The organism is Nonomuraea gerenzanensis (genome assembly GCF_020215645.1).
Taxonomy (GTDB): domain Bacteria; phylum Actinomycetota; class Actinomycetes; order Streptosporangiales; family Streptosporangiaceae; genus Nonomuraea; species Nonomuraea gerenzanensis.
Window position 1 is genome coordinate 7302898 of record NZ_CP084058.1, and the last position, 57126, is coordinate 7360023.

Annotated in this window: 50 protein-coding genes, 1 pseudogene and 1 riboswitch (1 of these 52 only partly in view); of the genes and pseudogenes, 28 read left to right on the forward strand and 23 right to left on the reverse strand. The window is 73.8% G+C overall.

All coding sequences use genetic code 11. The features are described 5' to 3' along the window. Positions 1-86: 86 nt before the first annotated feature. Entirely contained in the window at positions 87-914 is an 828-nt protein-coding gene (locus LCN96_RS33985) for an IclR family transcriptional regulator (RefSeq protein ID WP_225266514.1), read from the forward strand. 422 nt (positions 915-1336) lie between these two features. After that, on the forward strand, positions 1337-2800 hold the full coding sequence (locus LCN96_RS33990) for an aldehyde dehydrogenase family protein (RefSeq protein WP_225266515.1): 1464 nt from the start codon (positions 1337-1339) through the stop codon (positions 2798-2800). Between the two features lie 27 nt (positions 2801-2827). On the opposite strand, the gene LCN96_RS33995 is transcribed toward LCN96_RS33990, so the two are convergent. After that, positions 2828-3577, reverse strand: coding sequence for a class I SAM-dependent DNA methyltransferase (locus tag LCN96_RS33995; RefSeq protein ID WP_225266516.1), 750 nt, complete (start codon positions 3575-3577; stop codon positions 2828-2830). Between the two features lie 127 nt (positions 3578-3704). Here LCN96_RS33995 and LCN96_RS34000 point away from each other — a divergent pair, with 127 nt between their 5' ends. Then, positions 3705-4898, forward strand: a complete 1194-nt coding sequence (locus tag LCN96_RS34000) for a cytochrome P450 (protein ID WP_225266517.1) — start codon at positions 3705-3707, stop codon at positions 4896-4898. On the opposite strand, the gene LCN96_RS34005 is transcribed toward LCN96_RS34000, so the two are convergent. The 3 genes from LCN96_RS34005 to LCN96_RS34015 form a co-directional block, all read right to left on the reverse strand. Continuing rightward, complete coding sequence (locus LCN96_RS34005) at positions 4859-5491, reverse strand: TetR/AcrR family transcriptional regulator (RefSeq protein ID WP_225266518.1); 633 nt, start codon at positions 5489-5491, stop codon at positions 4859-4861. The genes LCN96_RS34000 and LCN96_RS34005 overlap by 40 nt on opposite strands. Before the next feature lie 120 nt (positions 5492-5611). Next, on the reverse strand, positions 5612-6040 hold the full coding sequence (locus LCN96_RS34010; protein ID WP_225266519.1) for a MerR family transcriptional regulator: 429 nt from the start codon (positions 6038-6040) through the stop codon (positions 5612-5614). A 7-nt stretch (positions 6041-6047) separates the two neighbouring features. Next, entirely contained in the window at positions 6048-6848 is an 801-nt protein-coding gene (locus tag LCN96_RS34015) for a methyltransferase domain-containing protein (RefSeq protein ID WP_225266520.1), read from the reverse strand. A gap of 139 nt (positions 6849-6987) precedes the next feature. Here LCN96_RS34015 and LCN96_RS34020 point away from each other — a divergent pair, with 139 nt between their 5' ends. Further along, entirely contained in the window at positions 6988-8064 is a 1077-nt protein-coding gene (locus LCN96_RS34020; RefSeq protein WP_225266521.1) for a threonine aldolase family protein, read from the forward strand. A 71-nt stretch (positions 8065-8135) separates the two neighbouring features. Here the strand turns inward: LCN96_RS34020 and LCN96_RS56820 are convergent. Next, a pseudogene (locus LCN96_RS56820) lies at positions 8136-8189 on the reverse strand (hypothetical protein); the annotation flags it as partial. A 75-nt stretch (positions 8190-8264) separates the two neighbouring features. Here LCN96_RS56820 and LCN96_RS34030 point away from each other — a divergent pair. After that, positions 8265-8654 (forward strand): GbsR/MarR family transcriptional regulator, encoded by a 390-nt coding sequence (locus LCN96_RS34030; protein WP_225266522.1) that lies wholly within the window; start codon positions 8265-8267, stop codon positions 8652-8654. Here the strand turns inward: LCN96_RS34030 and LCN96_RS34035 are convergent. Then, entirely contained in the window at positions 8651-9151 is a 501-nt protein-coding gene (locus LCN96_RS34035; protein ID WP_225266523.1) for an Lrp/AsnC family transcriptional regulator, read from the reverse strand. The genes LCN96_RS34030 and LCN96_RS34035 overlap by 4 nt on opposite strands. 134 nt (positions 9152-9285) lie before the next feature. Here LCN96_RS34035 and pdhA point away from each other — a divergent pair, with 134 nt between their 5' ends. Genes pdhA through LCN96_RS34050 form a run of 3 tightly spaced genes read left to right on the forward strand, consistent with a single transcriptional unit; the run spans position 9286 to position 12888 of the window. After that, a complete protein-coding gene (gene pdhA, locus LCN96_RS34040) occupies positions 9286-10392 on the forward strand; it encodes a pyruvate dehydrogenase (acetyl-transferring) E1 component subunit alpha (protein WP_225266524.1) in 1107 nt (368 codons plus the stop codon). A gap of 1 nt (position 10393) precedes the next feature. Beyond that, on the forward strand, positions 10394-11410 hold the full coding sequence (locus LCN96_RS34045; RefSeq protein ID WP_225266525.1) for an alpha-ketoacid dehydrogenase subunit beta: 1017 nt from the start codon (positions 10394-10396) through the stop codon (positions 11408-11410). Next, positions 11407-12888 carry a dihydrolipoamide acetyltransferase family protein gene (locus tag LCN96_RS34050; RefSeq protein WP_225266526.1) on the forward strand — a complete coding sequence of 494 codons (1482 nt, stop codon included), beginning with the start codon at positions 11407-11409 and terminating at the stop codon, positions 12886-12888. The genes LCN96_RS34045 and LCN96_RS34050 overlap by 4 nt, the downstream gene beginning before the upstream one ends. Here the strand turns inward: LCN96_RS34050 and LCN96_RS34055 are convergent. Beyond that, positions 12837-13253, reverse strand: coding sequence for a VOC family protein (locus LCN96_RS34055; protein WP_225266527.1), 417 nt, complete (start codon positions 13251-13253; stop codon positions 12837-12839). The two genes, LCN96_RS34050 and LCN96_RS34055, sit on opposite strands and share 52 nt — an antisense overlap. A gap of 221 nt (positions 13254-13474) precedes the next feature. On the opposite strand from LCN96_RS34055, the gene LCN96_RS34060 reads away from it, so the two are divergent. Then, complete coding sequence (locus LCN96_RS34060) at positions 13475-15082, forward strand: ATP-binding cassette domain-containing protein (protein ID WP_225266528.1); 1608 nt, start codon at positions 13475-13477, stop codon at positions 15080-15082. A gap of 65 nt (positions 15083-15147) precedes the next feature. Beyond that, the gene (gene corA, locus LCN96_RS34065; RefSeq protein WP_225266529.1) at positions 15148-16140 is read left to right on the forward strand and encodes a magnesium/cobalt transporter CorA; all 993 of its coding nucleotides are present in this window, start codon (positions 15148-15150) and stop codon (positions 16138-16140) included. A 20-nt stretch (positions 16141-16160) separates the two neighbouring features. On the opposite strand, the gene LCN96_RS34070 is transcribed toward corA, so the two are convergent. From LCN96_RS34070 to LCN96_RS34085, 4 genes are all read right to left on the reverse strand, one after another. Continuing rightward, positions 16161-17411: a sensor histidine kinase gene (locus LCN96_RS34070; protein ID WP_225266530.1), complete on the reverse strand. Its 1251-nt coding sequence runs from the start codon at positions 17409-17411 to the stop codon at positions 16161-16163. A gap of 152 nt (positions 17412-17563) precedes the next feature. Next, complete coding sequence (locus tag LCN96_RS34075; RefSeq protein ID WP_225266531.1) at positions 17564-18529, reverse strand: hypothetical protein; 966 nt, start codon at positions 18527-18529, stop codon at positions 17564-17566. A 175-nt stretch (positions 18530-18704) separates the two neighbouring features. Further along, positions 18705-20453, reverse strand: a complete 1749-nt coding sequence (locus LCN96_RS34080; RefSeq protein ID WP_225266532.1) for a peroxidase family protein — start codon at positions 20451-20453, stop codon at positions 18705-18707. Between the two features lie 74 nt (positions 20454-20527). Continuing rightward, positions 20528-23338 (reverse strand): CHAT domain-containing protein, encoded by a 2811-nt coding sequence (locus LCN96_RS34085; RefSeq protein ID WP_225266533.1) that lies wholly within the window; start codon positions 23336-23338, stop codon positions 20528-20530. A 107-nt stretch (positions 23339-23445) separates the two neighbouring features. On the opposite strand from LCN96_RS34085, the gene LCN96_RS34090 reads away from it, so the two are divergent. The 3 genes from LCN96_RS34090 to LCN96_RS34100 are packed head-to-tail and all read left to right on the forward strand — an operon-like array spanning position 23446 to position 25860. Further along, entirely contained in the window at positions 23446-24780 is a 1335-nt protein-coding gene (locus LCN96_RS34090) for a S8/S53 family peptidase (RefSeq protein WP_225266534.1), read from the forward strand. A gap of 29 nt (positions 24781-24809) precedes the next feature. Beyond that, a complete protein-coding gene (locus tag LCN96_RS34095) occupies positions 24810-25406 on the forward strand; it encodes an RNA polymerase sigma factor (protein WP_225266535.1) in 597 nt (198 codons plus the stop codon). Then, entirely contained in the window at positions 25399-25860 is a 462-nt protein-coding gene (locus tag LCN96_RS34100) for a hypothetical protein (RefSeq protein ID WP_225266536.1), read from the forward strand. Before LCN96_RS34095 ends, LCN96_RS34100 begins: the two co-directional genes overlap by 8 nt. Positions 25861-25865: 5 nt before the next feature. Here the strand turns inward: LCN96_RS34100 and LCN96_RS34105 are convergent, their stop codons facing one another. Further along, on the reverse strand, positions 25866-26477 hold the full coding sequence (locus LCN96_RS34105; protein WP_225266537.1) for a TetR/AcrR family transcriptional regulator: 612 nt from the start codon (positions 26475-26477) through the stop codon (positions 25866-25868). A gap of 90 nt (positions 26478-26567) precedes the next feature. Between LCN96_RS34105 and LCN96_RS34110 the strand changes: the two genes are divergently transcribed. Then, on the forward strand, positions 26568-27773 hold the full coding sequence (locus LCN96_RS34110; RefSeq protein ID WP_225266538.1) for a cytochrome P450: 1206 nt from the start codon (positions 26568-26570) through the stop codon (positions 27771-27773). Here the strand turns inward: LCN96_RS34110 and LCN96_RS34115 are convergent. Continuing rightward, the gene (locus LCN96_RS34115; RefSeq protein ID WP_225266539.1) at positions 27763-28737 is read right to left on the reverse strand and encodes a hypothetical protein; all 975 of its coding nucleotides are present in this window, start codon (positions 28735-28737) and stop codon (positions 27763-27765) included. The genes LCN96_RS34110 and LCN96_RS34115 overlap by 11 nt on opposite strands. A 287-nt stretch (positions 28738-29024) precedes the next feature. Here LCN96_RS34115 and LCN96_RS34120 point away from each other — a divergent pair, with 287 nt between their 5' ends. The 6 genes from LCN96_RS34120 to LCN96_RS34145 are packed head-to-tail and all read left to right on the forward strand — an operon-like array spanning position 29025 to position 35092. Continuing rightward, on the forward strand, positions 29025-29216 hold the full coding sequence (locus LCN96_RS34120) for a CbtB domain-containing protein (protein WP_225266540.1): 192 nt from the start codon (positions 29025-29027) through the stop codon (positions 29214-29216). An 11-nt stretch (positions 29217-29227) separates the two neighbouring features. Continuing rightward, positions 29228-30019: a CbtA family protein gene (locus LCN96_RS34125; RefSeq protein WP_225266541.1), complete on the forward strand. Its 792-nt coding sequence runs from the start codon at positions 29228-29230 to the stop codon at positions 30017-30019. A gap of 5 nt (positions 30020-30024) precedes the next feature. Beyond that, on the forward strand, positions 30025-30741 hold the full coding sequence (locus LCN96_RS34130; RefSeq protein WP_225266542.1) for a histidine phosphatase family protein: 717 nt from the start codon (positions 30025-30027) through the stop codon (positions 30739-30741). A gap of 3 nt (positions 30742-30744) precedes the next feature. Continuing rightward, complete coding sequence (locus tag LCN96_RS34135) at positions 30745-33057, forward strand: VWA domain-containing protein (protein WP_225266543.1); 2313 nt, start codon at positions 30745-30747, stop codon at positions 33055-33057. Positions 33058-33059: 2 nt separating this feature from the next. Then, positions 33060-33662 carry a cob(I)yrinic acid a,c-diamide adenosyltransferase gene (gene cobO, locus LCN96_RS34140; protein ID WP_225266544.1) on the forward strand — a complete coding sequence of 201 codons (603 nt, stop codon included), beginning with the start codon at positions 33060-33062 and terminating at the stop codon, positions 33660-33662. A gap of 11 nt (positions 33663-33673) precedes the next feature. After that, positions 33674-35092, forward strand: a complete 1419-nt coding sequence (locus LCN96_RS34145) for a cobyrinate a,c-diamide synthase (protein WP_225276121.1) — start codon at positions 33674-33676, stop codon at positions 35090-35092. Here LCN96_RS34145 and cobN read toward each other — a convergent pair. Then, positions 35047-38685 carry a cobaltochelatase subunit CobN gene (gene cobN / locus LCN96_RS34150; protein ID WP_225266545.1) on the reverse strand — a complete coding sequence of 1213 codons (3639 nt, stop codon included), beginning with the start codon at positions 38683-38685 and terminating at the stop codon, positions 35047-35049. The two genes, LCN96_RS34145 and cobN, sit on opposite strands and share 46 nt — an antisense overlap. A 38-nt stretch (positions 38686-38723) precedes the next feature. Further along, positions 38724-38914: riboswitch (cobalamin riboswitch) on the reverse strand. A 20-nt stretch (positions 38915-38934) separates the two neighbouring features. Between cobN and cobG the strand changes: the two genes are divergently transcribed. From cobG to LCN96_RS34165, 3 genes are read left to right on the forward strand one after another with little or no spacing between them, the layout of a single operon-like run. Then, complete coding sequence (gene cobG, locus LCN96_RS34155; protein WP_225266546.1) at positions 38935-40176, forward strand: precorrin-3B synthase; 1242 nt, start codon at positions 38935-38937, stop codon at positions 40174-40176. A gap of 35 nt (positions 40177-40211) precedes the next feature. Then, positions 40212-40832, forward strand: coding sequence for a precorrin-8X methylmutase (locus LCN96_RS34160; RefSeq protein ID WP_225266547.1), 621 nt, complete (start codon positions 40212-40214; stop codon positions 40830-40832). A 2-nt stretch (positions 40833-40834) separates the two neighbouring features. Continuing rightward, positions 40835-42316: a precorrin-2 C(20)-methyltransferase gene (locus tag LCN96_RS34165; RefSeq protein ID WP_263657355.1), complete on the forward strand. Its 1482-nt coding sequence runs from the start codon at positions 40835-40837 to the stop codon at positions 42314-42316. Here the strand turns inward: LCN96_RS34165 and LCN96_RS34170 are convergent. The 5 genes from LCN96_RS34170 to LCN96_RS34190 all read right to left on the reverse strand — a co-directional run bounded on the left by LCN96_RS34170 (position 42307) and on the right by LCN96_RS34190 (position 46317). After that, a complete protein-coding gene (locus tag LCN96_RS34170; protein ID WP_225266548.1) occupies positions 42307-43044 on the reverse strand; it encodes a cobalt-precorrin-6A reductase in 738 nt (245 codons plus the stop codon). The genes LCN96_RS34165 and LCN96_RS34170 overlap by 10 nt on opposite strands. Continuing rightward, positions 43029-43784 carry a precorrin-4 C(11)-methyltransferase gene (gene cobM, locus LCN96_RS34175; RefSeq protein WP_225266549.1) on the reverse strand — a complete coding sequence of 252 codons (756 nt, stop codon included), beginning with the start codon at positions 43782-43784 and terminating at the stop codon, positions 43029-43031. The genes LCN96_RS34170 and cobM overlap by 16 nt, the downstream gene beginning before the upstream one ends. Next, positions 43781-45028, reverse strand: a complete 1248-nt coding sequence (cbiE, locus tag LCN96_RS34180; protein WP_225266550.1) for a precorrin-6y C5,15-methyltransferase (decarboxylating) subunit CbiE — start codon at positions 45026-45028, stop codon at positions 43781-43783. Before cbiE ends, cobM begins: the two co-directional genes overlap by 4 nt. Beyond that, the gene (locus LCN96_RS34185; protein WP_225266551.1) at positions 45025-45414 is read right to left on the reverse strand and encodes a pyridoxamine 5'-phosphate oxidase family protein; all 390 of its coding nucleotides are present in this window, start codon (positions 45412-45414) and stop codon (positions 45025-45027) included. Before LCN96_RS34185 ends, cbiE begins: the two co-directional genes overlap by 4 nt. A gap of 87 nt (positions 45415-45501) precedes the next feature. Continuing rightward, entirely contained in the window at positions 45502-46317 is an 816-nt protein-coding gene (locus LCN96_RS34190; RefSeq protein WP_225266552.1) for a helix-turn-helix domain-containing protein, read from the reverse strand. A 140-nt stretch (positions 46318-46457) separates the two neighbouring features. Between LCN96_RS34190 and LCN96_RS34195 the strand changes: the two genes are divergently transcribed. Then, complete coding sequence (locus tag LCN96_RS34195) at positions 46458-47204, forward strand: NADPH-dependent F420 reductase (protein ID WP_225266553.1); 747 nt, start codon at positions 46458-46460, stop codon at positions 47202-47204. A gap of 8 nt (positions 47205-47212) precedes the next feature. Here the strand turns inward: LCN96_RS34195 and LCN96_RS34200 are convergent, their stop codons facing one another. After that, positions 47213-48154, reverse strand: coding sequence for a ThuA domain-containing protein (locus LCN96_RS34200; protein WP_225266554.1), 942 nt, complete (start codon positions 48152-48154; stop codon positions 47213-47215). Between the two features lie 177 nt (positions 48155-48331). Between LCN96_RS34200 and LCN96_RS34205 the strand changes: the two genes are divergently transcribed. Continuing rightward, complete coding sequence (locus LCN96_RS34205; RefSeq protein ID WP_225266555.1) at positions 48332-50464, forward strand: outer membrane protein assembly factor BamB family protein; 2133 nt, start codon at positions 48332-48334, stop codon at positions 50462-50464. Positions 50465-50495: 31 nt separating this feature from the next. On the opposite strand, the gene LCN96_RS34210 is transcribed toward LCN96_RS34205, so the two are convergent. The 3 genes from LCN96_RS34210 to LCN96_RS34220 are packed head-to-tail and all read right to left on the reverse strand — an operon-like array spanning position 50496 to position 53227. Further along, the gene (locus tag LCN96_RS34210; RefSeq protein WP_225266556.1) at positions 50496-51284 is read right to left on the reverse strand and encodes a citryl-CoA lyase; all 789 of its coding nucleotides are present in this window, start codon (positions 51282-51284) and stop codon (positions 50496-50498) included. Then, the gene (locus LCN96_RS34215; RefSeq protein WP_225266557.1) at positions 51281-52438 is read right to left on the reverse strand and encodes a CaiB/BaiF CoA transferase family protein; all 1158 of its coding nucleotides are present in this window, start codon (positions 52436-52438) and stop codon (positions 51281-51283) included. The genes LCN96_RS34210 and LCN96_RS34215 overlap by 4 nt, the downstream gene beginning before the upstream one ends. Positions 52439-52453: 15 nt before the next feature. Then, on the reverse strand, positions 52454-53227 hold the full coding sequence (locus tag LCN96_RS34220; protein WP_225266558.1) for an IclR family transcriptional regulator: 774 nt from the start codon (positions 53225-53227) through the stop codon (positions 52454-52456). Positions 53228-53381: 154 nt separating this feature from the next. Here LCN96_RS34220 and LCN96_RS34225 point away from each other — a divergent pair, with 154 nt between their 5' ends. The 3 genes from LCN96_RS34225 to LCN96_RS34235 all read left to right on the forward strand — a co-directional run. Continuing rightward, a complete protein-coding gene (locus tag LCN96_RS34225; RefSeq protein WP_225266559.1) occupies positions 53382-54830 on the forward strand; it encodes an aldehyde dehydrogenase family protein in 1449 nt (482 codons plus the stop codon). Continuing rightward, complete coding sequence (locus tag LCN96_RS34230) at positions 54827-56542, forward strand: thiamine pyrophosphate-binding protein (RefSeq protein WP_225266560.1); 1716 nt, start codon at positions 54827-54829, stop codon at positions 56540-56542. The genes LCN96_RS34225 and LCN96_RS34230 overlap by 4 nt, the downstream gene beginning before the upstream one ends. Positions 56543-56652: 110 nt before the next feature. Next, positions 56653-57126: the start of an ABC transporter substrate-binding protein gene (locus LCN96_RS34235; RefSeq protein WP_225266561.1), read on the forward strand. 669 nt of this gene lie beyond the right edge of the window; the window shows 474 of its 1143 coding nt (coding positions 1-474); its start codon is at positions 56653-56655; its stop codon lies off the right edge, out of view.

Genomic DNA, 57126 nt, shown 5'->3' on the forward strand with positions numbered 1-57126 from the left:
AACCGGCTCGTAAGCGTGCCACCCCTGGCAGGGCACGCCCAACCATGTTCGAACCTCTGAAACGGACAGCCCCTATTCTGACCGTCGTGACCGATGACGACTCCCTCCGCCCGCGCGGCCGCTCGGCCGCGGACGCCTCGTTCTCCGTCTCGCTGGAGCGCGGGCTGCGCATCCTGTCCGCCTTCACCGGCAGCCGCTCGGTGCTGGGAATCGCCGACCTGGCCAGGGCGGTGGGGCTGAACAAGAGCACGACCCACCGCTACGTGGCCACGCTGACCAAGCTCGACTACATCCAGCAGGACCCGGAGACCAGGAAGTACTTCCTCGGGCCGCGCGCGGCCGACCTGGGCTTCGCCGCGATCGACTCCATGGAGCTGGGCAGGGTCGCGGGCCCGCTGCTGCAGGCGCTGGCGGACGAGACCGGCTACACCGTGAGCATGGGGCTGTGCGACGGCCCCGACATCGTCTACGTCGACCGCCGCCGCAGCGGCCGGCGCAGCTCGCCGGCCATGGACCTCAACCTGCACGTGGGCTCGCGGCTGCCGGCCTACTGCACCTCGATGGGCAAGGCGCTGCTGGCCTTCAAGGACGCGGCGGCGCTGCGGCAGATCCTCGACCACACCGACATGGCGCGCCGCGGCCCCAAGACGATCACCAACAGGGAGGAGCTCACGGCGGCGCTGGCCAAGGTGCGCCAGAGCGGCGTGGCGGTCAACGACGAGGAGCTGGCGCCGGGGCTGCGCTCGTTCGCGGCGCCGGTGCGCGACCGCTCGGGCGAGGTCGTCGCGGCGGTCAACGTCGCCGTGCACCTCACCGTGGCGCCGACGGCGGTGGAGGCGCTGGCGGCCCGCATCGAGCCGCCGCTGCGGCGCACCGCCGCCGAGATCTCCCGGCGGCTGGGCCATCGGCCCTGAACCGGTGTTCCGGTGAGGAAAGTCGCGTTCCAGCGTCTCGAACCACCTGTTGCCCTGGTCCGTGCCCGAACGTAGCGTCACCTCAACTTTCCGCCGCCCGGCCCGTGAGGCTCCGGCCGCGTGGTGGTCACCCCCCGGAGCAACCGCGGCAGGTCATCCCCCTTCCTGACGCCGCGGCGAACAGGAGTTGTCGTGAGCGAGACCGCGACGGGCGGCATGAACCGCCGTTCCTTTCTCAGAACGGCCGGTCCTCAGCGTGCAGTGGTCCGCTTACATGGTCTTCATCGGGGTGATCGGCGGCATCGGCACCATCCGGCAGCGACGGGACGGTCCTGTCCGCGGCGCTGCTCGTCGAGCGCCTGACCCCACCACTACCCCACCCCTGAACACCCCCATACGACTCGGACGAGGAGGAACCTCCCGTGGGACTGCTGGACAGCGTCAACTGGCAGGCGAGCATCTTCAAGAACGGCACGTGGACGCCCGCCCGCGGCGGCGACTACGCGATCGTCGAGCCCGCCACCGGAGGCGAGCTCGGCCGGATGGGCCTGGCGAGCCCCGAGGACGTGGCAGAGGCCGCCGCGAGCGCGGCCGCCGCGCAACGCGAGTGGGCCGCGCTGCCGTATACCGCCCGCGCCGCCGTCCTGCGCAGGGCGGGCGACCTGTGGCAGCGGCACGCCGAGGAGATCAGCGGCTGGAACGTGCGGGAGGTCGGCGCGGTCCCCGGCATGGCGGGGTTCGCGCTGCACGTGGCCGCCGAGGAGTGCTACGAGGCGGCGGCGCTGCCCGGCCGGGCGATCGGCGAGCTGCTGCCGTCGGAGCAGCCGCGGCTGTCGCTGGCGCGGCGCGTGCCGGCCGGGGTGGTGGCGGTGATCTCGCCGTTCAACGTGCCGATCATCCTCGGCGTCCGGTCGGTCGCCCCGGCGCTCGCGCTCGGCAACGCCGTCCTGCTCAAACCCGACCCCCGTACGGCGGTCACCGGGGGCACGCTGCTGGCCCGCGTGTTCGAGGAGGCGGGGCTGCCGCCGGGCGTGCTGCAGATGCTCCCGGGCGGCCGGGACGTGGGCGAGGCGCTGATCACCGACCCGCACGTGCGCGTCGTCTCCTTCACCGGCTCCACCGCCGTCGGCCGGCGCATCGGCGAGCTGGCCGGCAAGCACCTCAAGCGCGCCCACCTGGAGCTGGGCGGCAACTCCGCGCTGCTGGTGCTGGACGACGCCGACGTGGACGCGGCGGTGAACCTGGCCGCCTGGGGCTCGTTCTTCCACCAGGGGCAGATCTGCATGACCACCGGCCGCCACCTGGTCGCCGACCGGCTCTACGACGACTTCGTGGAACGGCTCGCCGCCAAGGCCGGCGCCCTTCCTGTCGGCGACCCCGCCGCCGGCGAGGTCGCCCTCGGCCCGGTGATCGACGCCGGGCAGCGCGACAAGATCCACGGCCTGGTGACCGCCAGCGTCGACCAGGGCGCGCGGCCCGCCTCGGGCGGCACGTACGAGGGGCTCTTCTACCGCCCGACGGTGCTGGCCGACGTGCCGCTGACCGCGCCCGCGTTCGCCGAGGAGGTCTTCGGCCCCGTCGCGCCCGTCACCCGCGTCTCGTCGGCCGACGAGGCCGCCGAGCTGGCCGCCGCCGGTGAGTACGGGCTGTCGCTGGGCATCGTGACCCGGGACGTGATGCGCGGGCTGGCCGTGGCCGAGCGCATCCCGACGGGGATCGTGCACATCAACGACCAGACGGTCAACGACGAGGCCAACGCGCCGTTCGGCGGCGTGCGCGCCTCCGGAACCGGCTCCCGCTTCGGCGGGGCGGCGGCCAACGTCGAGGCGTTCACCGAGACGCGGTGGATCACCATGCGCGGCGAGCCGCCCCGCTACCCGTTCTGACGCCGGGCCGGGCGGCTGCGGAAGCGGTCAGCACGGTTGCGCCGCGCCGGCCGTGCGCCAGACCGAGACGTGGCTGCGGCTGTCGCCGGTGAACGGCTCGCGGGCCCAGCCGCCCCACCGCGCCTCCAGGGTCATCCCGGCCAGCCGCGCCATGAGGTCCAGCTCGGCCGGCCACACGTAGCGGTGGGTCGAGGAGTAGGTCTCGACCTGCCCGTCCACCGTCCAGTAGTGGTGGGAGACCGCGAGTTGCGCGGCCACGTCGTACTCCTCGAAGCCCAGGTGCGACGGGGTGACGGCGAACGGGTGGACGGTCTGGCCGGGTGGGAGGCGGCGTAGCTCGGGGATGTAGACCTCGATGACGAAGCGGCCGCCCGGCTCCAGGTGGGATGCCGCGTTGCGGAAGCACTCGACCTGCTCGTCCTGGGTGGTCAGGTTGGTGATCGTGTTGCGGACCAGGTAGGCGAGGGCGAACGTGCCGTCCACGCGGGTGGTGGCGAAGTCGCCGGCGGTCACGGCGAGGTGCTCGGCACCCGGTTTGCTGCGGAGCTGGGCGATCATCGCGGCCGAGAGGTCGATGCCGTGCACGCGGACGCCGCGCCGGCTGAGCGGCAGGGCGAGGCGGCCGGTGCCGATGCCGAACTCCAGGGCGGTGGCGGCCGGGCCCGCGAGGTCGGCGAGGAGGTCCACCGCCGGGTCGACGACCGCGGGGTCGAACAGCTCGGGCCATTTCTGCTCGTAGGTCTGCGCCAGGCGGGCGTCGAAGGTGTTCTGCGGCATGAGGCCACTGTGGGCACGGGCCGGTCGCGTGCGCCACTCGTTTGCAACGCGCGGCGTTGCGTACGTAATACCTCTATGCGTACAGTGTTCCCGCATAGGGAACGACGTACACGTGGAGGATGTCGAGATGACCGAGCCGTTGGCAGAGCTGCCTCTCACCCGCGCCCCCGGCTGCCCGTTCGATCCCCCGCCCGAGCTGGCCGGGGTGCGGGAGCAGGCGCCGGTCAGGCGGCTGACCTTCCCCGACGGGCACGAAGGATGGCTGGTGACCGGGCACGCGGCCGCCCGGGCGGTGCTGGGTGACGCCCGGTTCAGCTCGCGGCCCGAGCTGATGCACTTCCCGATGCCGGGGGTGCGCTTCGGCGACGTGCCCCCGGCGGCGGTCGGTCACCTCACCGGGATCGACGCGCCCGAGCACACCCGCTACCGGCGGCTGCTGATCGGCAAGTTCACCGTCCGCCGCATGAACCTGCTCACCGAGCGCGTCAGGCAGTTCACCGCCGCGCAGCTCGACGTCCTGGCCGAGCACGGGCCGCCCGCCGACCTGGTGCGGCTGTTCGCGCAGCCGGTGCCCGCGCTGATGATCTGCGAGCTGCTGGGGGTCCCGTACGCCGACCGCGAGAGCTTCCAGCGCCACGCCGTGGTGCTGGAAGGCGGCGACCACAGTGCCGAGGAGCAGATCGCGGCCTTCGGCGCACTGTCGGAGTACCTGCACGGGCTGGTGCTCGCCAAGCGCGCCCGCCCCACCGACGACCTGCTCAGCGACCTGACCACCACCGGCCTCGGCGACGAGGAGCTGTCCGGCCTCGGCGCCTTCCTGCTCGGCGCCGGGCTCGACACGACCGCGAACATGATCACGCTCGGCACGTTCGCCCTGCTGAGCCACCCCGAGCAGCTCGCGGCCCTGCGCGCGGACCCGGCGCTCGCCGACCAGGCCGTCGAGGAGCTGCTGCGTTACCTGAGCATCGCGCACACCGGCATGCGGGTCGCGCTGGAGGACGTCGAGCTGGACGGCCACCTCATCGGGAAGGGCGAGACGGTCGTGCTGTCGGTGCAGGCGGCCAACCGCGACCCGGCCAGGTTCGCCGACCCGGACCGCCTCGACCTGCGCCGGCCGGCCGTCGGGCACCTGGCGTTCGGCCACGGCGTGCACCAGTGCCTGGGCCAGCAGCTCGCCCGGGTCGAGCTGCGCGTCGCGCTGCCCGCGCTGGTCGGCCGCTTCCCTGCGCTGCGCCTGGCCGTGCCCGCGGAAGAGGTGCCGCTGCGCGGCGGCATCGACATCTACGGCGCGGCGCGGCTCCCCGTCACCTGGGAGGACTGAGCCCGGCTCGACTTGAGGTAGGCGATGCCCAGGTCGAGGGCCGACTCCAGATGGGTGGTCTGCCCGGTGGACATCTGGATCAGCACGCCGCCCTGGATGCCGGCCAGGATGGCGGCCGCGGCGCGGTCGGGGTCGAGGGCGGGGTCGATCTCGCCGCTCTCCTGCATGTGCCGCACCCCGGCGGCGATCTCGGCCTGCCAGCGCGCCATCAGCTCGCTGACCACTGCCTGGGCTCCGGGTGTGCGGTCGCCGAGGTGGGAGGTGACGGAGTTGAGCGGGCACAGGCGCCCCTGCCTGCGGTAGCGGTCGACGACCTTGTCGCGCCACGCCTGCCAGGCCGGCCAGGACGTCAGCTCGTCGAGCTGGGGGCGCTGGTCCGCCAGCACCCGGTCGGCCTCGAACCTGGCCACGGCCAGCAGCAGCTCCTCGCGCCCGCCGGGGAAGTAGTGGAAGAGCTGGCTCTTGCTGGTCGCCGTCACCGACAGCACGTCGTCGAGGGTCGTGGCGGCCACGCCGTACTCGCGGATGAGCTCGGCCGCGCCTTCGAGGATGCGCTGCCGCGTGGCGGCTCCCTTACGGGTGAGCGTGGGCATGATCCACCTCCATGGTGATCCACCCTATCCTGTTCTGGACTTGCGGGTCCATTTTCCTACCGCCCGCTGGCCCGCTACTGCATCGGCTGCCGGCGCCTGGCCGAGACGGCCTGAGCCCCGTCAGATCACGCACCCCTCCGCGCTCAGGTCGCGCACGCTACCGGCGCCCTCGGCCAGGCGCCGGTAGGAGGGGCACTGCGTGAAGTCCTCGGCGGTGCACTCCATGAGGTGCTCGATCAGCCGCTTGGACGCGGCGATCTCCGAGAGCCGCCGCTCGAGGTCCGCGTGATGCCGTTCGAGCAGGGCTCGGCGCTCGGCCCGGCCCGCCGCGCCGAGCACCTCCCTGATCTGGTCGAGGCTCATCCCGCCGCCCTTGGCCCGGATGATCGTCAGGACCCGTACGGCGTGGTCGCGGGTGTAGCTGCGGCGGCCGTTCACCCGGGTGGCGGGGGTCAGCAGGCCCATGGCCTCCCAGTGGCGCAGCACGTGCGGCGCCAGGCCGAAGCGCTCGGCCAGCTCGCCGATGCGCATCGAGTCGGTTGACTTCATGTTGACATCAACTCACGGTGTACACGCGGGTGGTGCCGAACACGCCCGTGTCCTTGCGCCGCCAGGGCGTCACCGTGCGCAGGTGGCGGAAGCGGCCGGTGCTCAGCAGGTGCGCCTCCTCGACGGGGTTGAAGTAGATGACGGTGATCGGGCGCGGGTTGCGATCGGCCGAGTCGAGCAGGCGGTCCATGGCGGCGGCGAACGTCCGTCCCCTGAACGGGTTGTTCAGGAACACCACACTGACGTCGTCCGGGATGTCGTAGTCGAGCACGTCCGACTGCACGATCTCGACCTTCCGCGCGCGGGTCCTGAGCCGGGTGGTGACCAGGTTGGCCCTGGCCACCTCGGCCAGCTCGGGCGACAGCTCGACGCCGATGACCTGCTTGAACGGGTAGTTGCCCGCAGCCTCCAGCACCATGCGGCCCTTGCCCGCGCCCAGGTCGAGGAAGACGTCCTGCGCTCCGACGTCCCGGACGGGCAGCGCCCGGCGCAGCGTGCCCCAGTGGGCGGGCGAGTAGTAGACGCGGTCGGGGTGGTCGAGGCCGAAGTCCGCGAGGTCGGCGAAGTCGGCGGTGCTCACGCCGTAGCGCTGGTCGTACAGCAGCCGGGCCAGCCTGCCGCGCAGCGAGCGCAGCCGTACGGGCACGCCACCCATCATCACGACCTCCTCCGCCGGCAGCATCGCCTCGCACCCCAGGGCCATGGGCGCGCTCGTCACCAGGGCCCCGAGCAGCAGCGGCAGCTTCTCCCGTACGGTCGTACGCGGGCTGCCGGACAGCGGGGCGGCCAGGTCGTCGATCACAGTCACAGGCGTCTCCTCCGAAGGCGTCCGGCGCTCAGGGTGTCCGGCTACGGCCTGAGTGTGACAAGCCAGGGCGGGTCAGGACAGCCCTTGACAAGTAGGCTTGTGCACCTCATTCGCGACGACGCCGCGCCGGGAGCCGAAGATGGCCGATGCCAGCCCGCCCGTACGACGGGCCCTGTTCCTGCACGCGCCGGCCCGGCGCAGGCCGCGGGTGGTGCTGGAGCGGATGCTGGAGCTGGTGGACGACGACACGCCGCCCGACGGCCCCGACGGCCCCGTCGCCGTGCTGGAGCGGCGCCTGGCCGCGCTGCTCGGCAAGGAGCGCGCGCTGTTCTTCCCCAGCGGGACGATGGCGCAGCAGGCCGTGCTGCGCGTGCACGCCGACCGCGCCGGGCGCCGCACCTTCGCCGGGCACCCGTACACGCATCTGGACGTGTGGGAGGAGCAGGGCTACAACGCGGTGCACGGGCTGCGCTTCCGGCGCGCCGGCGACCCGTACGAGCTGATGACCGCGCAGGACCTGACCGCGATCGGCGAGCCGCTGGCGGCGGTGGTGTGGGAGCTGCCGCAGCGCGACCTGGGCGGCCTGCTCCCCGAGTGGGACGCGCTGGGCGAGCAGGTGGGGCTGATGCGGGCGACCGGCGCCGCCGCGCACCTGGACGGGGCCCGGCTGTGGGAGGCGCAGACGTACTACCGGCGGCCGCTCGACGAGATCGCCGGCCTGTTCGACTCCGTGTACGTCTCGCTCTACAAGAGCCTGCAGGGCGTGCGGGGCGCCGTGCTCGCGGCGGACTCGGGCACGGTGGCCGCCGCCGAGGTGTGGCGGCAGCGGCTCGGCGGCGGCATCGCCGACGCGTGGCCGCTCGCGCTGGCCGCCCTGACCGGCCTGGACACGATCGCGGAGCGCATGCCCGCCTACCGCGACCACGCCATCGCCATCGCCGCCGCGATCAACGCCGACGGGGCCGCCCGCACCCGCCCGGAGCCGCCGCAGACGCCGCTGTTCCACGTGCACCTGCCCGCCTCGAAGCAGGCCGTCGAGCGAGCCGGCCGGGAGCTGCTGGAGGAGCAGGGCGTGCAGCTCTGGGGCCGGGTGCGCAGCGGGCCCGACCCGTCCCGCTGCAGCTTCGAGATCACCGTCGGCGAGAACGCGATGGACTTCACGCCCGAGGAGGTGGCCGCCCTCCTGCGCGACGTGCTGGCCCGCGCCGCGAAGTAGGGCGCGTACCGCGTGGCGGCCAGGCCGTACCGTGAGTCGCTCGCCCGCCGCACGCCCTCCTCGAAGGACGGGACGACGGCGACGCGGGCGACCGGCCCGAACATCTCCTCGGTCATGACCAGCATGGACTCGTCCACGCCGGTGAGCACCGTCGCGGGGTCGTAGAAGCCCCTGCCCCCGGGCACCCCGCCTGGCCGCCCATGGCGGGGCGCGCCGCGGGCGTGCTGATGCTCAGCCCGGGGCCGCTCTCGACGGCGGAGCTGCAGAGCGCGCTCGACGCCGGCAAGGGCTCGGTCTCGGAGATCACCCGCCTGCTGGTCGGCAGCGGCACCGTGCGGCGTTTCAAGGAGCCCGGCTCCCGCCAGTACGTCTACGAGTGGCGCGACGACGCCTGGATCGGCTGCCTGCAGCACATGCTGGAGCAGACCAGGGAGCTGCTCATCCTCGCCGAGCACGCGCGGGCCCGGGGCGAGGAGGTGCCGGAGCCGCAGCGCGGGCGGCTGCGCGAGATGCACGAGTACTACACGTTCATGGCCGGGCACATCGAGGCGCTGCTCGCGGAGTACAGGACCATGAAGGGCGCCTCCTAGCCCCTCCAGTGCGCGCCGCTGCCCCGGGCCTCGTCGAAGACCAGCCAGGTGCGCGTGGACAACACCCCCGGCACGTCCTGGATGCGCTCCAGCACCACGTGCCGCAGCGTCTCGTTGTCGGGCGTCCTGACCAGGACCAGGATGTCGTAGTCGCCGCCGACCATGGCGAAGTGCTCGACGAAGGGGATCTCCCTGAGCTGGGCCAGCACCGCGCGCCAGGAGTTCTGCTCGATGGTCACCGACACGTACGCGCTGGTGCCCAGGCCGGCCTTGTGCGGTGCGAGCTCCACGGTGAAGCCGGTGATCACGCCGTCTTCCATGAGCCGGGTGAGGCGGGCGTAGGCGTTGGCACGGGAGATGTGCACGCGTTCGGCGAGCGTGCGCACCGACATCCGGCCGTCGCGCAGCAGCTCGGCGATGATCGCCCGATCGACGGCGTCCACCCCGGTGGCCGAACGTCCCGGCCAGCCGTTCCCAGAGGCCTCTTCGCCCGACAATTGGCCTCCCATCAGGCTGTTCCCAACCATTCGTCGCTCATTATGACTCCTCTCTTGAACGGATGGCCAGACAGACGGACGCTTTCTGTGACAAATGTCCCAGAGAGGATCACCAGCAGAAAGTGAGTGTCCTCATGTCCACGAAGACGTCGGCGAGGGCCGTGCGGGAGCTGCTGCCCTCGCCCGGGCCCATCAGGTTCGTCGATGAGCACGGCTCCGCCGTCAAGGCTCCCCCGGGGTACACCGTGCCGCCGGACGAGCTGCTGCGCGAGGCGTACCGGTGGATGGTCGTGGGTCGGCGCTTCGACACCCAGGCGACGGCGCTGACCAAGCAGGGCAGGCTGGCCGTCTACCCGTCCAGCCGGGGGCAGGAGGCGTGCCAGGTCGCGGGCGTGCTCGCGTTGCGCGAGCGGGACTGGCTGTTCCCCACCTACCGCGACTCAGTGGCGCTGGTGGCGCGCGGGCTCGACCCGGTCGAGGTGCTGACGCTGCTGCGCGGCGACTGGCACTGCGGCTACGACCCGGTGGCCACCCGGGTGGCGCCCCAGTGCACGCCGCTGGCCACGCAGGTGCTGCACGCCACCGGCATGGCGGAGGCGCTGCGCCGCAAGGGCGAGGACGGCGTGGTGATGGCCTTCATCGGGGACGGCGGGACGAGCGAGGGCGACTTCCACGAGGCGCTCAACTTCGCCGCCGTGCTGAAGGCGCCCGTGGTGTTCTTCGTGCAGAACAACAAGTACGCCATCTCCGTGCCGCTGGCCAAGCAGAGCGCGGCGCCGGCGCTGGCCTACAAGGGCGTCGGGTACGGCGTGCCCGCCGAGCAGGTGGACGGCAACGACCTGGTGGCGGTGCTTTCCGTGCTGTCCGCGGCCGTGGAGCACGCGCGTGGCGGGCGGGGGCCGTTCCTCGTCGAGGCGCACACGTACCGGATGGACGCGCACACCAACGCCGACGACGCCACCCGCTACCGCGACGAGGAGGAGGTGCGGCGCTGGGGCGCGGCCGACCCGCTGCCCCGGCTGGAGACGTACCTGCGCGGGCGCGGCCTGCTCGCCGACGAGGACGTCGAGTCCGCCCGTACGCGCGGCGAGTCGCTCGCCGCCGACCTGCGGGCGCGGATGAACGCCGACACCGAGCCCGACCCCCTGGAGATCTTCGACCACGTCTACGCCGAGCCCACCCCCCAGCTCCTCGAACAGCGCGAGCAGCTGCGGGCCGAGCTGAACGCACAGGAGAGCTGACATGCCCACCGTCTCGATGGCGCAGGCCCTGAACACGGCCCTGCGCGACGCGCTGCGCGACGACGAGCGCGTGCTGGTCTTCGGCGAGGACGTCGGCCCACTCGGCGGCGTCTTCCGCATCACCGACGGGCTGACCAGGGACTTCGGCGAGGAGCGGTGCTTCGACACGCCGCTGGCCGAGTCGGGCATCGTCGGCCTCGCGGTCGGCCTGGCCATGGGCGGCTTCCGCCCGGTCGTCGAGATGCAGTTCGACGCCTTCGCCTACCCGGCGTTCGAGCAGATCGCCTCGCACGTCGCCAAGCTGCGCAACCGCACGCGCGGCAAGCTGGCGCTGCCGATGGTGATCAGGGTGCCGTACGCGGGCGGCATCGGCGGGGTCGAGCACCACTGCGACTCCAGCGAGGCGTACTACGCCCACACCCCCGGGCTGAAGGTCGTCACCCCGGCCACCGTCGAGGACGCCTACTGGCTGCTGCGCGACGCCATCGCCGACCCCGACCCGGTGGTGTTCCTGGAGCCGAAGAAGCTGTACTGGGCCAAGGCCGAGGCCGCGCTGGAGCGGCGCGCGGCGGCGCCGTTCGGGCGCGCGGTGATCCGGCGGCCCGGCCGTGACGCCACCCTGGTCGCCTACGGGCCCTCGGTGCCCGTCGCCATGGAGGCCGCCTCCGCCGCCGCCGAGGACGGGCTGGACCTGGAGGTCGTGGACCTGCGCACCATCGTGCCCCTCGACGACGAGACCGTGGTCGCGTCGGTGCGGCGTACCGGGCGGTGCGTGGTGGTGCAGGAGGCGCAGGGGTTCGCCGGGGTGGGGGCCGAGATCGCGGCGCGGGTGCAGGAGCGGTGCTTCCACTCGCTGGCCGCGCCCGTGCTGCGGGTGGCGGGGTTCGACATCCCCTATCCGCCGCCGAAGCTGGAGCACGCGCATCTGCCCGGGGTGGATCGGGTGCTGGACGCGGTCGACCGGCTGCAGTTCGACGACCTGCCCGACGTGCGGCATCTGGCCAGGGGGGCGGCGTGAACACCCTTGAGGCGCAGCTCTTCCGGCTGCCCGATCTGGGGGAAGGGCTGACCGAGGCCGAGGTGGTGGTGTGGAAGGTCGCCGCCGGGGACAGCGTGGAGATCGACCAGATCGTGGTGGAGGTGGAGACGGCCAAGGCTGCCGTGGAGGTGCCCGTGCCGTATGCGGGGGTCGTGCTGGAGCTGCATGCCGCGGCGGGTTCGACCGTGTCCGTGGGGGATCCGCTGATCTCGGTCGGCCCCGGCGGCGGTCTTGGTGATGGTACGGGCACGGCCTCGGGCGGGGCCTCGGGCGGGGCCCCGGGCGGGGCCTCGGGCGGGGCCTCGGGCGGCGGCACGGGCGGCGGCGCCGATCCGGCGGCGGAGCGGTACCGGGAGGAGGAGCGGGCCGGGTCCGGCAACGTGCTGATCGGCTACGGCACGGGGCACCTCGCGCAGCGGCGGCGCCGTCGCCGGGGGCGCACCGGCGCGACCGCCACCGCGCACCTCGCTGTGCAGTCCATCGGGCAGTCCATCGGGCAGTCCATCGGGCAGCCCATCGGGCAGCCCATCGGGCAGCCCGCCGAGCCGGCCGCCGTCCCCCCGGCCGCGGCGGATCGCGGTGAGGCGCCGCGGGTGATCTCGCCGCTGGTGCGCAGGCTGGCGCAGGAGAACGGCATCGACCTGACCGGCGTCACCCCCAGCGGCCCCAACCGGGTCGTCCTGCGCCGCGACGTCGAACGCGCCATCGCGCAGTCCCGCGAACCGGCAGCCACCACAGAGCACGACACGCCCACCTCACCGCAGGAGCCCGAGCGCATCCCCCTGCGCGGCCTGCGCCGCGCGGTGGCCGAGAAGCTGTCCAGGAGCAGGACCGAGATCCCCGACGCCACCACCTGGGTGGACGTGGACGCCACCGCCCTGCTCGACACCAAGCAAGCCCTGCGCACAGCCGTCCCGGACAGACGCATCGGCCTGCTGGCGCTGCTGGCCCGCATCTGCGTCGCCGGCCTGCGCCGCTACCCGGAGCTCAACTCCACGGTCGACCTCGAACGGGCGGAGATCGTCCGCTACCCGCGGATCCACCTGGGCTTCGCCGCCCAGACCGATCGCGGCCTGGTCGTCCCGGTGGTCCGCGACGCACACACCCTGACGCTGGCGGAGCTGGCCGCCGAGCTGGCCCGCCTGACCGCCCAGGCCCGCGAGGGCACGCTGCCCCCGCAGTCGCTGACCGGAGGCACCTTCACCCTCAACAACTACGGCGTGTTCGGCGTGGACGGCTCCACCCCGATCATCAACCACCCGGAGGCGGCCCTGCTCGGGGTCGGCCGCATCATCGACCGGCCGTGGGCGGTGGACGGCGCGCTGGCGGTCCGCAAGATCACCCAGCTCTCGTTCACGTTCGACCACCGGGTCTGCGACGGCGGTGTCGCCGGCGGGTTCCTGCGCTACGTCGCCGACTGCGTGGAACGCCCGGCCACGCTGCTGGCCGACCTCTGAGGAACGGGCGAGCCGACGCGGTGCAGGGTGCCGTCGGGGTCGACGTAGGCGAACTCGCGCAGCCCGTACTCGGTGTCCTGGGGCCGCGTGAGCCGCCCCGGGACGCCGGCGGCGGCCCACGCGGCGTGCAGGGCGTCGGCGTCGGAGACGTACAGGTAGACGACCGCGCCGGTGCGGCCGGGGTCGTGCTCGGCCCATTCGTTCAGGTGCAGCGACACGCCGCCGCGCTCGACGAAGGCGTACCGTGCGCCGCCCGTGTAGGCGCGGACGCCGAAGCCGAGCAGCTGATAGCGCTCCATCGCCGCGTCCAGGTCGAGCACCGGCACCACCGGCGCCACGCTCTCGAACTCCACCCCGTCGGCCACCGCGAACCTCCTCCTTCGGCCCTCCCCCCATGATGCCCGTGATCGCCGGGTAAACTGGGGCCGTGCATCTGTACTTCCTGTGAGGACGACCGCCTCGCCCCGCCCGTGACGGGCGCGGCCTGGCACGTTCGCCGTCGTCTCTCACCCTCAGGCTCCCCGCCCCGCGTCCCCGGGACGGGCGCGAGCCTGTCTTCGACAGGAAGCACATGTCTGCCGACATCATGTCATCCGCTCGTTCGCGAGCCCAGCTCAACGCCACCGCCCTGCGCCTGTCGCGCGGTGGCCGTCCGGTCCTGACCGGCGTGGACCTCGTCGTCTCCCCCGGCGACCGCCTCGGGGTGGTCGGCGAGAACGGCCGTGGGAAGACCACCCTGCTGCAGGTGCTCGCCGGCGCGCTGGCCCCCGACTCGGTCACCGTGCACCGCGCCGGCACGCTGGGCGTCGCCGACCAGGAGGTGCCCGTCGCCGCCGACGGCACGGTCGGCGATCTCATCGACGTGGAGCTGGCCCAGGTGCGCGCGGTGCTGCGCGCGTTCGAATCGGCCGCCCACGACCTGGTCGAGGAGCGTCCAGGCGCCGAGGAGGCGTACGCCGAGGCGCTGGCGGCCGCCGACTCCATCGGCGCCTGGGAGGCCGACCACCGGGTCGGTGTCTCGCTGGCCGCGCTCGGCGCGGTCGCCGACCGTTCTGTGCCGCTGGCACAGCTGTCGGCCGGGCAGCGCTACCGGATCCGGCTGGCCTGCCTGCTGGGCGCGGGTCACGATCTGCTGCTGCTCGACGAGCCGACCAACCATCTCGACGCCGGCGGCCTGGACCACCTGACCGCCGCGCTCCGTGCGCATCCCGGCGGCCTGGTGCTGGTCAGCCACGACCGGGCGCTGCTGTCGGACGTGGTGACCGCCGTGCTGGACCTCGACCCGACCAGCGACGGGCGTCCCCGCACGTACGGGGGCGGGTACGCGGGTTACCTGGAGGGCCGGCGGGCCGAGCGTGAACGCTGGGAGAGCGCGTACCGCGACCAGCAGCTCGAACACCGCCGCCTCGCCCAGGATCTCTCAGCGGCGCAGAACCGGCTGTCCACCGGCTGGCGGCCGGACAAGGGCACCGGCAAGCACACCCGCGCCACCCGCGCGCCGGCCCTGGTGCGGGCGGTGCACCGGCGGCAGGAGCAGTTGGAGGCGCACCGCGTGGACGTGCCGCAGCCGCCGCTGCGCTTCCAGCCACCGCACCTGGACGCGCCCGCCGGCGTCACGCTGCTGCGCGCCGACGGCGTGACCGTACGGGGGCGCCTGGAGGAGCCGCGGTCGGTGCTGCTGCGCGCGGGCGACCGCCTGGTGGTGACCGGCCAGAACGGCTCGGGCAAGTCGAGCCTCCTGCACGTGCTCGCGGGCCGGCTCGCCCCGGACACGGGCTCCGTGCAGCGCGGGCGCGGCACGCGGGTCGCCCTGCTCGCCCAGGAGTCGCCGCCGCCGTCGCGGCGCCGCGCCTTCGAGGTGTACGAGGCCGCCGTGGGCCGGCTCGTCGGCTCGGGCGCGCTCGACGAGGCGGACACCATCGGGCTCGGCGGGCTCGGCCTGCTCCCTTCGCAGGCCCTGCACCGGCCGGTCGCCGAGCTGTCGGTGGGGCAGCGGCGCCGGCTCGACCTGGCGCTCCTGCTGGCCGCCCGGCCGCAGGTGATGCTGCTGGACGAGCCGACCAACCACCTGTCCATGGTCCTGATGGAGGAGCTGACCGAGGCGCTGGCCACGATGGGCGCCGCGGTGGTGCTGGCCACGCATGACCGCCGCCTCCTGCGCGACACGCAGGCGTGGCCACGGCTGCGGCTCTGAGGCTCCGCGGTGGCCGGCACAGGCGCGGGACGGGCGGCTTGTCCGGGTACGCGACAATACCGTTTGTGATTGTGGACAAGGCGATCTACTGCGGCGGCGTGCGCGAGACCATCACCGGCGACATCAGCGACGCCTTCAACGCCGCGCGGGCCAGGGGCGACTGCTTCCTGTGGATCGGCCTGCACGACCCCACGCAGGAGGAGTTCGACCTGATCACCCACGAGGTGAAGCTGCACCCGCTGGCGGTCGAGGACGCCATCCACGCCCACCAGCGGGCCAAGCTCGAACGCTACGACGACACTCTGTTCGTGGTGCTCAAGCCGCTGCTCTACCTGGACGAGACCTCCGACATCGAGGTCGGCGAGATCAACCTGTTCCTCAGCAGCGACTTCGTCATCAGCGTCCGGCACGGCCAGGCCGCGCCGCTCGGCGCGGTGCGCCGCCGCATCGAGAGCGACCCCGGGCTGCTCGCCGCGGGCCCCTCCGGAGTGCTGTACGCCATCTGCGACCAGGTCGTCGACGACTACTCCCGCGTCACGCACGAGATCGAGAACGACCTCATCGCGCTGGAGCGCCGGGTGTTCAGCGGCGACTACGCCGACGCCACCGAGGACATCTACTCGCTCAAGCGCGAGGTCCTGGAGTTCCGCACCGCCCAGGACCCGCTGATCCCGGTGCTGGAGGAGATCGTGAAGGGCCGGGTGGAGCTGTGCGCGGACACCCGGGAGCAGTACCGCGACGTGCTCGACCACCTGCTACGCGTGGACTCGGCGGTGGACGAGCACAACGAGCTGCTCACCAGCGCGCTGACCGCCCACCTGGCCCTGACGGGGCGGGAGCAGAACAAGGTGGCCATGCAGCAGAACGCCGACATGCGCAAGATCTCCTCCTGGGCCGCGCTCATCGCCGTGCCCACGATGATCGCCGGCATCTACGGCATGAACTTCGACCACATGCCCGAGCTGCACTGGGTGATCGGCTATCCGCTCGCCCTGGGGGTCATGGTCGTCGCCGTCATCATCGTCTTCCGGCTGCTGCGCAAGAGCGGCTGGCTCTGAGGCGGGCGGCAGCCGCCGGGCTACCAGGTGCGCGGGAGCGGGAAGCGGGCGCGTACCGCGAAACCGCCGTCCGGCTCGGGCCCGGTGTGCAGGCTGCCCTCCACCATCGCCAGCCGCTCCCGCATGCCGACCAGCCCGTGCCCGGACCGCCCGCCGGTCGTCCTGGCGGTGCCCTCCCTCGTGCCCTCCCTCGTGCCCGCGCCGGCGGGCACCGGCGCGGGGCCGTTGCGCACCTCCAGGGTGAGCGCCTGCTCGTCGTAGCCGATGGCGACCGCCGTCGGGGCGGCGTGGGCGTGCCGCAGCACGTTCGTCAGCGCCTCCTGCAGCACCCGGTACGCGGTGACGTCCAGCACGGGCGGCAGCCGGGGCAGGTCGGCGGGGGCGTCCAGCGTCACGGCGAGGCCGGCCGCGCGCACGTCGGCGATCAGCTCGTCCAGCCGCACCAGTGACGGCATCGGCGCCACCTGCCCGCGGTCGGCGCGCTCGCGCAGCAGGCCGACCAGGCCGCGCATCTCCTCCACGGTCTGCCGGCCCAGTCGTTCCAGGCCGGCCACGACCTCCTGCTCCGCCGGCCGGTCGCCGAGCAGCCTGCGCAGCGCGCCCAGTTGCAGGGTCATCACGCTGACCGAGTGCGCGACCGCGTCGTGCACCTCCCTGGCGATGCGCGTGCGCTCCTGCGCCACCGCCGCCAGCGCGCTGGCCTCCCGCTCGGCGTCGAGCGCCGCCGCCAGCTCGGCCGACTGCGCCGCCAGCTCGGCGGAGCGGGCCGCCAGCTCAGCGAAGTGCGCCGCCAGCTCGGCGTGCCGCGCCGCCCGCTCGCCGCCGCGCCGCGCGAGCAGGCCCATGGACCAGCACGGCAGCAGGAGCGCCGGGACGAACAGCAGCTCCCACACCGACGCCGCGGACAGCGCCGTGGCGGCGAACGACGCGACGGCCAGGACCAGCGTCACGGCGGAGCGGCGGGCCGGCTCGCGCCAGCCCGTCCAGAAGACCGCGCCGAGCACGCCGATCAGGGCCGCGCCCGAGACGCCCGGCGCGCCGAAGACGACCATGCCCACGGGCAGGCAGAGCGCCGCGATCAGCGTGCCGGGCAGCGGGTGCCACGCCGCGAGCACCAGACCGGCGCCCATCACCACCCCCGACACCCAGGTGGCGGTGGCGGCGGCGCCGAAGAAGTCGTCGAGCCGCGTCTCGGCCACGGCCAGCACGGCCACCAGAAGTCCGAACACCACGGGAATGAGGCGTACGTCCCTCAGCCGCGTCCACGTCATGGCCCCCGATCGTAAAGGCGGCCCCCACCTGTGCGACTCCGCCCAACGGGGGATCCTGACAGGCCATCGTCTCCCCCTGACAGCGGACCCGGCCGGTTCCCGCTCGGCCGGAGCGCGGCCCCGTCCCGGACAGGGCGGGCGTGAGCCCGCGTTCAGCTCGTGATGGTGACGTCCCGCAGCAGGAAGTAGCTCATGGCGTCGGCCTGAAGGTACAGGTGGAACTTCTCCGCCCGGGGCCGGGCCGTCCTGTCTGCCGTGACGATGGTGGCGATCACGTACTTCTTGGCGACGTTGGCGCGGATCTGGCCGTACGCGAAGGTGTCCAGGGTCATGTCGCTGCGGATGTTCACGGCGTCCGAGTCGAGCTTGGCCAGCCGTGTGGCGGCGGCCTTGGCCGCCTTGTCCGTCGGGAACGCCATCGTCACCTGCACCGCCCGCAGGTGGCCCCGGTACGCCGAGTAGGCGACCTGGATGGCGCGCTCGCAGTTGTTCCTGGCCAGCACGCCCTGGCCGTCCACCGGGTCGCAGGTGTCGTAGGACCAGCCGCCGACCTTGTTCGCCGAGAACTTGACGTCCTCGAAGCGGAAGCGCCAGTCGTCGAACTCGTCGTGGGTGATCGGCGAGCCGGGCGCGGCCTGCGAGGTGCCGGGGGTGGTGCCGGCGGGCTCGTCGGCGGGGCTCGTGGGCTCCTGCGACGGGGCGGGCTCCTGCGACCGGGTGGGCTCTGCGAGGGTCCTGGTGGGGTCGGTGTCGGACAGGCTGGTGGCGGGCTGGGCGCGGGAGGCGCTGAAGTAGGCGACCGCGCCGGCCGTGCCGCCCAGGAGGAGCATGACCCCGAGCGCGGCGGACAGGCCGATGATCAGGGTGTTGTGGCGTCTGGGTGGCAGGCCGCCGAACTCGTAGGGGTGGTTGGCGTAGGTGGTGGTCTGCAGGTTCGGCGGGGGTGCGGGGCCTGCCTCCTGGTGGTGGTACGGGCCGGGCCCGTAGTCGGGGCGGTGGCCGTGATCGGGGGGTGGGCCGCCCTGGCGGGGCTGGGGGCCGTGCCCGGGGTGGCCGTATCCCTGCGGTGCCTGCTGGCCCCACGGATCATCGGGCTGGGGCTGGGAAGGGTAGGTCATTGGCCCATTGTGGGGCGGCCGGGGCCGCTCGCCCGGGGCACACCGCCAAGGGGCATGAGAGTGAACCGGGGCCGCTCGTGCGTGCGTACAAGACCGAAGGCCGCCGTCCCGCCGCGCGCGGAGCAGCGGAGCCGGGCGGTATGCGGGCGGGCGCCGCGCGCCCGCCCTCGCGGCGCTACTGGACGCGGTTCAGCAGGACGGGGTCGTGGCCGAACGCGTGCAGCAGGAGATGCGCCATCGTGAACCGGCCCGACGGCGTCGGCAGGTCCGGCCGCCATTCGGGCCTGCGGACGATCGAGTACCGGCTGCCCTCCATGCAGCGGTGCATGACCTCGGCGACGATCCGGCCGCCGACGCCGGTCAGCACCCCGTTGTTCAGCTCCGCCTCGCGCAGGATGTAGAGCCAGAGCGGCGTGTGCTCCGTGACGGGGTGGGCGTCGCCGAGGTGGCTGAGGTTCGCGGCGGTCTTGTCGCCCACGAGGATCTGGTTGGCGTTCAGCTTCGGCAGTTGCATGAGCTCCGCCGCCTGCTGCCCGCTGGCGAGCTGGATCATGTCCGCTCTGACCAGGTTGCGGAAGGCCAGGTTGCGCTGCAGGTCGTCCGGGATGCCGGGGGCGAGCCGGCCGCCGAAGGAGCCGGGCGGGAGCTGGCCGAGGAAGCTGCCCACCAGCGTGTCGATGCGCTTGGCGCGGTTGACGTCGCCCGGCGGCAGGCCGAGCCCGGCGCCCGCGTCGCCGTCCCCCATCAGGTCGAACAGCCGCCGCCAGTCCGGGATCCAGTTGGACGGCAGGCGGTTGTCGGCGTTCAGCACGCCGGAGGTCCCGGAGAACCTGAAGAGCAGGGCCAGGGTCGCCGGGATCTGCTGCGAGTTGAAGACGCGGTTCCACTCGTAGGAGTCGCGGACCATGCTGTGCCCGAGCCGGAACGCCGCGATCGAGAACTCGATCGGCATCGTGGGCAGTTGCCCGGGCACCACGGTGGCGTACCGGTCGCCGTTCTGGCCGCCGTTGCCGTAGGAGTCGCGGTACGGGTCCACCGGCACCTCGAAGAACCGGCGGCCGTGAGTGAAGACGTCCTCGACGATGGTGCGATCCACGATCCTGGGCAGGAAGTCGTGGCGCAGCACCCACTGGTAGTGCAGCACGACTCTCTCGCGTGCCTTCTCGAACAGCAGGGCGCTGGGCACGCCGTTCGCGGCGAGCTGGTCCACGATCCGGTTGTGGAAGTGGATGAACGCCAGGTGGATCTGCGCCACCGCGAGGTTCTCGTCGTTGCGCGGGTCCGGGATCAGCGGCCGGCCGGTCCCCTGCTCCCGCGCCAGGTCGAACCCATCGAAGTCGGGCAGGTCACCCACCGCGGCGGTGGAGCCGGTGCGCAGGCGCATGCTGCCGGGCTCGAAGAACGCGGCGCTGTCGGGGTGGCCGGGCCCGAAGCCGTAGAGGGCGTCCAGGTCGAGGGCCGGTGAACGGCCCTGGATGAGCTGGTCGAGGGTGACCCGCTCCCCCAGCGTGGCGTCCGTCTTGTCCATGGTGAGGTCGTGGTCGACGAACTGCCCGAGGTAGGTGTAGCCGGCGGGGATCGTGGAGTCCGGCTGGTCGGTCTCGCTCGCCGGCACCATGGCCTCGGCGATCTGCCGGGACAGCGTCGTGTCCACGGTGCCGCCGATCGCGAGGGGCGCCTGCCTGGGCACGAGCCGGGAGAAGCGGAAGTGCCGCAGCTCCTCCCAGGTCGAGGGCCGCCGGCAGCCGGCGCCCTGCTCGGGGTGGTAGAGGCCCTCGTCGGTGATGTAGTACTCACTGCGCTGGTGGCGGTTCATGGACGGTCGGCTCCTTTCCGACGGGCGAGGCTGGGGCGCCGCGCCCGCCGGCACCACCGCGAGACGGATCTCCTGGCCGGGCAGGGGCTGCGTGTCGTCGGCGCTCATGCCGCACCTCTGGGGGTTCCGGGGATCTCTCTAACCCGCACCAGAGGGACCGGGTGCCGCCTTGATACCGATGATCAAGCGGGCACGGTGGAGTCCGCCCCCATGCAGACGAATCCGGCCGCCACCGCGTACGCGGCCAGGTCCTCCCCCGCCACCTGCTGCTGCGCCTGCGCGAGCGCGGCGGCGGTGGAGTGGCCCGCGGCGAGCAGCTTGTGCAGGGCGATCATGAGCGTGGTGCTCTCCACGTCCAGGATGGACAGGACGGGGGCCACGATCGTGCGGGTGCCCAGGGCCAGGAACGTGGCGCTGAGGCCGAGCAGCTCATCCCCTGGGCGGACCACGAACCGGCCGCTGTCGCAGGCCGCCAGGATCACGATCCCGGGCGGGTGGCGGAGGCTTTCCAGGTCGTAGACGGTCAGCGGGCCGTCGGCCAGGCGGAGGGAGGAGAACAGGGGGTTGGTGGGGTGGATGTGGCCGTGCGCGGCGATGTGCGCGAGCCCGGCGCCGTCCAGGGCTGCCAGCACCGCCTCCGTCCCTGCGGCGGCGTCGACCAGGGCGGGCACGGCGTGGATCGAGGCGACCCCCTCGGCCTCCGCCCGCGCGCCCGGCAGCCCCGGCCCGGCCGCCGCCAGCACGCGCCCCGTCCCCGGCACACCTGCCGCACCCAGAGCGCCTCCCGCCGCCGCCCCCGGCGCGCCTCCCGCTGATGGCACATCTGCCGCCTCCCGCGCTCCTCCCGCTGCCGGAACGCCTTGCGCCCCCAGTGCCCGCCCAGCCCTCCCCGCAGCGCCACGTGCCTGTTCGCCATCGGACCGGGAGGTGACGCCCGCCTGGTTCCCGGTGTGCCAGAGGGTCGCCGACGGTGACAGGCAGACGGGGCGGCCCGCGCACGACGGCAGCACCGACCACGGCAACGCCTGGACGGGCCCGCTGGGCACCAGCACCAGCGGGCGATCCCCCAGGTCACCGGCCAGCGGCCGCATCAGCAGCGCGTCGAGCCGGTCGGCGGTCCTCCGCAGCAGCAGCTCGGCGGCGTCCTGGCTGCCGGGCAGCGACTGCCGCCTGGCCATCCGCCGCAACGCGAACGGCACCCGCTCGACCAGCGACCGGATCGGCCCCACCGGCCCCAGCTCCCGCAGCCGCACCCGCCCGTCCACGACGGTGATGGCGTACATCAGCTCGTCCACGTGCACGAACTCCACCAGCGCCCGCTCCCCGAGCGCCCGCCCCAACTCGCGCGGCGGCACCGGAGCGGCCAGCGCGCCACCTTCGGCGTGGTGCCGGCAGTAGTCGCGGATCTCCCGCTCCAGCGCGACCTGCCGCTCCGTCAGGACGGCGGCGTCCTCCCCCGCCGCGCGCCGCAGCCCGATCTCGGCGACCACGACGCGCAGCCGGGCCAGCGCACCGGCCAGCCGCGGGTCGTTGGGCGGCCTGGCGGGCTTCATCAGCAGGTGCCTGGCCCGCCCCTGCTCCGCCCAGGCCAGCACCTCCTCCGGCCGGCCGTCCTCCAGCGCCATCCGCAGGCCCAGCTCGGCCGCCCCGACCCGGATCCCGGACGCGTGCGCGCGCAGGTCGGTGGCGCCGAGGGTGGCGCGGTGCTCGTCGTGCACGCGCAACGCGGTGCGCAGCGCGATCTTGGCGCCGCGCCGGTTGCCGCGCGCCAGCCGTACCAGTGCCTCGGCGTGCCAGGCGTGCACGCGCTGGATGGCGGGCCCCCGCAGCCGCCTGCGTGCGGCGAGTTCGAGCTGCCGCTGGGCGCGGGCGGTCCAGCCGCGCGCCAGCGCCAGCCCGGCGGCCAGCATGCGCGCCTCCACCTCGGTGGACAGCCAGCGGGCCGCGGCCAGCTCGGCCGCGCACCGCTCCACCCGCCCGACACTCACCCCGGCGCCGGCCGCCGCCGCCGACCTGGCGGCCACGAACCTGGCCAGCACCGCCCATTCCGGCCGGCGCTGCCGGCCGAAGCCCAGTGCCGCGCGACGGGCCTCGCGCACGGCCCGCTCGTGGTCGCCTTCCAGGTACGCCGTCCGCGCGAGCAGCAGCCTGGCCTCGGGCACCCCCACGGTGCGCTTGCGGCGCCCGAACTCCGCCAGGGTCTCCTCGGCCGCCTCCCCCGCCTCGGCGATGAGCCCGGCCGACAGCAGCAGCTCGGTCCTGTCGGCCAGCGTCCAGCAGAGCTGATGCGTGTCGAGCTGCCTGAAGCGTTCCTCGGCGAGGTCGAGGTAGCGCAGCGCGGCGGGCACGTCACCGCGGTGAGCGCAGATCCAGCCGAGGTTCTGCCACACGATGGCCAGCGACAGGTCCAGGCCGAGCCGCCGGCACAGCCGCTCCGCCTCGTGCAGGTCGTGCTCGGCCAGGGCGAACTCGTTGCGGAAGCCGTGCACGATGCCGCGGTTCGACAACACCCGCTGCAGCCACAGGTGATCGCCGGCCTGTTGCAGCGCGGGCACCGCGACCCGATAGCCGGCCAGCGCCTCGTCCGGCCTGCGCAGGTGGTTGAACATCACGGCCCGCTGCGCCTCGGCCCGCGCCCTGCCCACGCCGCGCAGGTCCGGCAGTGCCCGGTCCACCTCGCTGAGCGCCTGCTCCATGCGCCCCTGGACGCACCAGACGAAGGCCAGGCGCAGCCGCGCCTCGGCGGCCAGCTCCGGCGACCCGGCCCGCTGGGCGAGCCGGATGGAGTCACGCAGGTGCCGGGCTGCCACGTGCAGGTCCGTCACGTGCAGCGACGCGATGCCGAGGGCGCGCGCCGCCACCGAGGCGAGCCTGAGGTCGCCTTCTTCCCTGGCGCGCCGCGCCACGTCCGCGGCCTCGGTCATCAGGCGGGCGGGGTCGGACTCGGCGAGCCGCAGCAGCTCCGCACCCGGATCGGAAGGGCTCAGACTCACTCACGGGAGTTTGCCGTGAAAACGGCGGGATGTGATGTATCAGAGCGGCGACAACTGCTCTCTGTTTTTCGGCGCGCGCTTTCACCGCATCCCCCAAGGAGACAGCGATGGCCGACTACAACAACGTGGTCAGGCGCCGAATCGAGGCGTTCCGCAGCGACGAGATCGTGCTCGACCCCAAGGACCTGCGACAGGTCAGCCAGGAGGCCGGTGCGCTCGGCATCGAGGTGGCGCCCATCGCCACCAGCGTGCGGCTCGGGCTGGCCCAGTACAAGCTCCGGAGGCTGGAGGCGGGCGTCGCGGCACTCGGCCCCGACCTCGTCAACCGGGTGAAGGCGGCGGCCGTGGGCACCTACCTGGAGGGCGAGCAGCCCTCCGACCTCGACCTGCTGCTGTTCCACCTCCGCGAGAAGTCAGCAGCCAAATACGCCGGATACAAGCCGGTGGTGGCCAAGATCCGGACCTACGAGAACATCGAGGGCTCCCCGTACAGCGGGGGCAGCGTCGGCGACCCCCAGCCCGTCAAGGCGTTCAAGTTGCCCGAGCGGTCGCCGTCGAAGCGCCGGCGGCCCCGCATCGGCATTCTCGACACGCCGATCCATCCGCATCCGCAGTTCGCCGGGCGGTATCTGATCGCCTCCGACAAGGGGCTGCTCGTCGAGCGGCCGAAGCAGGTCTCCTTCAGCGGGCACGCCATCTTCGTCGCCTCGGTGGCGGCGCGGCAGGCGCCGGACGCGGAGTTCGTCATCTATCCCGTGCTCGACGAGACCACCCTGACCACGAACTCCTGGGACCTGGCCACCACGATGGTCGACGCGCTGGACGACGACCTGGACATGATGATCATAGCTCTGGGCGGCGCCACGGCCGACGGGCGGGAGCCGCTCGCTCTGGCCCGCGCCTGCGAGCGCACGAGCGGCATCGTCAAGGTCGCCGCCCTGGGCAACAACGGCCAGAACAAGGCCGCGGCGCCCAAGGGCACCCAGTTCTCCGAGCTGCCGGCGAACACGCCGATCTGGCCGGCCGCCAGCTCCACGGTGATCGCGGTCGGCGCCCGGGACGAGTCCGACAGGGCGGCGTACTTCTCGCCCACGCTGGAGGAGGCGCCCTGGACCGACTGCACCGCACCCGGCACGAACCTCGAAGGGCTCTTCCTGCCCGGCCAGGTCTGGATGGCCGACCTCGACGTGCGGAAGGGGGCGATCAAGGTGTCGGACCGGTGGGCCGACTTCCCGGCTCCGGGACATGCCACGTGGAGCGGCACCTCGTTCGCGGCCGCGTACGCGGGCGGTGCCATCGCCCAGCAGGCCTACGCCGAAGGAATCACCGTCCGGGAACTGGCGCAGACGCTGTTCGGGGAGGACCGTGAGAAGACCCCGACCACCTACGACGGCGCCCCGCGCACCGGCCTCGACGCCCTCGACATCGTGCGGTTCCCGTAGTGACGGCACAGGCGCCCGAAGGACGGACCATGCCGGAGAGCTTCGAGGTCGAAGCCCTGGTCATCCGCGCCCGCGCGGGTGACCAGGCGGCGTGGGACCGGCTCGTCGAGCGGTACGCCCCCATGCTCTGGTCGATCTGCAGATCGTACGGCCTGGACCGCCGGGACATCGACGACGTCGCCCAGTTCGTGTGGATGCGTGCCGTCGAGCACCTGTCCCGCCTCCGTGATCCGGAGCGGCTGGGCTCCTGGCTGGCCACCACGACGAAACGTGAATGCGTCCGGGTGCGCCGGGCGCGGCACAGGCAGGACGTCGCCGAGTCACCGCTCGACGCCGCGACCGTCGCGGACGACCGGGGCGACGACGTCGCGCGGGCGCTGGAGGAGGCCGAGCTCAACGCCGTGCTCCGCGCCGCCTTCGCCGAGCTGTCGCCCGGCTGTCAGCGACTGTTGTCGCTCCTTCTGCGAGAGGTGCCCTACACCGAGATCGCCTCTCGGCTCGACATGGCCGTCGGCAGCATCGGCCCCACCCGATCGCGATGCCTGGCACGGCTGCGTACCAACGCGGCGCTGGCCGCCCTGATGCGGGCGGACCTGGAAGTGCGAGAGGGTGAACGCCATGTCTGAGGCGTGGGACGATCATGAACTCCTGGAAAGGCTGCGCGCGGCCATGCTGGCCGCCGAAGCCGTCCCACGCGAGATCGTCGAGGCGGGCAAGTCGGCGTACGCGTGGCGCGACCTGGACCTCGACGTGGAGCTGGCCGAGCTGACCTACGACTCGGCCATGCACCTGGAGGAGCTGGCGGCGCTGCGCGCGGACTCCGCCGTCCTGCGTGCGCTCACGTTCGCCGCCACCCAGCTCACCATCGAGCTGGAGATCACCGACAGCTCCCTGCTCGGTCAGGTGGTGCCGCCGCAGGCGGGAGAGGTGCGGGTGCAGGACGGGTCGGGCGACGGCGGGCCGCAGGAGATCGACGACCTGGGGGTGTTCGTCATCCGCGGCAAGCCGCACGGCCCGTTCCGGCTGCACTGCCACACCCAGACGGGGCTGGACGTGTCGACGAGCTGGTTCACGCTGTAGGGCTCTCAGGCGCGGCGGCCGGTGTCCTCCCGGTAGAGGGTCAGGAGCAGCGGCAGGGTGAGCGCGGCCATCTCGGCGGGCGGGCACGGGCAGCCGCGCTGGAGCCAGTCGGTGGCGACGCTGAGAAGCGCGCCCGCCGTGAAGGCGGCCGGCACGTCGTGCGGGATGTCCGTGGCCAGGTCGGGGAGGCCGGCGCCGGTGCGGTGGGCGTAGACGGCCACGGTGGCGCGGTGGCGGACGTGGTCCATGACGCGGGCGCTGCCCTGCGGGCCGAGCACGCTGCGGTAGAGGCTGGCGTGCTCGGCGAGGTGCGCGAAGAAGGTCAGCAGGGTGTCGGGCGGGCTCTCGGGTGGGGCCGGGTGGTGCCTCGGGATGGCCTCGATGAGCTCGTCGATCATGGCGGTGCAGGCTGCCGCGGCCAGCTCGTGCACGTCGCGGTAGTGGTCGTAGAACGTGGAGCGGCTCACCCCGGCCCGCTCGGCGACGTCGGCCACGCTGATCCTCGACAGGTCACGGTGCTGGACGAGCTCGATCAGGGTGGCCCGCAGCGCTGCCGTCGTGCGACGCACCCTCGGATCGGCCTGCTCCTCGCCGCGGTCTCTGGTGCTCGTCGTCACGCACGTCAGTGTAGTGACCCCGTCCACGGGGAGGTTAGGCTACAGGTGTAGGGAAGTTGTGCTGTCGGACACCATGTTGATGGGAGAGCCTTGACCACTGACTCCGCCGCCACGCTCGAAACGGCCCGTAGCTGCCCGTTCGCCCCGCCCGAGCAGCACCTGCGGTTCCTGCGCGAGCAGCCCGTCGCCAAGGTCACGCTCGCCACGGGGCGGGAGGCCTGGGTGGCCGCCCGCTACGAGGACATCCGGACGATCCTGAGCGACCCGCGGTTCAGCGCCGACCGCCGCCACCCCAACGCGCCCCGGCTGAGCAACGCCGACGGGCAGCTGGCCACCTCGCCGTTGCCGAAGATGATGCTGGAGATGGACCCGCCGGAGCACGGCCACGCCCGCCGCCAGGTGATCGGCGAGTTCACCGTGCGGCGGATGGCGGCGCTGCGCCCGCGCATCCAGCAGATCGTGGACGAGCACCTCGACGCCATGCTCGACGGCCCGCGTCCCGCCGACCTGGTGACGGCGCTGGCGCTGCCGGTGCCGTCGCTGGTGATCTGCGAGCTGCTCGGGGTGCCGTACTCCGACCACGATTTCTTCCAGGTGCACTCGGCGCAGCTGCTCAACCACGCGGCCACCGAGCAGGAGCGGCAGCACGCCGTGCTGGAGCTGGCCATCTACCTCGACAAGCTCATCACCGCCAAGGAGCAGGAGCCCACGGAGGACCTGCTCGGGCGCCAGGTCCTCAAGCAGCGCGAGAGCGGCGAGGCCGACCACCAGGGGCTGCTCAGCCTGGCGTTCCTGCTGCTGATCGCCGGGCACGAGACCACGGCCAACATGATCTCGCTGGGCACGTACATGCTGCTGCAGCATCCCGAGTCGCTCGACGCGCTGCGCGCCGACCCCGACAAGATCGGCAACGCGGTGGAGGAGCTGCTGCGTTACTTCACCATCGCGGAGCTGGCGATGGCCAGGGTGGCGGTGGAGGACGTAGAGCTCGGCGGCACCGTGATCCCCGCGGGCTCCGGCGTGCTCATGCTGGCCAACGCCGGCGACCGCGACCCCGCGGCGTTCGAGGACCCCGAGCGGTTCGACATCGAGCGTGACGCGCGCAGCCACCTCGCCTTCGGCTACGGCCCGCACCAGTGCCTGGGGCAGAACCTCGCCCGCGTGGAGCTGGAGATCGTCTTCAACACGCTGTTCCGGCGCGTCCCGGGGCTGCGGCTGGCCGTGCCCGCCGAGGAGCTGTCGTTCAAGGACGACTCCACCGTGTACGGCATGCACGAGCTGCCCGTCACCTGGTAACCGCCTCCTCCCCGGAGCGGGCCTCACCGTGGCGCGCGGCCGAGAGCACGGCGCCGCACGCCACGGTGGTCAGGCCGGCCAGCAGCGCGACGGCGCCCAGGGTCAGGACGTCGGGGCTGGTGAGCGGCTGTCCGCGGTAGGCCTGCCAGGTGACCAGGGCGACCAGGCCCGCGTACCCCGTGGCGGCGACGCCGACGAGGCGGGCGCGGGCGCGCTCGTCCCGCAGGATCGGGTGACGGGCGGCCAGCCAGGCCAGCAGGAGCGCGAGCAGCAGCATCACCTGGAGGCCGTGCAGGGCGACGAAGTGCGGCACCCGCAGGTCGCCGCCCGTGGTGCTCCACTGGGTGATCGGCAGGCCGGGCCCGCCGTCCGGCACGCCCACGCTGTGGCCGCTCGTCAGGGGCACCGGCACGCCGTCCGTCGTCAGCCCCGTGTGGGCCGTGCCGTGGAACGGGATGAGGAAGCCCAGGACCATGCCGGCGACGGCCAGGCCGAGCCCCGTGTGCACGGCGCGGCTCGCCGCCCGGTCCGGCCCGACCCGCTGGACGGCCAGGATGGCCGCGAGCACCAGGTTGGCCAGCATGAGACCCATCACGCCCAGGCCGAAAACGCGCTGGATCGTCTCCTCGACCGGCTCCGCCGAGTCGTTGAAGTGGCTGTAGGTGCCGCGCGCCGCCTGCAGCGCCACGATCCCGACGTCCACGAACGCGGCCACCGCGAAGACGGTCGCCAGCCCGGAGGTCCACCGCCTGCCCCGGTGCGGCAGCGACAACATCCAGGCCAGCGTGGTCCCGTAGACGGCCAGCGAAACCGCGAACTTGAACGGCTTGAGCCAGACGGGCGCCCCCTGCAGCACCCGGTCGTCGAGCAGCAGCCCCGCCACCGAGACGACCAGCAGGACCAGCATCGAGGCGACCATGAGCATCAGCGGCCGGTGCCACTGCGTGTGCGGAGCGGCGGACATGGGACCTCCCTGGGGGACGAGGTGACGTCCGCTCCAGGGTCCGCTCCGACCCGCCGCGTCCACATTCCCGCGCGCACCCCAGCCCGCACGGGGGTCAGCACCACCATGATGTTGACGCGAAGGGGATGAAAGGATACGTTCCGGTAGATTTCACGGTTGTCCAAGGGAAATCCGGTGAGATGCCGGTGCGGACGCGCCACTGTATCCGGGACGTAGAGCCCGGGAGCCAGGTCGCTTGGCGACCGTGACCTCGCTGAATGGGACGCGTCAACCCTGAGGAGGATCGTATGAGCGGACATCCCGCTCCTTCCGCCGCCATTCCCTTTCCGCGCCTGCGCCCCTGGCTGCTGGCCGTGCCCGTGCTGCTGCTCGTCGCCTACCTCGTCCTGATGGACAACGGGGCCGTCTCCCAGGCGGGCACGTTCCTGCACGAGCTGATGCACGACGGGCGTCATCTGCTCGGCGTGCCCTGTCATTAGAGGGCGCGAGCATGGTACGCACTCTGCTGGTCAGGGGCCTGTTGACGGGGCTGCTGGCCGGACTCGTCGCGGGCGGCTTCGCCTTTCTCTTCGGGGAGCCGCACGTGGACAGCGCGATCGCCCTGGAGGAGGCGGCGGCCTCCGGTCACCGTCATGATGCCGGGCACGGTCATGACGAGCCGGGCACGGACGCCGGGCACGGTCATGGTGAGGAGGCCGTGGTCTCCAGGCCGGTGCAGAAGGCCGGGCTCTTCCTCGCCACCGGCCTGTACGGGCTGGCCGTGGGCGGGGTCTTCGCGCTCGTGTTCGCGGGGCTGCGGGGACGGGTCGGGCCGCGCTCGGACGGGCGGCTCGCGCTGGCCGCCGCCGGGGCCGCTTTCACCGCCGTCGTCCTCGTGCCCTTCCTGAAATATCCCGCCAATCCACCCGCCGTGGGGGATCCCGAGACGATCAACGACCGCACGCTGCTGTACGTGGTGATCGTGCTGGTCGGGCTGGCCGCCGCGGCGATCGCGGTGGCCACCGCCCGGCGGGCCGCCTCGGCGGATCCCTGGGTGCGGTGGTCGTCGGCCGCCGGGGGCTTCCTCGTTCCGGTGATCGCGGCGTGGGTGCTGCTGCCGGGGGTCGATGAGGTGCCCGACGGGTTTCCTGCGACGCTGCTGTGGGAGTTCCGGATCGCCTCGATCGGGACGCAGCTCGTCTTCTGGGCGGCGTTCGGCGTGCTGTTCGGCTGGGCCTGCGATCGGGCGGCGGCCCGGAGCGCGGCGCCGGCCGGCCGCGTGGCTCCGGCCTCGTCGAGCTGAGCCGGGTGTTGTTCATCCGGCACGCGACGACGGCCGGCATGCGCGCCGCCTGCTTCCCCGGCGACGGGGACGCCGACCCGGCGAGCCTGTCCAGGGCCGCCGCCCTGCGCCCCCTGCTCGCCGCACGCGTGGCGCAGGTCTCGCCCGGCGGGGCCCCGCGAGCCTCCCCCGCTTCCGCGCCGCTGGTCTCGCCCAGCGCGGCGCCGCAGGACGCCCCTGACGGGCCCCCGCGAGCCTCCCTCGCTGCCGCGCCGCAGGACTCCTCCGGTGGGACGCCGCAGATCTCCCCTGCGGTGGCGTGGGTTGCTCCTGCCGCGGCGGCCTGGCAGACCGCCGTGGCCATGGGGCGGGAGCCGCGCGTGTGCGCCGCGCTCGCCGAGGCCGACTGCGGGCGGTGGCGCGGGCTGCCGTACGAGCGGGTCGCAAGGGAGGAGCCGGAGGCGCTGACACGCTGGCTGTCCGACCCGCACGCCGCACCCCATGGCGGCGAGAGCCGGGCCGCGCTCGCCCACCGGGTCGCGACCTGGCTCGACACCGAACGAGCGGCCACCCGCCCAACGATCGCGATCTGCGACGTCGGGGCCATCAGGGCGGCGCTCGGGCACGCGCTGGGCCTCGACCCCACGGCCACCGCCCGCTTCGACGTGGCGCCCCTGTCCGCCACCGAGCTGGTCGCCGCACCCGACGGCTGGCGGGTCGCGTACGTCAACCGAAAGGTCTGAGTCTTGATCGTCACCTATCCGTTCAGCGCCGTGGTCGGCCTGGCCGACCTGAAGCTGGCGCTGGTGCTCAACGCCGTCTCACCCCGCGTGGGCGGGGTGCTCGTCCGCGGCGAGAAGGGCACCGCCAAGTCCACGATCGTGCGGGCGCTGGCGGCGCAGTTGCCTGCCGTGGACGTGGTGCCGGGCTGCCGGTTCGCCTGCGATCCGGCGGCGCCCGCGCCCGAGTGCCCCGACGGCCCGCACGACGCCGGCGCCGAGGGGGTCAGCCGCCCGGCCGCGCTGGTGGAGCTGCCGGTCGGCGCGTCGGAGGACCGGCTGGTCGGCTCCCTCGACGTGGAGCGGGCGCTGACGGAGGGGGTGAAGGCGTTCGAGCCCGGCCTGCTGGCCGCCGCGCATCGCGGCGTGCTGTACGTGGACGAGGTCAACCTCCTCCACGACCACCTCGTGGACCTGCTGCTCGACGCCGCCGCGCTCGGCACCTGCTACGTGGAACGCGAGTCCGTCTCCGTCCGCCATGCCGCCCGCTTCCTGCTCGTGGGCACCATGAACCCGGAGGAGGGTGAGCTGCGGCCCCAGCTCCTCGACCGATTCGGCCTCACGGTCGAGGTCAGGGCCTCCCGAGACCCCGCCGAACGCGCCGAGGTGGTCCGGCGCCGGCTCGCCTTCGACGCGGACGCCGAGGCGTTCGCGGCGCGGTGGGCGGGCGAGGAGGCGGAGCTGGCCCGGAGCGTCGCCGCCGCCAGGGCCCGGGTGGCGGGGGTGCGGCTGCCGGACGCGCGGCTGCGGCAGATCGCGACGGTGTGCGCGGCGTTCGAGGTGGACGGGCTGCGGGCCGACCTCGTCACGGCGAACGCCGCCATCGCCCACGCCGCCTGGCAGGGCCGCGACAGGGTGACCACCGAGGACGTACGCGCCGCCGCCCGGCTGTCGTTGCCGCACCGCAGGCGGCGCGACCCGTTCGACGCGCCGGGGCTGGACGAGGCGTTGCTGGAGGAACTGCTGGAACGGACGTCCGGCGGCGACGACGATCCGGACGGACCGGACGGACCGGACGGACCGGACCGTCCGGACCGTCCGGACGACGGTCCCGGCCGATCCCCCGGCGACGACGGCGGCCAGGGTGACGGGCCGGACGGCCGCTTCGGCGACCGATGGGGCAAGGCGGGCGATCACCGGTGGCCCGGGTCCGGCACGGCGCGCCACCAGCGGGACGGCGCCGGCGCCGATCCGTCCGCCGACGGCGCGGCGGAGCACGCCGATGGCGGAGCTGGGCGAGCGGCCCGCGGCGACCGGCGGGACGGCGGCGCGGCGGGCCGGGCGCGGGGCGGTGACGGCGCGACCGGCTGGGCGTCGGGCGGTGACGGCGCGACCGGCTGGGCGTGGGGCGGTGACGGCGCGTCGAGGACGGGTGACGGCGTGGGCGCGTCGGAGGCGGGTGGCGGCGAGGACGCCTCGAAGGTGGCCGATGGCGCCTCGCGGGCCGCGGGGGGTGAGGGGGCCTCGCGGGTGGCCGGGGTGGCGCAACCGTACCGGGTGCCGTTGCTCGAGGTGCCGGGGATCGGTGAGGGGGCGGCCGGGCGGCGGTCCAGATCGCGGGCGTCGCAAGGCAGGGGCACCGGCGCGCGCCGCCCGGACGGGCGGGTGCGCGACCTGCACGTGGCGGCGACGATGCGGGCCGCGGCGCCGTACCAGAGGCAGCGGGGGCGCAGCGGCCCAGGGCTGGTGCTGCGCGGGGACGATCTGCGCGAGGTGGTGCGCGAGGGCAGGGAGGGCAACCTCGTGCTGTTCGTGGTGGACGCGAGCGGCTCGATGGCGGCGCGCAAGCGGATGACCGCGGTCAAGACGGCCGTGCTGAGCCTGCTGCTCGACGCCTACCAGCGGCGCGACAAGGTGGGGCTGGTGACGTTCAGGGGGGTGGGGGCCGAGGTGGCGCTGCCGCCCACGTCGTCGGTGGAGGTGGGGGCGGCGCGGCTGCGTACCCTGGCGACCGGCGGGCGCACGCCCCTGGCGGCAGGGCTGGTGCGGGCGGCGGAGGTGCTGCGCGTCGAACGGCTGCGCGACCCCGCCAGGCGGCCGCTGCTCGTCCTGGTGACGGACGGGCGCGCCACGGCCGGCGGCGACGTCGAACGGGCGGCGGCGCTGCTGGACGGCACGGCCGCGGTCGTCGTCGACTGCGAGAGCGGCCCCGTGCGCCTTGGCCTGGCGGTACGGCTGGCGGCGCGGCTGCGGGCGCGGCTCGTCCCGCTCGACTCGCTGGCCGACCTCGGCTCGGTCGTCCATGACCACAGAGCGAACGACCGCAGGAAGGCGGGTTAGCCGTGCCACAGGGCAAGCCGGCCGTCGTCCCCGACGACGGTCTCACCACCCGGCAGCGCCGCACCAGGCCGCTGCTGATCGTGCACACCGGCCCCGGCAAGGGCAAGTCCACGGCCGCGTTCGGCATGGCGTTGCGGGCGTGGAACCAGGGCTGGCCGGTCGGGGTGTTCCAGTTCGTGAAGTCGGCCAAATGGCGCATCGGCGAGGAGCGGGCGCTCAAGGTGCTCGGGGACAGCGGCGAGGGCGGCTCCGTGACCTGGCACAAGATGGGCGAGGGCTGGTCGTGGATCCAGCGGCCGGGCAGCGAGGAGGACCACGCGGCCGACGCCCGGGAGGGCTGGGAGCAGATCAAACGGGATCTGGCGGCCGAGACCTACCGGTTCTACGTGCTGGACGAGTTCACCTACCCGCTGAAGTGGGGGTGGCTGGACCTGGACGACGTGCTGGCGGCGCTCACCGCGCGGCCGGGGAACCAGCACGTCGTGATCACCGGCAGGGACGCGCCCGAGCGGCTGGTCGAAGTGGCGGATCTGGTGACGGAGATGGGCAAGGTACGCCATCCCATGGACGCCGGGCAGAAGGGCCAGAAGGGCATCGAGTGGTGACGATCCCGCGGCTGGTCGTCGCCGCACCCTCGTCGGGGAGCGGGAAGACGACGGTGGCCACCGGGCTCATGGCGGCGCTGCGGGCCCGCGGCCTGCGGGTCTCGCCGCACAAGGTCGGCCCCGACTACATCGACCCCGGCTACCACGCGCTGGCCACCAGGCGGCCCGGCCGGAACCTCGATCCGTGGCTGCAGGGGGCGGAGCGGGTGGTGCCGCTGTTCCTGCACGGGGCGGACGGGTGCGAGGTCGCGGTGGTGGAGGGGGTGATGGGGCTGTTCGACGGCAAGGGGGACACCGACTTCGCCTCGACGGCGCACGTCGCGCGGCTGCTGGACGCGCCGGTGGTGCTGGTGGTGGACGCGGCGCGGCAGAGCCGGTCGGTGGCGGCGGTGGTGCACGGGTTCGCCACGTTCGATGCCCGGGTGCGGGTGGGCGGGGTGGTGCTCAACCGGGTGGGGTCGGAGCGGCACGCGCGGTTGTGCCGATCGGCGCTGGCCGAGGTGGGGGTGCCGGTGCTGGGGGCGGTGCTGCGGGACGATGCCGTGTTCACGCCGTCCCGGCATCTGGGGCTGGTGCCCGCGGCCGAGCGGCGGGAGGAGGCGGTGGCGGCGGTGGATCGGCTGGCGGCGCTGGTGGCTCGGTCGTGCGATCTCGACGCGCTGCTGCGGCTGGCCCGCTCGGCGCCTTTGTTGGACGGCTCCCCCTGGGATCCGGCCGAGGACGGGCCCGGACGTTCGCGTCCCGTGGAGGGAGCGGCAGGCGGCGCGGGACGGGCAGTGGCGAGCGGCCCTGGCGGGGAGCGGCCGGTGCAGGCAGAGGCGGGCGGTGCGGGGCGGGGGCGGCCGGTGGTGGCGGTGGCGGGTGGGGCGGCGTTCACGTTCGGCTACGCCGAACACGTGGAGCTGCTGCGGGCGGCGGGCGCGGACGTCGTGACCTTCGACCCGCTGCGTGACGAGCGCCTGCCGGACGGCACGGGCGCGCTGGTGATCGGAGGCGGCTTCCCCGAGGTGTACGCCGCCGAGCTGGCCGCCAACGAGCCCCTGCGCGCCCAGGTGGCCACCTTCGACGGGCCGATCGTGGCCGAGTGCGCCGGGCTGCTGTACCTGTGCGACGAGCTGGACGGGCGGCGCATGTGCGGGCGCGTCCCCGGCCGGGCCGCGATGACGTCCCGGCTCACGCTCGGCTACCGGGAGGCGGTCGCGCTCGCCCGTACCCCGCTGACCAGGCCGGGCGAGCGCGTGCGCGGGCACGAGTTCCACCGCACCGCCGTCGCGTACGAGGCCGGGCCGCTGTTCCGCCACGAGGGCGGCACCGACGGGTACGGCGATCCCGGCGTGACCGCGTCCTACCTGCACCTGCACTGGGCGGGCACGCCGGGGACGGCTCAGCGGCTGGTGTCGTCCTCCAGGTCGCCCTCGGTCTTGAGGTAGACCTCCTGCAGCCCGCGCAGCACGTCGGGGTCCGGGTGCTCCCACATGCCACGCTCGGCGGCCTCCAGCAGGCGCTCGGCGATGCCGTGCAGGGCCCACGGGTTCGACTCGGCCATGAACGTCTGGTTCTCCGGGTCGAGCACGTACGTCTCGGTCAGCTTGTCGTACATCCAGTCGGCCACCACCCCCGTGGTGGCGTCGTAGCCGAACAGGTAGTCGACGGTGGCGGCCAGCTCGAACGCGCCCTTGTAGCCGTGCCGCCGCATCGCGGCCAGCCAGCGCGGGTTGACGACCCTGGCGCGGAAGATGCGCGCCGTCTCCTCGGAGAGCGTTCTGGTGCGTACGGCGTCGGGCCGGGTGCTGTCACCGATGTAGGCGGCCGGGGCCCTGCCGGTGAGGGCGCGGACGGTGGCGACCATGCCGCCGTGGTACTGGAAGTAGTCGTCGGAGTCGGCGATGTCGTGCTCGCTGCTGTCGACGTTCTTGGCGGCCACGGCGATGCGGCGGTAGGCGTCCTCCATCTGCGGGCGGGCGGCCACGCCGTCGAGGTCGCGGCCGTAGGCGAAGCCGCCCCACACCGCGTACACCTCGGCCAGGTCGGCGTCGTCGCGCCAGTTGCGGCTGTCGATCAGCGGGAGCAGGCCCGCTCCGTACGCGCCGGGCGCGGAGCCGAAGATGCGCATCGTGGCCTGCCGTTCGCCGCCCCCTGCCTCGGCCACGTGGGCGCGCACGTAGTTGTGCTCGTGCGGCTCGTCCAGGGCCGCCACCAGGCGTACGGCGTCGTCGAGCATCGCCACCACGTGCGGGAAGGCGTCCCTGAAGAAGCCGCTGATCCGGACCGTCACGTCGATCCTGGGCCGGGCCAGCTCGGCGAGGGGGATCGGCTCCAGCCGGGTGACGCGGCGGGAGGCCTCGTCCCATTCGGGGCGGACGCCGAGCAGGGCCAGCACCTCCGCCACGTCGTCGCCCGCCGTCCGCATGGCGCTGGTGCCCCAGACGGACAGGCCGACGGAACGCGGCCACTCGCCCGTGTCGGCGCGGTAGCGCTCCAGCAGTGACTCGGCCATCGCCTGGCCGGTCTCCCAGGCCAGCCTGCTGGGCACGGCTCGGGGGTCCACCGAGTAGAAGTTGCGGCCTGTCGGGAGCACGTTGACCAGGCCGCGCAGCGGTGAGCCGCTGGGGCCCGCGGGGACGTAGCCGCCGTTCAGGGCGTGCAGGAGGTGGTCGAGCTCGTCGGTGGTGCGGGCCAGGCGGGGGACGACCTCGGTGGCGGCGAAGGTGAGGATCCGCGTGACGAGGCCGCCGTCGGGAGCCGTGAGCTGAGCCGCATCGGCGGGCGTCGCGGAGGCGGGCGGCGCGATGCCGAGGACGGTGCGCACAACCTCGGAGGCCGCCTCTGGGGCCCAGCCGCGTTCCTCCATCCCCGCCACCAACGCCCGCGCGACCCCCTCGGCCCGATCCACGGCCGCCAGCCCCGCCGTCCCGTCCTCCACCAGCCCGAGCGCCTCCCGCAACCCCGGCAACGTCTCGCGCCCCGCCCACAACTGCCGCGCCCGCAGGACGGCCAGAACCAGATCGACCCGCACCTGCCCCACCGGCGCCTGCCCGAGCACGTGCAGCCCGTCCCGGATCTGCGCGTCCTTCACCTCGCACAGCCACCCGTCCACATGCAGCAGGAAGTCGTCGAACTCGCTGTCATGCGGCCGATCCGCCAGCCCCAGGTCGTGATCGAGCCGGGCGGCCTGGATGAGCGTCCAGATCTGCGCCCGGATGGCGGGTAGCTTGGCCGGGTCCATGGCGGCGATCGTGGCGTGCTCGTCCAGGAGCTGCTCCAGCCGCGCGATGTCCCCGTACGTGTCCGCCCTGGCCATCGGCGGCACCATGTGGTCCACCAGCACGGCGTGCGCCCGCCGCTTGGCCTGGGTGCCCTCGCCCGGGTCGTTCACCAGGAACGGGTAGACCAGCGGCAGGTCCCCGATCGCCGCGTCGGTGGCGCACGCGGCGGACATGCCCGCCGACTTGCCCGGCAGCCACTCCAGGTTGCCGTGCTTGCCCACGTGCACCATCGCGTGCGCGCCGAACTCGGCCGACAACCAGCGGTAGGCGGCCAGGTAGTGGTGGCTGGGCGGCAGGTCGGGGTCGTGGTAGATGGCGATCGGGTTCTCGCCGAAGCCGCGCGGCGGCTGGACCATGACGACGAGGTTCCCGGCGCGCAGCGCGGCCAGCACGATGTCGCCCTGGTGCACGAACAGCTCGCCCGGGGGCGGGCCCCAGTGCCGCTCCATCGCGGCCCGCAGGTCCTCGGGCAGCGTGCGGTACCACTGCTCGTACGAGGCGGCGGAGATCCGTACAGGATTGCCCGCGAGGTGCTCCTCGGTCAGCCAGTCCTGGTCCTGGCCACCGGCGGCGATGAGGGCGTGGATGAGCGCGTCGCCGTCCTGCTCGGCCACGCCGGGGAAGCCCTCGCCCAGGTCGTATCCGGCCTCGGCGAGCCTGGCCAGCAGCCGTACGGTGCTGGCCGGGGTGTCCAGGCCGACGGCGTTGCCGACGCGGGAGTGCTTGGTCGGGTACGCCGACAACATCACGACCAGGCGCCGCTCGGCGGGCGGGACGTGCCGCAGCAGTCCGTGCCGCACCGCGATGCCGGCCACCCGGGCGGCCCGCTCGGGGTCGGCGGCGTAGACGGTCAGCCCGTCCTCGTCGATCTCCTTGAACGAGAACGGCACCGTGATGATCCGCCCGTCGAACTCGGGGATCGCCACCTGTGAGGCGGCGTCCAGCGGCGACAGTCCGTCGTCGTTCTCCTCCCACGCCTGCCGGCTGGTGGTCAGGCAGAGCCCCTGCAGGATCGGCACGTCGAGCGCGGCCAGCGCGCCCACGTCCCACGCCTCGTCGTCACCGCCCGCCGCGGCGGTGGCGGGCCGCGCGCCGCCCGCCGCCAGCACCGTCACGACCAGCACGTCCGCGGCCCGCAGCGTGTCGAGCAGCGCGGGCTCGGCGGAGCGCAGGGACGAGCAGAAGATCGGCATGGCCTGACCGCCGGCGTCCTCGACCGCCGCGCAGAGCGCCTCCACGAACGCGGTGTTGCCCGCCAGGTGGTGCGCCCGGTAGTAGAGCACCCCCACCACGGGCCCGCTGCCCGGTCCGGCCGCCCGTTCCAGCCGCCCCCAGGACGGCGTCGGCGCGGGCAGCGCGAACCCGTGCCCGGTCAGCAGCACGGTGTCGGACAGGAACGCGTGCAGCTCGGCCAGGTTCGCGGGCCCGCCGTGGGCCAGGTAGGCGTGCGCCTCGGCGCAGACGCCGCCGCTCACCGTGGACAGCTCCATCAGCTCGGCGTCCGGTGCCTGCTCGCCGCCCAGCACCACCACCGGCCTGGGCCCGGCCAGCAACGCGTCGAGCCCTTCCGCCCAGGCGCGCCGGCCGCCGAGCAGCCGCACCACGACCAGGTCCACGCCCTCCAGCAGCGCGGGCAGGTCGTCGGGGATCAGCCTGGCGGGGTTGCCCAGCCGGTAGGTGGCGGCGCTCGCGCGAGCGCTCAGCAGGTCGGTGTCCGACGTCGAGAGCAGCAGAACGGTACGGCTGTCGCCAGGCACGGCGCATTCCTCCCTCGGGGTCCTCGCCCCGGTCGCGGGTGACGCGACGGCAGGAGTCTCCTGGCTCCCGGATCAGCGCTCACCCCGGCCTTCCCACCCGTCGCCGGGCAGTGGCCTGTGGTGGGGCTCGCTCCCCGGTCACAGTGGCGGGACCGCGCCGGTTTCGCACCGGCTTCCTCCCTTGCCATCGCCTACCGGGAGACTACGGCACGACCGGCCTCCACCAGAACTGGCGTTACGATCCTCTTCGTGTCCATAGCCGACTTTTCCGGACGGATCCGTCCTGACGCCTGTCCGGGCGCGCTACAGGTACACGAGGCCGCCGACGGCCCGCTGGCCCGCGTCCGCCTGCCCGGTGGCGCGGCCTCCGCCGCCCAGTTCCGGGCGCTCGCCGGCTGCGCCGAGGAGTTCGGGTCGGGCGTGATCGAGCTGACCTCGCGGGCGAACGTCCAGGTGCGCGGGCTGCGCTCGCCCGCCGCCTTCGCCGACCGGCTCGCCTCGGCGGGGCTGTTGCCGTCGGCCGCCCACGAACGGGTCCGCAACATCGTCGCCTCGCCGCTGGGCGGCCGGTGCGGTGACGGGGTGCTGGACGTGGACGCGCTGGTGGCGGAGCTGGACCGGGCGTTGTGCGGGCGGCCACGGCTGGCGGGGCTGCCGGGGCGGTTCCTGTGCGCGGTGGACGACGGCTCGGGGGATGTGGCCGGGCTCGGGGCCGATGTGACGTTCACCGGTGAGGGCTCCGGCGGCGGGCGGCTCCTGCTGGCGGGGCGGGACACCGGGCTGGGCTGCCGTCCGGAGGGCGCTGTGCCGCTCATGATCGCCGCTGCTGAGGCGTTCCTCGACGAACGCCCGGACGACGCTCCCCTGGCCTGGCGCATCCAGGAGCTGGAGAACGGCCCCGCCCGCATCACCGCCCGCCTGACCAGGCACCCGGCCGCGCCGGCACCGACGACCGCCCCGGTCACCGCACCGGTCACCCCACCGGTCACCGCACCGATCACCGCGTCGGCCGCGCCGCCTGAGCGTCCTGGCGCGCGAAGGCGGGCCGGGCGGCGCACGCAGCGGGACGGGCGGGTGGCCCTGGAGGTGCTGGTGCCGCTCGGCCGGCTGACCCCCGCCCAGCTCAGGGCCCTGGCAGACAGCGGCCCCGCCGTCCGGCTCACCCCCTGGCGGACCGCCGTGTCACTGGACCTCACCCCCACCGAGGCGGACGACGCGGAGCAGGCGCTCGCCGACGCGGGCCTGATCACGGACCCGGCGTCCCCCTGGGCCGGAGTCACCGCCTGCACGGGCCGCCCCGGGTGCGGCAAGGCGCTGGCGGACGTCCAGGCGGACGCACGACGCTGGGTGGCGGAGCTGAACGCGGACGACCGCGCCCCCGCCACCCCCGTCCACTGGGCGGGCTGCGAACGGCGCTGCGGCCTGCCGCGCGGCCCCGTCATCGAGCTGGTCGCCACCGCCGACGGCTACCGCCGCAGCCACCCGAGCTGAACCCGCCCCACCGACGACCACCGAGAAGGGCCCCCGTGACCGACTACCTCCGCGACGGCGCCGAGATCTACCGGCGCTCGTTCGCGACCATCCGCGCCGAGACCGACCTCACCGGCCTGCCACCCGAGGTCGCCCAGGTGGCGGTGCGGATGATCCACGCCTGCGGCATGACCGACCTCGTCACCGACCTGGCCTGGTCCCCCGGGGTGGTGGTGCGGGCCCGTGAGGCGCTGCGCGCGGGCGCGCCCGTCCTGTGCGACGCGATGATGGTCGCTTCGGGCGTGACCAGGCGCAGGCTGCCCGCCGGCAACGAGGTGCTGTGCACGCTGCCCGACCCGCGCGTCCCCGAGCTGGCTGAGCGGCTCGGTACCACGCGCAGCGCCGCCGCCCTGGAGCTGTGGCGCGACCGGCTCGACGGCGCGGTGGTGGCGATCGGGAACGCGCCGACCGCCCTGTTCCGGCTGCTGGAGCTGGTGGCGGAGGGCGCGGGACGGCCGGCGGCGGTGCTGGGCGTCCCCGTGGGGTTCATCGGCGCGGCGGAGTCCAAGCAGGCGCTGGCCGGCAGCGACCTGGAACACCTGGTGGTGCACGGCCGCCGCGGCGGCAGTGCGATGACGGCGGCGGCGATCAACGCCATCGCGGACGAGACGGAGTGATCATGGTGAAGGGACGCCTGTACGGGGTCGGCCTCGGTCCCGGTGACCCGGAGCTGGTCACGGTCAAGACGGCCAGGCTGATCGGCGAGGCGGACGTGATCGCCTACCACGCCGCCAGGCACGGCCGCAGCATCGCCCGTTCCATCGCGCTGCCGTACATGCGGGCGGACCAGATCGAGGAGCTGCTGCTCTACCCGCTGACCACGGAGACCACCGACCACCCCGGCGGCTACCAGGGCGCGCTCGACGACTTCTACGCCGACTGCGCGCAGCGGCTGGCCGCGCACCTGGACGCGGGACGCACCGTGGTGGTGCTCGCCGAGGGCGATCCACTGTTCTACGGGTCGTACATGCACCTGCACAAACGGCTCGCGCACCGCTACGAGACCGAGGTGGTGCCGGGCGTGACGTCGGTCAGCGCCGCGTCCGCCGTGCTCGGCCGGCCGCTGGTGGAGCGGGACGAGGTGCTGACCGTGCTGCCCGGCACGCTGCCGGCCGACGCGCTGGCCGACCGGCTGCGGGAGACGGACTCGGCGGCGGTGCTCAAGCTGGGCCGCACGTTCGAGAAGGTCCGCGACGCGCTGGCCGAGGCCGGCCGGCTGGACGACGCCTGGTACGTCGAGCGCGCCACGATGGGCGCCGAGCGGGTGGCGCCGCTCAAGGACGTGGACCCCGGCGGCGTGCCGTACTTCTCGCTGGCCCTGCTCGCCAGCCCCGCGGAGCGCACGTTCGTGCCGGAGCCGCCGGCGGTGCGGCAGTCGGGCGAGGTGGCCGTGGTGGGCCTGGGCCCGGCGGGGCGGCCGTGGCTGACGCCCGAGGCGCAGGAGGCGCTGGCCGCCGCCACCGACCTCGTCGGGTACGGCCCGTACGTGGACCGCGTCGCCCCGAACCCGCGCCAGCGCCGCCACCGCACCGACAACCGGGTGGAGGCCGAACGCGCCAGGCACGCCCTGGAGCTGGCCCGCGACGGCGCCCGGGTGGCGGTGGTGTCGTCCGGGGACCCGGGCGTGTTCGCCATGGCCAGCGCGGTCATGGAGGCGGCGGCGGACTTCCCCGACGTGCCGGTGCGGATCGTCCCCGGCCTGACGGCGGCGCAGGCGGTGGCCAGCCGCGTCGGCGCGCCGCTGGGGCACGACTACTGCGTGGTGTCGCTGTCGGACCTGCTCAAGCCGTGGGAGGTGGTGGCCGCCAGGCTCGCGGCGGCGGCCGGGGCCGACCTGGTGCTGGCGATCTACAACCCGGCCTCGCGCAGCCGCACGTGGCAGCTCGCGGCGGCCCGCGACCTGCTGCTGGAGCACCGGGACGCCGCCACCCCCGTGGTGATCGGCCGGGACGTGGGCGGCGAGCGGGAGAGCGTGACCGTCACGACGCTGGGCGAGCTGGATCCCGGGCAGGTGGACATGCGCTGCCTGCTGATCGTCGGCTCCTCCACCACCCGGATCACCGACCGCGGCCTGGTCTACACCCCGCGCCGCTACCCCTGAGCCGCCGCCCACTCCGTCGCCGCCGCCACGGTGTCCACCAGGCGGACGCCGGGCGGGAGCGGCGGCCGGTTCACCATGATGACGGGCAGGCCCAGCTCGCGGGCGGCGGTGAGCTTGGCGGCGGTCAGCTGTCCGCCGCTGTCCTTGGTGACGAGGATGTTCAGGCGGTGCTCGCGGATGAGCGCGCGCTCGCCCTCGACGGTGTACGGGCCCCGGTCGAGCAGGACGTGCACGTGGGGCGGCACGGGAGGCTCCGGCGGGTCCACGGAACGGGCCAGCAGCCACACGCCCGGCAGGCCGGCGAAGATCGGCAGGCTCCGGCGCCCGGTCGTGAGGAACACCCTGAGGCCCGTCGTGAGCAGCGCGGCGGCGGCGTGCAGGGAGCCGACGCGGTGCCAGGCGTCGCCGTCCCCCTCCTGCCACCCCGGCCGGCGCAGGACGAGCAGCGGCACGCCGGTGGCCGAGGAGGCGGCGGCGGCCGAGGCGGTCATCCGCTCGGCGAAGGGGTGGGTGGCGTCCACCAGCGCGTCGATGCGCTCCTCCGCCAGGAAGGCGGCCAGCCCCCCGGGCCCGCCGAACCCGCCTTCCCGCACCTCCCCGACCGGCAGGCGCGGGTTGCTCACCCGCCCGGCCAGCGACGACACGACGTGCGTCGCGGGCCGGGCGGCCAGCTCGGCGGCCAGGGCCCGGGCCTCGGCCGTGCCTCCCAGGATCAGGACCCGCCGCACGCACGTTCCCGTTCGGCGCTGTACAGGTGGCTGTCGGGGAACTGCGTGGCCGACAGCACCCGCCCGACGACGATCACGGCGGTGCGCCGGATGCCGGCCGCGTGCACCTGCTCGGCGATGTCCGCCAGGGTCCCCCGCAGGATCACCTCGTCGGCTCTGCTGGCCCGCGCCACCACGGCGACGGGGCACGCGGCCCCGTACGACGGCAGCAGCTCCGCCACCACCTCGTCGATCCGCTGCACCGCCAGATGCAGCACCATCGTCGCCCCGCTCGCCCCCAGCGTGGTCAGGTCCTCGCCCTCGGGCATCGGCGTGGCCCGCGCCGAGGTGCGGGTCAGGATGATCGTCTGGCCGACACCGGGCACGGTCAGCTCCCTGCCCAGCGCGGCCGCCGCCGCCGCGAACGCCGGCACCCCCGGCACCACCTCGTACGGCACGCCGAGCGTGTCCAGCCGCCGCATCTGCTCGGCGACGGCGCTGAAGACGGACGGGTCGCCGGAGTGCAGCCGGGCCACGTCGAGCCCGTCGCGGTGGGCGGTGAGCAGCTCGGCGACGATCTCGTCGAGGGTGAGCTGGGCGGTGTCGACGAGCCTGGTGCCGGGCTGGCAGGAGTCGAGCAGCTCGCGCGGCACCAGCGACCCCGCGTACAGGCACACCGGCGAGGTCTGCAGCCGGCGCAGGCCGCGCAGGGTGATCAGGTCGGCGGCGCCGGGGCCGGCACCGATGAAGTACACGGTCACGTGTCGTCCTTCTTGGTCAGGGACCATACGGTAACCGGCATCGCCGGCCGCCACCCGGTGAACCCGCCCACGGGCGAGGCCCGCTGCACGGCCAGGCGGACGAGGTCGCCGCCCAGCCTGCCGTACCACTGGCCGATGAGCGCCTCGGACTCGAGGGTGACGGCGTTGGCGACCAGCCTGCCTCCGGGGCGCAGCCGTGACCAGCAGCGTTCCAGCAGGCCGGGCACGGTGACGCCGCCGCCGACGAACACCGCGTCGGGGGCGGGCAGCCCGTCGAGCGCGTCCGGGGCCTTGCCCGTCACGACGCGCAGCGCCGGCACGCCCAGCCGGTCGGCGTTGCGGCGGACGGCGGCGGCCCGGTCGGGCCTGCTCTCGACGGCCACGGCGGCACAGGACGGATGGCTGCGCATCCACTCGACGGCGATGCTGCCCGCGCCCGCGCCGACGTCCCACAGCAGCTCGCCGGGTCGCGGCGCGAGCCGCGACAGGGTGACCGCGCGGACCTCCCGCTTGGTGAGCTGGCCGTCGTGCTCGTACGCACTGTCGGGCAGCCCCGGTACGAGGGCCAGCGGCTCGGCGTCCGGGCCGGGCACGCACTCGACGGCGATCACGTGGAGAGGGGACGCGGCGGGCCCCGCCCAGGTCGCGGCCGTGCCGTGCTGGATCGTCTCGGTGGCGGCGCCCAGGTCCGACAGCGCCGTCATGGGGCTCGGGCCGTAGCCGGCGGCGGTCAGCAGCGCGGCGACCTGGGAGGGGGCGTCGCGGCCCGCCACGAGCACGACGAGCAGCCGGCCGGGGAGCGCGGCGGCGTTGAGCGTCTCGGGCGGGCGGCCGACGAGGCTGACGGTCTCCACCTGCTCGACCGGCCAGCCGAGGCGGGCGCAGGCGAGGGAGAGCGAGGACACGTGCGGCAGGATCCGGACGTCCGCCGCGCCCAGGAGGCGTACCAGCGTGGAGCCGATGCCGTAGAACATGGGGTCGCCGCTGGCCAGCACGCACACCTCGCGTCCGGCGTACCGCTCGATGAGCGCGGGCAGCGCGGGCAGCAGCGGCGAGGGCCAGCGGACGCGCTCCGCTCCCACGCATCCGGGGGCGGAGGCGATGCCAGGCTCGGCAGCGGGGGCGGGCAGGAGCTCCAGCTGGCGGGGGCCGCCCATGACGACCTCGGCCGTCACCAGCGCCTGCCGTGACGCCTCGCCCAGCCCGTCCCAGCCGTCCGCGCCGATGCCGACGACGGTGATCACACGTTGCCCAGGACGCGCGTCACCTGGATCTCGATGACCACCCGGGCGGGGTTGGCGCGGGGCGGCTTGTACCGGGCCGTGTACCGGCGCTCGGCGTCGGCCACCTCCTCCGGCGAGGTGCGGACGACGGCCCGCCCCTCCAGCGTGGACCAGCGCCGGCCGTCCACCTGGCACAGCGCGACGAGCGCGCCGCCGGAGGCGGCGATGAGCCTGGCCTTCGCCGAGGTCCCGGACGTGATCACCCGGGCGACGCCCGTCTCCAGGTCCAGCGTCGCGCCCACCGGCACCGCGTGCGGCGGCCCGCCGGGGCGGGCGGTGGAGAGCGTGCACAGGTGCCGCTCCTGCCAGAAGGCGGCGAAAGCGCTGCCCCGCTCGACCAGGTTCACGATCCTCCTCGGGTGATTCGGGCGAGGCATATCGTATATCGCGCCCGTTTCCACGGACGGGCGCCCAGCGCTGCCGCCCCAGGCCCCCTACAGGCCGCCGAGCCTCCGCAGCGCCGCCTCGGACGCCGATCCGGGCTCGGCGGCGAACAGGTCGAGCCCATAGCACGACGGCGCGTCCGGCAACGTGATCAGCTCACCGTGCAGCGTCAGCTCCCCCACAACCGGATGCCGCAGCGCGTACACCCGGGATCGCATCTGCGCGACCGGATGCTCGGCCCACAACCGCGCGAAGTCCGCACTCAGCCCCCGCATCTCGTCGATGTGCGCCATGAGCCCCGGGTCCCCGTGATACCGCCCGAGCAGCACCCGCACGTGCGCCACGTGCTCACGCGCCACCCGCTCCCAGCCGTCGCCGTGCAGCTCGCGCAGATGGGGATCGGCGAACAGCAGGTGCGAGAGCGTGCGCCGCTCCTCGGGCAGCGCGGGGAAGCCGCCGAACACCGCCACGGCGAGCGCGTTCCAGCCGACGATCTGGGTGTGCCGCCCCACGACCAGCGCGGGCGTCAGCACGAACGACCGCAGCAGGTGGCTCACACTCGCGGGCACGGCCGGAGCCCCAGCCGCGCAGCGTGGCGGGCGCCGGGCGATCCGGTGCAGGTAGACCAGCTCGTCGGCGTCCAGGCGCAGCGCCGCGCCGACGGCGTCCAGGATCTCGTCGGAGACGCCGTCGCCCTTGCCCTGTTCGAGCCGCGTGTAGTGGGCGATGCTCACGCCCGCCAGCCGGGCCAGCTCCTCGCGCCGCAGCCCCGCGACCCGCCGCGTGCGCCCGTAGTCGCGCAGCCCGACCTCCTCGGGACGCAGCCGGGCACGGCGTGACTTGAGGAACTCGCTCAGGTCGTCCACCCGACCACCCTACGACCGGGGCGGCCGGTGGGTGATCACGCCGTGAGTACGCACGCCACGGCCCTGGCCGGGCCGCTCCGGCGGTTCCAGGCTGTCAGCCGGGAAACCGCCACAGGCTCCTCGACGAAAGGGACAGACCCATGCCCGGCACACTCGGACTCATCGGCAGCGGAATGATCGGCACCTCCCTGGCCCGCCTGGCCGTCGCGGCGGGCCTGGAGGTGATCCTCAGCAACTCCAGAGGCCCGCAGACCCTCGCCGCCCTGGTCGCCGGCCTGGGCGGGCGCGCCCGCGCGGCCACCCCGGCGCAGGCGGCGCGCGCCGCCGACCTGGTGGTGGCGGCCATCCCGCTGAAGTCCTTCGCACGGCTGCCCGCCGAAGCGCTGGCCGGCAGGACGGTGCTGGACACGGCCAACTACTACCCCGAGCGCGACGGCCACCTGCCCGAGCTGGACGCGGGCGAGCTGACCTCCAGCGCCCTGCTGCAACGCCACCTCGCCCGCTCGCACGTGGTCAAGGCGTTCAACACCATCACCCCGCACCAGCTCCGCACCCTGGCCAGACCGTCGGGCGCGCCGGACCGCAGCGCCCTGCCGATCGCGGGCGACGACGCGGGGGCCAAGGCGGCGGCCACCCGGCTGCTGGACATGCTCGGCTTCGACGCGGTGGACCTCGGCCCGCTCGCCGAGAGCTGGCGCAGCGAGCCGGACACCCCGGTCTACGTCCGGCCCTATCTCGGCGACGTGCCCGCCATGAACGTCGCCGACTTCCTCGCCTGGACCTCCCGGACACCCGGCGTGGCCGTGCCCGCGGCGCGGGTCCGCGAGCTGGCCGGGACCGCGGTGCGCCGGCCGGCGGGCGCGGCCCGCCTGCCGAGCGAGGGCTGAACCGCGCCTCAGCGGCAGAAGGGGGCCATCCCGAGCACGGACTTGACGCCGCCGAGCAGGTGCTGGAGGAAGTGCTGGTCGCCCTCCATGGGCTCGTCGGTCCAGGCCTTGACGTCGTGGCCGAGGGTGGTCAGCCACGCCTTGCCGCCGTCGTAGTACTGGCACCAGCTCACCGGATGGTGCTCGCCGTGGCCGGGGTGGCCGAGGTTGCCGCGCACGCCCTGCGGCAGGGTGGACTCGTCCACCTCGGCCAGCACGCGGACGCGGGTGGGCGCGGGGACGAGGTTGTACCACTCGTCGGCGAAGGCCCAGGTTCTGGGCAGGCCCTGGGTGGAGGCGTCGCGGCGGTTGACGGTGACGACGGTGCCGGGCTGGTTGGCGCCGTGGTCGTAGAAGTTGGCGTTGCCGAGCAGGCCCTCGTACCAGGGCCAGTTGTACTCGGTGCCGAAGGCGTTGTGCACGCCGACGAAGCCGCCGCCGGCGCGGATGTACTGGCGCAGCGCGGTCTGGGCGGCGTCGTCGAGGGTGTCGCGCGTGGTGCTGAGGAACATCACGGCGTTGTAGCCGAGCAGGCGGCCGGCCGAGGAGAGCTGGGTGACGTCCTCGGTGTAGTCGACGGCGAAGCCGTGCTCCTGGCCCAGCTTGAGCACCGCTTTGACGGCGACGTTGTTGTCATTGAGCGGCGGGTTGAGCCCGGGGGCGAGCGGGGTGCCGAGGTGGGCGTGGCGGGGGCCGGCGGTGCGGCTGTAGACGAGCAGCTTGTAGCCCTTGGCCGGCTCGAAGTTGCCCCAGTCGTGGTAGCAGCGGGGGTCGGTGCCCCGGCAGACGCCGTAGTCGGGGTCTCCGAGGTTCTGTGCCGGCGGCGGGGAGGCGGCGGAGCTGGGTGCGGTGGCGGTCAGCAGCAGGAGCGCTGCTCCGGTGGCGGCGGCGATGGAGAGTTTGCTGCGCATGGGCACCTCACACAGGTCGATCCACTAGGTGGATCAAACGGTCCACTCGGGGGCTTGAGCGTAACTGCGGATCTTCGTGGCGACAAGCTCTTGCCTTCACTCCGGGAAGGGACTTAAGGTGCGTCCGTCGTACGGATCCAGTGGTCCGCTAGGCGGACCACCGAAAGTTTGGTGCCAGTGGAACGACGAAACTTCCTCCTCGGCGCGGCAGCCACGCTGACCGCCTCCGCCACGATCACCGAGCCCGCCCAGGCGCAGCCGCAGCCGCTGGAGCGGCAGCCCGCCTCCCTCGGCGTGACGGGCAAGGACTTCCCCAAGGTCTGCGGCAACCTGGCCAACACCAACTACTCCCCGCTCCACCAGATCAACGCCCGCACGGTGCGGCGGCTCGGCGGCGCCTGGCACGTCAACCTGGAGGGCGGCAGCACCTCGGCCGCGCAGCAGAGCACCTGCGTGGTGCAGAACGGCGTCCTGTACGTCCAGACCACCCAGCAGAACGTCTTCGCCGTGGACGGCAGGACCGGCGCGGTCAAGTGGAAGACCAACCTGGGCACGAAGCAGACGAACATGCGCGGCGTCGCGCTGGGCGAGGGCCTGGTCTTCTCCACCTCCGGCGCCAACATCGTCTACGCGCTGAGGCAGGACACCGGCGAGATCGCCTGGCAGCGGCAGCTCATCACCGACGGCGAGGGCGGCGGCGACACCGGCGGCTGCGACCCGCAGAACGGCCAGTGCGGCGGCCTGACCGGCACCCTGGCCGGGGCCGTCGTCTACTGGGACGGGCTCATCTACGTCGGCATGCAGGGCAGCACCGGCGGCGCGCGCGGCCGGGCGTACGCACTGAAGGCCGGCACCGGCGAGGTCGCCTGGACGTTCTGGTCGTGCCCCGGCGAGGGCCAGTTCGGCAACGACACCTGGGAGGGCGAGTCCTGGAAGACCGGCGGCGCGGTGCCGTGGATCCACCCGGCGGTGGACCCGGACCTCGGGCTGGTCTACTGGACGTTCGGCGGCTCCTACCCGCGCCTGGACGGCGCCACCCGGGGCGGCGACAACCTGTTCGCCAACTCGATCGTGGCCATCGACGCCAAGACCGGCACGCGCAAGTGGCACTTCCAGTCGGTGCACCACGACATCTGGGACCTCGACAACGTCATGGCCCCGGTGCTGGTGGACGTCAAGGTCAAGGGCCGCCTGCGCAAGGCCGTCGTGTACGGCAGCAAGGTCGGCATGTTCTACATCCTCGACCGGGAGAGCGGCGAGCCGCTGCACGGCATGGAGGAGCGGCCCGTCCCGCAGAACGCCCAGCAGAAGACGGCGGCCACGCAGCCGTTCCCCGGCGGGGAGCCGTTCATCACGCAGGCTCCCGAGTTCGGCAAGGCCACCCGGCCGGTGCCGTTCTACGCCTGGGGCGGCCTGTACACGCCGCACTGGGACCGGGCGACGATCATCTTCCCCGGCGCGGGCGGCGGCGCCGACTGGGCGCACCTGTCGTACAACCCGCACACGGGCTGGATCTACGTCGGCTACGGCCTGATCAACTCCGGCTTCTCCAACAGCCGCGACGGCCGCGTCAACACCTCCCGGCCGCTCGGCGAGTACTTCGCGGGCGGCATCGCGGCGGTCGACCCGCGCACCAACACCCCGGTGTGGACGCTGGACCGGGAGTGGTCGCTCGCGCACGGCAACGGCATCCTGACCACGGCGGGGCGGGTGATGTTCCAGGGCGGCCCCGACGGGGTGCTGCACGCGATGGACGACACCGACGGCCGCGTCCTGTGGAGCTTCCAGTGCGGCGCCGGGGTGCACACCAGCCCGATCAGCTACGAGATCGACGGCGAGCAGTACGTCGCGGTGCTGGCGGGCGGCAACGGCCTGCCCTACCCGGACATCCCCAGGGGCGACCACCTGTGGGCGTTTAAGCTCGGCGGCAAGGTGCCGCCCGCCGCCACGCCGACGCCCCCGAAGAAGCGCAACGACATCAGGGCGGCGGCCGTCACCGGCCTGTCCACAGTCACGCTCGGCCGGGTCTGGGACGCGGCGGGCCAGCGGCCCGGCGCCACCGAGAACACCGTCGCGCAGAACGCCATGTCGCCGCAGCACCTGCGCGTGCCCAAGGGCACGACGGTCACCTTCGTCAACCCGGCCGACAACGCGAGCGCACACGCCGCCGTCTCGTTCTTCGAGTACGAGTTCGACACCGGCGTCCTGATGCCCGGCCAGTCGTTCACCCACACCTTCGACACCCCGGGCGAGTACTTCTACAACGACGCGATCTACCCGCAGAACACCGGCAAGATCGTCGTCTTCTGAGAGCGGAGCCCCGCCGGCCGGCGGGGCTCCCTCACAGCCAGGTCGGCAGGATGGACGGCGGGATCGGCCCCTTGTTGCGCCGCCCCTGCCCGCTCTCCTCCCAGGCGTGGGCCAGGATTCCCACGGAGCGGCTGAGCACGAACAGCCCGCGCGCCAGCGGCGCGGGGAAGCCCAGCTCGGCGTAGACCACGGCGGTCGCCCCGTCGATGTTCATGGGCACGGGCGCGATCAGCCGCTCGATCTCGATCGCGGCCCGCAGGTGCGCGCCCGCCACCACCCCGTCGGCGACCGCCTGCGACACGAGGCCGAGCAGCGGGTCGCGGCGCGGATCGCGGGTGTGGAAGCGGTGCCCGAAGCCGGGCAGGTACTTGTCGCGGGCGCGCCAGCGCGCCACCACGGCCGCCGCGCCCCCGTCGGCGGAGTCACCGCCGCCTGAGCCGCCGCCCGGCCCGCCCTGGGCGGCCACCTCCTCCAGCAGCCGGACGCACTGCTCGCCCGCGCCGCCGTGCACGTCCCCGAGCAGGTTCACCCCGGTGGCCACGGCGTTGTTCAGCCCCACCCCGCACGTGACGGCCATCCGCGCGACGGCGATGGACGGCGCGTGCGGCCCGTGGTCGACCGACGAGACGAGCGCCGCCTCCAGCAGCGCCGCCTGGCGCGGGCCGGGGCGCTCGCCGCGCAGCATCAGCCAGATCAGCTCGGCGAAGCCGATCCGCCCGATGAGGTCCTGGACCGGCTGCCCGCGCAGCTCGATGACGTCGGGCTCCACCCTCGACACGGCGGTGCCCCACCAGTCGGCCGCGGCCTCCCGCCCGCTCACGACGCCGCCTCGAACTCGGCGTTGTGCTCACCCAGCAGCGGGGCGGCCCCGCGCGGGCGCAGCGCGACGCCGTCCACGACCACGCCGTTGCCCGCCACGGTGACCTGCCGCTCCCCCGACCCGGGGAACGGCACCTCCGTCAGGAAGCCGCGGTGGCGTACCTGATCGAGGGCGAGCGCCTGCGGGACGGTGAGGATGCGGGCGGCGGGCACCCCTTCGGCGGCGAGGAGCTCCTCCCACTCCAGCGCGGTCTTGGCCCGCAGCGCCTGGTTGAGCTCCTGGTTGAGGGCCTGCCGGTGGGTCTTGCGCGACTCCCGCTCGGCGAAGCGGGGGTCGGCGGGCAGGTCGGGCCGACCGACGAGCCGGCACAGCGTCTCGAACTGGGCCTGCTGGTTGGCGGCGATGTTGAGCGGCCCGTCGGCGGTCTCGAACGTGCCGGACGGGGCGGCGGTGGCGTTCTGGTCGCCCATCGGCTCCGGCTCGACGCCGCTGACCAGGTAGTTGGAGACCGTCCAGCCCATCGCGGAGATCGACGCCTCCAGCATGGACAGGTCCAGGAAGCAGCCGCGCCCGGTGCGGTGCCGCCCGGCCAGCGCGGCGGAGACCGCCAGCGCGGCCATCAGCCCGCCGATCGTGTCGCAGATGGGGAAGCCCACCCGCAGCGGGGCCGTGTCGGGGGTGCCGGTGACGCTCATCATGCCGGACAGCCCCTGCACGATCTGGTCGTAGGCGGGCGCGCCGCTCATCGGGCCGCTCTGCCCGAAGCCGGAGATGGCGCAGTAGACGAGGCCGGGGTTCAGCTCGCGCAGGCGGTCCCAGCCGTAGCCGAGCCTGGCCAGCACCCCGGCGCGGAAGTTCTCCAGCAGGACGTCGGCGCCGGCGAGCATCGACTCGAACGCGGCCCGCCCGTCCGGGCTCTTCAGGTCCAGCTCGACCGACTTCTTGCCGGCGTTCTGGGCCAGGAAGGAGGCGCCCAGCCTGGCCTGGTTGAGCCCGGGGTCGGGGCCGAGCCGCCGGGCGAGATCCCCGGCCCCGGGCAGCTCCACCTTGACCACCTCCGCGCCGAACAACATCAGCTGATAACTGCAGTACGGCCCGGCCAGAACGTTGGTCAGGTCCACGACCTTGACGCCGTCCAGTGGCAACTGCTGCATGCACGCTCCATTGAGTCAAGTCAGAGGATGGTCGAACCCGCGCTCCGACATCCGCTTGGCCGCCTCGCGCAGATCCGCGGCGAACTCCCCGACGCGGTCGGCGGTGAAGCGGACGGTGGGGCCGCTCAGCGTCAGCGCCGCCACGGGCGCCCGCAGGCCGGTGGCCACCGGGACGGCGACCGCGGACAGGCCCGGCTCGCGTTCGCCGTGGCTGGCCGCGTACCCGTCGTGCGCCGCCTGCCCGGCCCACGCCCGCAGCGTCACCACGTGGGCCTCGCCGTACGGGGAGGAGCGGGCCACCCGTTCGAGCAGCCGCTCCGGCGCCCCGATCAGCAGGACCTTCGAGGAGGCGCCCGCCCACAGGGGCAGCTCGTCGCCGACGCGCACCACGTGGCGCAGCGGCTGCGGGCTCTCCTGCTGGGCGATGCAGATGCGGCGCACGTCGCGCGGCACGTAGAGGTTGACGGTCTCCCTGTGCCGCGCCCCCAGCCCGCGCATGAGCTGCACGGTCTCCGGCGGCAGCTCCCACGCCGAGCGGGCCAGGTGCGCCCAGCGCCACAGCGCCGGGCCGGCCGTGAACCCCTTGGGCGTGGCCCACAGCAGCCCCAGGTGCTCCAGGGTCTGCAGCAGGCGCAGCGCCGTGGTCTTGGCCAGGCCCGTCTCCTCGACGACCTCGCGGATCGTCAGCGTCCGCCGGTCCTCGGTGAGCAGCGTGAGGATGTCGAACGCGCGCTGGACGCTGCGCACACCCCCGCCCTCCCCCGGCTCCGCGGGAATGTTCGAAGGCATGGCCGTACGCTAACACCGAGTCCGCATAGCGGTCCATACGCTCCACCAAGCGGATTGCCCGGCACTCTTGCCATAACCTTCGCCGGGCTCATACCGTGAGGCAATCCACAGTGCGGATTATCAGAACCGCTGAGCGGATTCAGTGGGAGTCATCATGAACACCATCCACGAAGCCGGTTGCTTAGTAGCCGGGCAGTGGCTGACCGAAGGCCCGCAGGCCGACCGCATCGGCCCCTACCTCCGCGAGCCCGTCAGCCGGGCCCGCACCGCACGACCCGAGGACCTCACCGCCGCCCTGGCCTACGCCCGGCGCTCCGCCAGGCGGATCGCCCGGCTGGCGCCCGCCACCCGGGCCGGCATCCTGGAGCGGGCCGCCGCCGCGGTCACCGCGCAGGGCGAGCGGCTGGCCCGCCTGCTGGCGCTGGAGCTGGGCAAACCGCTCAAGGACGGGCGCGGCGAGGTGCTGCGCGTCGCCGACACCCTGTCCGTGGCCGCCGCCGAGGCGCGCATGATCGGCGGCGAGGTGCTGCCGGTGGCCGGCTGGGGGCGCGGGGTCGGCAACACCGCGATCACCCAGCGGGCCCCGGCCGGCCCGGTGCTGGCGATCACGCCGTTCAACGCCCCGGCGAACCTCCTGGCCCACAAGCTCGCCGCCTCCTTCGCGGCGGGCAACACCACGATCGTCAAGCCGCCGCCGCAGGCGCCCGCGGTCTCCACCGCGCTGGTGGAGCTGCTGCTGGAGGCAGGGATTCCGGTGGAGGCGGTGCAGGTGCTGCACGGCGGCGGCGACGTGGGCGCGGCGTTGTGCGCGGCGCCGGAGATCGCCGTCGTCAGTTTCACCGGCGGAGTGGCGGCCGGTCACGCCGTCGCCCGCGCCGCCGGCCCGAAGCGGGTGATGCTGGAGCTCGGCGGCAACGCCGCCACCATCGTCTGCGAGGACGCCGACGTCGCCGCGGCGGCGCTGGCGTGCGCCCGCACCGGCTACAGCAACTCCGGGCAGAGCTGCATCTCCGTGCAGCGGGTCTACGTGCACCGCAGCCGCTTCGAGGAGTTCGCCGAGGAGCTGACCGCGCAGGTGAAGGGCCTGGCCGTGGGCGACCCGCTCGACTCCGGCACCGACGTGGGCTCCATGGTGGACGACGACGCGGCCGAGCGGGTGGTCCGCTGGACGGCCGAGGCCGCCGCCCAGGGCGCCCGGGTGACCACCGGCGGCACCCGCGACGGCTCGGTGATGGCGCCGACCGTGGTCGTCGCGCCGCCCGCCGAGGCGAAGGTGGTGCGCGAGGAGGTGTTCGGCGCGCTGGTGGCCGTGCTGCCCTACGACGGCTTCGACGAGGTGATCGAGGAGTGCAACCGCAGCTCGTACGGGCTGCAGGCCGGGCTGTTCACCCACGACGTGCGCCGCATCGTGACCGCCTGGCGGGAGCTGGAGGTCGGCGGCCTGATCGTGAACGGCTCGTCCAACTTCCGGCTCGACCACGTGCCGTTCGGCGGCGTGAAGGACTCCGGCATCGGCCGCGAGTCGCCGCGCTGGATGATCGAGGACTTCACCGTGACCAAGACCCTCATGCTCAAGGGCCTGACCATCTGGGGAGACGAGTGACCACGACAGCCGCCCACGCCCTCGTCGAGCAGCTCGAAGCGCTCGGCGTCGAGTACGTCTTCGGCACCTGCGGCCACACCAACATCGCCGTCCTGGACGCGCTGGCCGACAGCCCCATCCGGTTCGTCATCGCCCGCCACGAGCAGGCCGCCGCGCACGCCGCCGACGGCTACGCCCGCGCCTCGGGCAAACCGGGCGTGCTGCTCGTGCACGTGGGCCCAGGGCTGACCAACGCCGCGACCGGCGTCATGACGGCGGCGCTGGACTCGGTGCCGCTGGTGGTGATCTCCGGCGACATCCCGTCCTACTACCACGGCCGGCACCCGCACCAGGAGATCAACCTGCACGCCGACGCCGACCAGGCGAGCGTGTTCCGGCCGTTCGTCAAGCGTGCCTGGAACGTGCACCGGGCCCAGGACCTGGGCCGCTTCGTGGAGCGCGCCTTCTTCACGGCCACCTCGGGCCGTCCCGGCGCGGTGCTGGTCAACGTGCCGATGGACGTCTTCTCCCGGCCCGCCGCGCCGTACCCGCCGCTCAGCCACGCGGCCCGGCCGGGCCTGCCGGAGGACACCGCGAAGCTGATCGCCGCGAAGCTGGCAGGCGCGGAGCGGCCGCTGATCTACGTGGGCGGCGGCCTGCGCGAGGATCCGGGGCCGCTGATCCGCCTGGCGGAACACCTCGACATCCCGATCGCGCACTCGCTCATGGCCAAGGGCACGGTGCCCGACGCGCACCCGCTGGTCATCGGCATGCCGGGCTTCTGGGGGCTGGAGCTGACCAACACCTGCGCCCGCGAGGCGGACGTGGTGCTGGCGCTGGCCACCCGGTTCGCCGAGACCGACGCCAGCTCCTGGGACCCCCGCTTCACCTGGGACTTCTCCGGCAGCACGCTGATCCAGATCGACATCGACCCGGCCGAGATCGGCCGCAACTATCCGGCGGAGATCGGCGCCGTGGCCGACGTGCGGCTCGCGGTGGAGGCGATCGCGGACGCGGCCGGGGCGCACGCCGCGCGTGACAGGACCGAGCTGCGCAAGCAGATCATGGAGGCGCGCACGGAGCTGTTCGCGGCCAGCAGGGAGCGGGGCAGGAGCGCGGACTTCCCGCTGCGCCCCGAGCGCATCCTTGCGGACCTGCGCGACGCGCTGCCGCCGGACACGATCCTGGTCACCGACGTGGGCTGGAACAAGAACGGCGTCGCCCAGTGCTACGAGCTGCCCGCCGAGGGCCGCTTCATCACCCCGGGAGGCGCCTCCACCATGGGGTTCGGGCCCGCCGCCGCCGTCGGCGTGCAGCTCGCCCAGCCCGGCAGGACGGTGGTCGCGCTGATCGGCGACGGCGGGATGAGCGCCCAGTTGCCCGCCGTGCCGCTCGCGGTGGAGCAGGGCGCCCCGGTGGTGTTCGTGGTGATGAACAACCGGGCCCACGGCACGATCTCCGACCTGCAGTCGGCGCACTTCGGCCGCAGCCACGGCTGCGACTTCACCGACCCCGCCGGGCAGCCGTACAGCCCGGACTTCGCCGCGCTGGCCCGGGCGTGCGGCGCCGACGGCCACACCGTCGCCGTCCCGGCCGACCTCGGCACGGCGCTGCGCGAGGCCGTCGCGAACCGGCGGCCCGCCGTGCTCGACGTGCCGATGGTCAACGAGCCGGTGCCGACGCCGGGCCACTGGAACATCAAGGACATCTACCAGGGGCTGTTCACCGACTGATCCCGCCGGGAAACCGTTGCACGTTCGAGATTCCCTCAGCCTGTCCCGTCGCTTATAACGAACGTACTAGTCCGTGAATTAACTCTCACCCACCCCCCTAGAGGTGAACCGTGCATTTCACGAGATTCTCCATCGCAGCCGCGGCCCTGATAGCGCTCGCCGCCTGCGCCCCGCCCGGCCAGCAGGCCGAGTCGGGCGCCACCGCCACCGGCCCCATCAAGATCGCGAACGTCAACGCGCAGAGCGGCCAGCTCAGCTCGCTCGGCCAGTGGGAGCACAAGGGCGTCAAGCTCGCCATCGAGGAGGCCAACAAGGCCGGCGGCGTCGACGGCCGCCAGATCCAGCTCGACCTGTTCGACAGCCAGGGCGACCCCACCGTCGGCACCAACGTGGCCAGGAAGATCGCCGCCGAGGGCTACATCGCGATGCTCGGCACCGCCGAGAGCGCCGTCACCCTGGCCATGGCGCCCATCCTCAAGGACGCCAAGATCCCGAACATCACCTCCGGCCAGTCGCCCAAGCTCGCCGACCTGGGCAGCCCCTTCCTCTTCCTCAACGCGCCCACCAGCGTCACCTTCGACGAG

Bases quoted from the DNA above. Each gene is read 5' to 3' on its own strand.
- LCN96_RS34020 (WP_225266521.1), top strand. From the start codon at position 6,988: ATGGCCGATGCCAGCCCGCCCGTACGACGGGCCCTGTTCCTGCACGCG.
- LCN96_RS34045 (WP_225266525.1), top strand. From the start codon at position 10,394: ATGCCCACCGTCTCGATGGCGCAGGCCCTGAACACGGCCCTGCGCGAC.
- LCN96_RS34005 (WP_225266518.1), bottom strand. From the start codon at position 5,491: ATGCCCACGCTCACCCGTAAGGGAGCCGCCACGCGGCAGCGCATCCTC.
- LCN96_RS34000 (WP_225266517.1), top strand. From the start codon at position 3,705: ATGACCGAGCCGTTGGCAGAGCTGCCTCTCACCCGCGCCCCCGGCTGC.
- LCN96_RS34195 (WP_225266553.1), top strand. From the start codon at position 46,458: ATGCCCGGCACACTCGGACTCATCGGCAGCGGAATGATCGGCACCTCC.
- LCN96_RS33995 (WP_225266516.1), bottom strand. From the start codon at position 3,577: ATGCCGCAGAACACCTTCGACGCCCGCCTGGCGCAGACCTACGAGCAG.
- LCN96_RS34115 (WP_225266539.1), bottom strand. From the start codon at position 28,737: ATGTCCGCCGCTCCGCACACGCAGTGGCACCGGCCGCTGATGCTCATG.
- pdhA (WP_225266524.1), top strand. From the start codon at position 9,286: ATGTCCACGAAGACGTCGGCGAGGGCCGTGCGGGAGCTGCTGCCCTCG.
- LCN96_RS34100 (WP_225266536.1), top strand. From the start codon at position 25,399: ATGTCTGAGGCGTGGGACGATCATGAACTCCTGGAAAGGCTGCGCGCG.
- LCN96_RS34075 (WP_225266531.1), bottom strand. From the start codon at position 18,529: ATGACCTACCCTTCCCAGCCCCAGCCCGATGATCCGTGGGGCCAGCAG.
- LCN96_RS34200 (WP_225266554.1), bottom strand. From the start codon at position 48,154: ATGCGCAGCAAACTCTCCATCGCCGCCGCCACCGGAGCAGCGCTCCTG.
- LCN96_RS34090 (WP_225266534.1), top strand. From the start codon at position 23,446: ATGGCCGACTACAACAACGTGGTCAGGCGCCGAATCGAGGCGTTCCGC.
- LCN96_RS34030 (WP_225266522.1), top strand. From the start codon at position 8,265: ATGGCGGGGCGCGCCGCGGGCGTGCTGATGCTCAGCCCGGGGCCGCTC.
- LCN96_RS34080 (WP_225266532.1), bottom strand. From the start codon at position 20,453: ATGAGCGCCGACGACACGCAGCCCCTGCCCGGCCAGGAGATCCGTCTC.
- LCN96_RS34215 (WP_225266557.1), bottom strand. From the start codon at position 52,438: ATGCAGCAGTTGCCACTGGACGGCGTCAAGGTCGTGGACCTGACCAAC.
- LCN96_RS34165 (WP_263657355.1), top strand. From the start codon at position 40,835: ATGGTGAAGGGACGCCTGTACGGGGTCGGCCTCGGTCCCGGTGACCCG.
- LCN96_RS34060 (WP_225266528.1), top strand. From the start codon at position 13,475: ATGTCATCCGCTCGTTCGCGAGCCCAGCTCAACGCCACCGCCCTGCGC.
- LCN96_RS34225 (WP_225266559.1), top strand. From the start codon at position 53,382: ATGAACACCATCCACGAAGCCGGTTGCTTAGTAGCCGGGCAGTGGCTG.
- LCN96_RS34070 (WP_225266530.1), bottom strand. From the start codon at position 17,411: ATGACGTGGACGCGGCTGAGGGACGTACGCCTCATTCCCGTGGTGTTC.
- LCN96_RS34220 (WP_225266558.1), bottom strand. From the start codon at position 53,227: ATGCCTTCGAACATTCCCGCGGAGCCGGGGGAGGGCGGGGGTGTGCGC.
- LCN96_RS34120 (WP_225266540.1), top strand. From the start codon at position 29,025: ATGAGCGGACATCCCGCTCCTTCCGCCGCCATTCCCTTTCCGCGCCTG.
- LCN96_RS34125 (WP_225266541.1), top strand. From the start codon at position 29,228: ATGGTACGCACTCTGCTGGTCAGGGGCCTGTTGACGGGGCTGCTGGCC.
- LCN96_RS34095 (WP_225266535.1), top strand. From the start codon at position 24,810: ATGCCGGAGAGCTTCGAGGTCGAAGCCCTGGTCATCCGCGCCCGCGCG.
- LCN96_RS34010 (WP_225266519.1), bottom strand. From the start codon at position 6,040: ATGAAGTCAACCGACTCGATGCGCATCGGCGAGCTGGCCGAGCGCTTC.